The organism is Nocardioides sp. CF8, assembly GCF_000389985.1.
GTDB classification, from domain to species: domain Bacteria; phylum Actinomycetota; class Actinomycetes; order Propionibacteriales; family Nocardioidaceae; genus Nocardioides; species Nocardioides allogilvus.
Window position 1 is genome coordinate 2231247 of sequence record NZ_CM001852.1, and the last position, 57671, is coordinate 2288917.

49 protein-coding genes (1 of these 49 only partly in view) are annotated in these 57671 nt (G+C 68.8%); 12 read left to right on the top strand and 37 right to left on the bottom strand.

Features of this window, described 5'->3' with window-relative positions:
• The 12 genes from metK to carA all read right to left on the bottom strand — a co-directional run.
• A partial coding sequence (metK, locus tag CF8_RS23130; RefSeq protein ID WP_036490762.1) for a methionine adenosyltransferase occupies positions 1 to 784 on the bottom strand: 784 nt, incomplete at its 3' end.
• A 115-nt stretch (positions 785 to 899) separates the two neighbouring features.
• On the bottom strand, positions 900 to 2144 hold the full coding sequence (gene coaBC, locus CF8_RS10925) for a bifunctional phosphopantothenoylcysteine decarboxylase/phosphopantothenate--cysteine ligase CoaBC (protein WP_036492879.1): 1245 nt from the start codon (positions 2142 to 2144) through the stop codon (positions 900 to 902).
• 27 nt (positions 2145 to 2171) lie between these two features.
• Complete coding sequence (rpoZ, locus tag CF8_RS10930; protein WP_010833183.1) at positions 2172 to 2510, bottom strand: DNA-directed RNA polymerase subunit omega; 339 nt, start codon at positions 2508 to 2510, stop codon at positions 2172 to 2174.
• Positions 2511 to 2551: 41 nt separating this feature from the next.
• Entirely contained in the window at positions 2552 to 3154 is a 603-nt protein-coding gene (gene gmk / locus CF8_RS10935) for a guanylate kinase (RefSeq protein WP_010833184.1), read from the bottom strand.
• Positions 3151 to 3477, bottom strand: coding sequence for an integration host factor, actinobacterial type (gene mihF / locus CF8_RS22010; protein ID WP_036490764.1), 327 nt, complete (start codon positions 3475 to 3477; stop codon positions 3151 to 3153). The genes gmk and mihF overlap by 4 nt, the downstream gene beginning before the upstream one ends.
• Before the next feature lie 103 nt (positions 3478 to 3580).
• Entirely contained in the window at positions 3581 to 4015 is a 435-nt protein-coding gene (locus CF8_RS10945) for a hypothetical protein (protein ID WP_010833186.1), read from the bottom strand.
• Positions 4012 to 4836, bottom strand: coding sequence for an orotidine-5'-phosphate decarboxylase (gene pyrF, locus CF8_RS10950; RefSeq protein WP_010833187.1), 825 nt, complete (start codon positions 4834 to 4836; stop codon positions 4012 to 4014). The genes CF8_RS10945 and pyrF overlap by 4 nt, the downstream gene beginning before the upstream one ends.
• On the bottom strand, positions 4833 to 5654 hold the full coding sequence (locus tag CF8_RS10955) for a tRNA-dihydrouridine synthase (protein ID WP_084622851.1): 822 nt from the start codon (positions 5652 to 5654) through the stop codon (positions 4833 to 4835). Before CF8_RS10955 ends, pyrF begins: the two co-directional genes overlap by 4 nt.
• Positions 5651 to 6478 carry an iron-sulfur cluster-binding protein gene (locus CF8_RS10960; protein ID WP_036492885.1) on the bottom strand — a complete coding sequence of 276 codons (828 nt, stop codon included), beginning with the start codon at positions 6476 to 6478 and terminating at the stop codon, positions 5651 to 5653. The genes CF8_RS10955 and CF8_RS10960 overlap by 4 nt, the downstream gene beginning before the upstream one ends.
• Positions 6471 to 7490 carry a quinone-dependent dihydroorotate dehydrogenase gene (locus tag CF8_RS10965; RefSeq protein WP_036492888.1) on the bottom strand — a complete coding sequence of 340 codons (1020 nt, stop codon included), beginning with the start codon at positions 7488 to 7490 and terminating at the stop codon, positions 6471 to 6473. The genes CF8_RS10960 and CF8_RS10965 overlap by 8 nt, the downstream gene beginning before the upstream one ends.
• A gap of 8 nt (positions 7491 to 7498) precedes the next feature.
• Positions 7499 to 10795, bottom strand: a complete 3297-nt coding sequence (carB, locus tag CF8_RS10970; RefSeq protein WP_010833191.1) for a carbamoyl-phosphate synthase large subunit — start codon at positions 10793 to 10795, stop codon at positions 7499 to 7501.
• 1 nt (position 10796) lies between these two features.
• Complete coding sequence (carA, locus tag CF8_RS10975) at positions 10797 to 11924, bottom strand: glutamine-hydrolyzing carbamoyl-phosphate synthase small subunit (RefSeq protein WP_010833192.1); 1128 nt, start codon at positions 11922 to 11924, stop codon at positions 10797 to 10799.
• Positions 11925 to 12124: 200 nt separating this feature from the next.
• Here carA and CF8_RS10980 point away from each other — a divergent pair, with 200 nt between their 5' ends.
• Positions 12125 to 12760, top strand: a complete 636-nt coding sequence (locus CF8_RS10980) for a DUF3060 domain-containing protein (RefSeq protein ID WP_010833193.1) — start codon at positions 12125 to 12127, stop codon at positions 12758 to 12760.
• Positions 12761 to 12786: 26 nt separating this feature from the next.
• On the opposite strand, the gene CF8_RS10985 is transcribed toward CF8_RS10980, so the two are convergent.
• The 6 genes from CF8_RS10985 to CF8_RS11010 all read right to left on the bottom strand — a co-directional run bounded on the left by CF8_RS10985 (position 12787) and on the right by CF8_RS11010 (position 18816).
• The gene (locus CF8_RS10985) at positions 12787 to 13911 is read right to left on the bottom strand and encodes a DNA glycosylase AlkZ-like family protein (RefSeq protein ID WP_010833194.1); all 1125 of its coding nucleotides are present in this window, start codon (positions 13909 to 13911) and stop codon (positions 12787 to 12789) included.
• Between the two features lie 31 nt (positions 13912 to 13942).
• A complete protein-coding gene (locus CF8_RS10990; protein ID WP_010833195.1) occupies positions 13943 to 14575 on the bottom strand; it encodes a pyridoxamine 5'-phosphate oxidase family protein in 633 nt (210 codons plus the stop codon).
• Positions 14576 to 14623: 48 nt separating this feature from the next.
• Complete coding sequence (locus tag CF8_RS10995; RefSeq protein WP_010833196.1) at positions 14624 to 15889, bottom strand: dihydroorotase; 1266 nt, start codon at positions 15887 to 15889, stop codon at positions 14624 to 14626.
• Positions 15889 to 16815, bottom strand: coding sequence for an aspartate carbamoyltransferase catalytic subunit (locus CF8_RS11000; protein ID WP_010833197.1), 927 nt, complete (start codon positions 16813 to 16815; stop codon positions 15889 to 15891). Before CF8_RS11000 ends, CF8_RS10995 begins: the two co-directional genes overlap by 1 nt.
• The gene (gene pyrR, locus CF8_RS11005) at positions 16812 to 17354 is read right to left on the bottom strand and encodes a bifunctional pyr operon transcriptional regulator/uracil phosphoribosyltransferase PyrR (RefSeq protein ID WP_010833198.1); all 543 of its coding nucleotides are present in this window, start codon (positions 17352 to 17354) and stop codon (positions 16812 to 16814) included. Before pyrR ends, CF8_RS11000 begins: the two co-directional genes overlap by 4 nt.
• 181 nt (positions 17355 to 17535) lie before the next feature.
• Positions 17536 to 18816, bottom strand: a complete 1281-nt coding sequence (locus CF8_RS11010) for an acetyl-CoA C-acetyltransferase (RefSeq protein WP_010833199.1) — start codon at positions 18814 to 18816, stop codon at positions 17536 to 17538.
• A gap of 216 nt (positions 18817 to 19032) precedes the next feature.
• Between CF8_RS11010 and CF8_RS11015 the strand changes: the two genes are divergently transcribed.
• Positions 19033 to 20367, top strand: a complete 1335-nt coding sequence (locus CF8_RS11015) for a 3-oxoacyl-ACP reductase (protein ID WP_010833200.1) — start codon at positions 19033 to 19035, stop codon at positions 20365 to 20367.
• Positions 20367 to 21245 (top strand): MaoC family dehydratase, encoded by an 879-nt coding sequence (locus CF8_RS11020; RefSeq protein ID WP_010833201.1) that lies wholly within the window; start codon positions 20367 to 20369, stop codon positions 21243 to 21245. Before CF8_RS11015 ends, CF8_RS11020 begins: the two co-directional genes overlap by 1 nt.
• Before the next feature lie 21 nt (positions 21246 to 21266).
• Here the strand turns inward: CF8_RS11020 and CF8_RS20930 are convergent, their stop codons facing one another.
• The 3 genes from CF8_RS20930 to CF8_RS11035 form a co-directional block, all read right to left on the bottom strand.
• Positions 21267 to 22490, bottom strand: coding sequence for a peptidoglycan DD-metalloendopeptidase family protein (locus CF8_RS20930; protein WP_010833202.1), 1224 nt, complete (start codon positions 22488 to 22490; stop codon positions 21267 to 21269).
• A 160-nt stretch (positions 22491 to 22650) separates the two neighbouring features.
• Entirely contained in the window at positions 22651 to 23523 is an 873-nt protein-coding gene (locus tag CF8_RS11030) for an acyl-CoA thioesterase (protein ID WP_010833203.1), read from the bottom strand.
• Positions 23523 to 24458 carry a PAC2 family protein gene (locus tag CF8_RS11035; RefSeq protein WP_010833204.1) on the bottom strand — a complete coding sequence of 312 codons (936 nt, stop codon included), beginning with the start codon at positions 24456 to 24458 and terminating at the stop codon, positions 23523 to 23525. The genes CF8_RS11030 and CF8_RS11035 overlap by 1 nt, the downstream gene beginning before the upstream one ends.
• 125 nt (positions 24459 to 24583) lie before the next feature.
• Here CF8_RS11035 and CF8_RS11040 point away from each other — a divergent pair, with 125 nt between their 5' ends.
• The 7 genes from CF8_RS11040 to CF8_RS11065 all read left to right on the top strand — a co-directional run bounded on the left by CF8_RS11040 (position 24584) and on the right by CF8_RS11065 (position 33359).
• A complete protein-coding gene (locus CF8_RS11040; RefSeq protein ID WP_036490767.1) occupies positions 24584 to 25795 on the top strand; it encodes a thiolase family protein in 1212 nt (403 codons plus the stop codon).
• On the top strand, positions 25792 to 27873 hold the full coding sequence (locus CF8_RS11045; RefSeq protein WP_010833206.1) for a 3-hydroxyacyl-CoA dehydrogenase NAD-binding domain-containing protein: 2082 nt from the start codon (positions 25792 to 25794) through the stop codon (positions 27871 to 27873). Before CF8_RS11040 ends, CF8_RS11045 begins: the two co-directional genes overlap by 4 nt.
• 174 nt (positions 27874 to 28047) lie before the next feature.
• On the top strand, positions 28048 to 29784 hold the full coding sequence (locus tag CF8_RS11050) for a PxKF domain-containing protein (RefSeq protein ID WP_010833207.1): 1737 nt from the start codon (positions 28048 to 28050) through the stop codon (positions 29782 to 29784).
• Positions 29785 to 29929: 145 nt separating this feature from the next.
• Positions 29930 to 31477: a sodium-dependent transporter gene (locus CF8_RS11055; protein WP_036490769.1), complete on the top strand. Its 1548-nt coding sequence runs from the start codon at positions 29930 to 29932 to the stop codon at positions 31475 to 31477.
• Positions 31477 to 31605 (top strand): methionine/alanine import family NSS transporter small subunit, encoded by a 129-nt coding sequence (locus CF8_RS21550; protein ID WP_084622852.1) that lies wholly within the window; start codon positions 31477 to 31479, stop codon positions 31603 to 31605. Before CF8_RS11055 ends, CF8_RS21550 begins: the two co-directional genes overlap by 1 nt.
• A gap of 96 nt (positions 31606 to 31701) precedes the next feature.
• Complete coding sequence (locus tag CF8_RS11060) at positions 31702 to 32247, top strand: SigE family RNA polymerase sigma factor (RefSeq protein ID WP_084623087.1); 546 nt, start codon at positions 31702 to 31704, stop codon at positions 32245 to 32247.
• On the top strand, positions 32244 to 33359 hold the full coding sequence (locus CF8_RS11065; protein WP_010833210.1) for a hypothetical protein: 1116 nt from the start codon (positions 32244 to 32246) through the stop codon (positions 33357 to 33359). The genes CF8_RS11060 and CF8_RS11065 overlap by 4 nt, the downstream gene beginning before the upstream one ends.
• Positions 33360 to 33376: 17 nt before the next feature.
• Here the strand turns inward: CF8_RS11065 and CF8_RS11070 are convergent, their stop codons facing one another.
• The 7 genes from CF8_RS11070 to CF8_RS11105 form a co-directional block, all read right to left on the bottom strand.
• Positions 33377 to 34648: a hypothetical protein gene (locus tag CF8_RS11070; RefSeq protein WP_010833211.1), complete on the bottom strand. Its 1272-nt coding sequence runs from the start codon at positions 34646 to 34648 to the stop codon at positions 33377 to 33379.
• Entirely contained in the window at positions 34629 to 36533 is a 1905-nt protein-coding gene (gene dxs / locus CF8_RS11075) for a 1-deoxy-D-xylulose-5-phosphate synthase (RefSeq protein WP_010833212.1), read from the bottom strand. The genes CF8_RS11070 and dxs overlap by 20 nt, the downstream gene beginning before the upstream one ends.
• Positions 36534 to 36548: 15 nt before the next feature.
• A complete protein-coding gene (locus CF8_RS11080; protein ID WP_010833213.1) occupies positions 36549 to 37463 on the bottom strand; it encodes an SMP-30/gluconolactonase/LRE family protein in 915 nt (304 codons plus the stop codon).
• Entirely contained in the window at positions 37460 to 38323 is an 864-nt protein-coding gene (locus CF8_RS23135; RefSeq protein ID WP_010833214.1) for an NUDIX domain-containing protein, read from the bottom strand. Before CF8_RS23135 ends, CF8_RS11080 begins: the two co-directional genes overlap by 4 nt.
• Before the next feature lie 22 nt (positions 38324 to 38345).
• Entirely contained in the window at positions 38346 to 38714 is a 369-nt protein-coding gene (locus CF8_RS11095; protein ID WP_036490771.1) for a hypothetical protein, read from the bottom strand.
• Between the two features lie 64 nt (positions 38715 to 38778).
• A complete protein-coding gene (locus tag CF8_RS11100; RefSeq protein ID WP_010833216.1) occupies positions 38779 to 39084 on the bottom strand; it encodes a thiamine-binding protein in 306 nt (101 codons plus the stop codon).
• 69 nt (positions 39085 to 39153) lie between these two features.
• On the bottom strand, positions 39154 to 39753 hold the full coding sequence (locus tag CF8_RS11105; protein WP_010833217.1) for a DUF3105 domain-containing protein: 600 nt from the start codon (positions 39751 to 39753) through the stop codon (positions 39154 to 39156).
• A 90-nt stretch (positions 39754 to 39843) separates the two neighbouring features.
• On the opposite strand from CF8_RS11105, the gene CF8_RS11110 reads away from it, so the two are divergent.
• Both CF8_RS11110 and CF8_RS11115 read left to right on the top strand, forming a co-directional pair.
• The gene (locus CF8_RS11110) at positions 39844 to 40080 is read left to right on the top strand and encodes a hypothetical protein (RefSeq protein ID WP_010833218.1); all 237 of its coding nucleotides are present in this window, start codon (positions 39844 to 39846) and stop codon (positions 40078 to 40080) included.
• Positions 40073 to 41116, top strand: a complete 1044-nt coding sequence (locus CF8_RS11115; RefSeq protein WP_010833219.1) for a hypothetical protein — start codon at positions 40073 to 40075, stop codon at positions 41114 to 41116. Before CF8_RS11110 ends, CF8_RS11115 begins: the two co-directional genes overlap by 8 nt.
• A gap of 78 nt (positions 41117 to 41194) precedes the next feature.
• On the opposite strand, the gene acnA is transcribed toward CF8_RS11115, so the two are convergent.
• The 9 genes from acnA to brxC form a co-directional block, all read right to left on the bottom strand.
• A complete protein-coding gene (gene acnA, locus CF8_RS11120; protein ID WP_036490773.1) occupies positions 41195 to 43864 on the bottom strand; it encodes an aconitate hydratase AcnA in 2670 nt (889 codons plus the stop codon).
• A 160-nt stretch (positions 43865 to 44024) separates the two neighbouring features.
• Complete coding sequence (locus tag CF8_RS11125; RefSeq protein WP_010833221.1) at positions 44025 to 44381, bottom strand: hypothetical protein; 357 nt, start codon at positions 44379 to 44381, stop codon at positions 44025 to 44027.
• A gap of 11 nt (positions 44382 to 44392) precedes the next feature.
• Positions 44393 to 45028, bottom strand: coding sequence for a helix-turn-helix domain-containing protein (locus tag CF8_RS11130; protein WP_010833222.1), 636 nt, complete (start codon positions 45026 to 45028; stop codon positions 44393 to 44395).
• Between the two features lie 739 nt (positions 45029 to 45767).
• A complete protein-coding gene (locus CF8_RS11135) occupies positions 45768 to 47837 on the bottom strand; it encodes an ATP-binding protein (RefSeq protein ID WP_010833223.1) in 2070 nt (689 codons plus the stop codon).
• Positions 47834 to 49231, bottom strand: coding sequence for an SIR2 family protein (locus tag CF8_RS11140; protein ID WP_010833224.1), 1398 nt, complete (start codon positions 49229 to 49231; stop codon positions 47834 to 47836). Before CF8_RS11140 ends, CF8_RS11135 begins: the two co-directional genes overlap by 4 nt.
• The gene (gene brxL / locus CF8_RS11145) at positions 49231 to 51372 is read right to left on the bottom strand and encodes a BREX system Lon protease-like protein BrxL (protein WP_036490776.1); all 2142 of its coding nucleotides are present in this window, start codon (positions 51370 to 51372) and stop codon (positions 49231 to 49233) included. Before brxL ends, CF8_RS11140 begins: the two co-directional genes overlap by 1 nt.
• A 12-nt stretch (positions 51373 to 51384) precedes the next feature.
• Positions 51385 to 53880 (bottom strand): BREX-1 system phosphatase PglZ type A, encoded by a 2496-nt coding sequence (gene pglZ / locus CF8_RS11150; protein ID WP_036490777.1) that lies wholly within the window; start codon positions 53878 to 53880, stop codon positions 51385 to 51387.
• Positions 53873 to 57391: a BREX-1 system adenine-specific DNA-methyltransferase PglX gene (pglX, locus tag CF8_RS11155; protein ID WP_010833227.1), complete on the bottom strand. Its 3519-nt coding sequence runs from the start codon at positions 57389 to 57391 to the stop codon at positions 53873 to 53875. The genes pglZ and pglX overlap by 8 nt, the downstream gene beginning before the upstream one ends.
• Positions 57391 to 57671, bottom strand: the end of a protein-coding gene (gene brxC, locus CF8_RS11160; protein WP_010833228.1) for a BREX system P-loop protein BrxC. 3202 nt of this gene lie beyond the right edge of the window; only the last 281 of its 3483 coding nucleotides appear in the window; its start codon lies beyond the right edge, outside the window; it ends in the stop codon at positions 57391 to 57393. Before brxC ends, pglX begins: the two co-directional genes overlap by 1 nt.

The following is a 57671-nucleotide window of genomic DNA, read 5'->3' on the forward strand; positions in this document are numbered from 1 at the left end:
TCTTGCGACCGGTCAGGCCGGCGTCACCCATCGGGCCACCGACGACGAACTTGCCGGTCGGGTTGACGAGCATGCGGTAGCCCTCGGAGGGGATGTCGAACGTCGCGAGCACGGGGTCGATCACGTGCTTCTTGATGTCGGCCTCGAGGGTGGCGTGCTCGACGTCCTCGGCGTGCTGGGTCGAGAGCACGACGGTGTCGATGCGGACGGGACGGTCGTCCTCGTCGTAGGCGATCGTCACCTGGGTCTTGCCGTCGGGACGGAGGTAGGCGAGCGTGCCGTTCTTGCGGACCTCGGTCAGCGTCTGGGCGAGGCGCTGGGCGATCATGATCGGCAGCGGCATCAGCTCGGGGGTGTCGTCGCAGGCGTAGCCGAACATCAGGCCCTGGTCGCCGGCACCGCGCTTGTCGAGGTCGTCCTCGGACGAGCCGACGCGCGCCTCGTGGCCCTGGTCGACGCCGGCGGCGATGTCGGCCGACTGGGCGCCGATGGCGACCTGGACGCCACAGGTGGTGCCGTCGAAGCCCTTGTCGGAGGAGTCGTAGCCGATCTCGAGGATCTTCTTGCGGACCAGGTCGGCGACCGGGGCGTAGGCGTTGGTGCGCACCTCGCCCGCCACGACGACGAGGCCGGTGGTCAGGAGGGTCTCGACCGCGACGCGCAGGTTTTCCTTGTCGGCGTCGTTCTCCATCAGGTAGTCCAGGACGGTGTCGCTGATCTGGTCAGCGATCTTGTCCGGGTGACCCTCGGTCACAGACTCCGAGGTGAAGAGGCGTCCAGCCACAGCGGTGCTCCTGTCAGGGTTATTCAGGGTTTCTCAAGGGTGCGGTGCGACCGACGCGGTTGGCGCGCAGGCATGGGTCCACGATAGCGATCGCCCACTATGCGGGACGGCCGTCTCAGGGGTCGAATCGACGCGCGACCTCGTCCCAGATGACCTGGGCGAGCGCACGCTTGGTGCCGTGGGGGACCTCGACGGTGCCGCCGTCGGCACCCAGGATGACGGCCTCGTTGTCCGGGCTGCCGAAGACCGCTCCCCCGCTGACGTCGTTGACCACGAGCAGGTCGCAGCCCTTGCGGGCCAGCTTGGCGCGGCCGAGCTCGAGCACCGTCCCGGTGGCGTCACCGGTCTCGGCGGCGAACCCGACGATCACCGAGCCCTCGCGGAGACGGTGCTGCGAGATCTCCTTGAGGATGTCGGGGTTCTGCTCGAGCTCGATCGTCGGCGAGGAACCATCCTCGGCCTTCTTGATCTTGTCCTCGCTGACCGACGTCGGCCGGAAGTCGGCCGGTGCCGCGGCCATCACGACCGCGTCCGCGGAGGAGGCTGCGGAGACGACGGCGTCGTGGAGCTGCGCGGTCGTCTCGACCGGCACGACCTTGACCCCGGCGGGGTCGGGCAGCGCGACGTTGGCCGCGACGAGGGTGACCTCGGCTCCCCGGGCGGCCGCGGCGCGGGCGAGGGCATAGCCCTGCAGGCCGGACGAGCGGTTGCCGAGGAAGCGCACCGGGTCGAGGTACTCGCGGGTGCCTCCGGCGCTCACGACGACGTGGCGACCGGCCAGGTCGGGCTCCACGACTCCGCGATCGAGCACGTCGAGGGCGATGTCGAAGATCTCGAGCGGGTCGGGCAGCCGGCCCTTGCCGGTGTCCTTGCCGGTGAGGCGGCCCTCGGCGGGCTCGATCACGATCGCACCGCGGGCGCGCAGCGTGGAGACGTTGGCCACCGTGGCGGGGTGCTCCCACATCTCGGTGTGCATCGCGGGCGCGAACACGAGCGGGCAGCGGGCGGTGAGCAGGGTGTTGGTGAGCAGGTCGTCGGCCAGGCCGTGCGCGGCCTTCGCCATCAGGTCTGCGGTTGCCGGCGCCACCACGACGAGGTCGGCGCCCTGGCCGATGTGGACGTGGGGCACGGCGTGGACGTCGGTCCAGACCTCGCTCGAGACGGGCTTGCCGGACAGCGCGGCCCAGGTCGGCGCGCCGACGAACTCCAGGGCGGCCGCCGTGGGCACCACGGTCACGTCGTGCCCGGACTCGGTGAAGCGGCGCAGCAGCTCGCAGGCCTTGTAGGCGGCGATGCCTCCGCTGACCCCGAGGACGACCCGAGCAGAACGAGCGCGAGGCCGCGCCCCCTCAGGGGACACGGCCTCGTCAGACTCAGTGGTCACACGTCACTCGGCAGCGTTGAACTGCGCCTGCGCCTCGGCGCGGGCAGCCGCAGCAGCGGCCTCCTCGGCGGCGAGCTCGGCGGGGTCGACGTCCTCGCAGGTGAGCAGGTCGTCGTTGATCTCGCGCAGCGCGATCGACAACGGCTTCTCCTGAACGTGGGTGTCCACGAGCGGGCCGACGTACTCGAGCAGGCCCTCGCCCAGCTGGGAGTAGTAGGCGTTGATCTGACGAGCACGCTTGGCGCTGTAGAGGACCAGCTTGTACTTGCTGTCGGTCTTGGTGAGCAGGTCGTCGATCGAGGGGTTGGTCACGCCCTCGGCGGCGATGTTGGGGGCTGACACAGCTAGAGCCTCACAGAGTCGAAGAGATGGTCGGTCGAGGCTCAAGAATGATCAGAGGACTGATCCGGAGCGTCGACCCTCATCAAGGCTACCAACTCCTCGGCAGCAGCGTGAACTTCGTGGTTCACCACGGTGACGTCGAACTCGCTCTCGGCGGCCAGCTCGACCCTCGCGGTCTCGAGGCGGCGCTCGCGCTCGGCCGCCGTCTCGGTGCCGCGGCCGACCAGTCGACGCTCGAGCTCCTCCCACGACGGGGGCGCCAGGAAGACGAACAGCGCCTCCGGCATCGTCGTGCGGACCTGACGGGCGCCCTGCAGGTCGATCTCCAGCATCGCGGGGTGACCGCTGGCGAGCGCGAGCTCGACCGGCCCCCGCGGCGTGCCGTAGCGGTGCATGCCGTGCACGACCGCCCACTCGAGCAGGTCACCGCGCTCGGCCATGGCGTCGAAGTCCTCGTCGGAGACGAACCAGTAGTGGACGCCGTTCTCCTCGCCCGGTCGCGGCGTGCGCGTGGTGGCGGAGACCGAGATCCAGACCTCGGGGTGGTGGCGGCGGACCTCCGCGGCCACGGTGCCCTTGCCGACGGCGGTCGGGCCGGCGAGCACGATCAGGCGCGAGGGCTGGGATGCGGGATGGGTGGTCAAGACGGCTCTTGCGGGCCGAACTCGCGCTCCAGCGCAGCGACCTGCTTGATGCCGAGGCCCCGGACCCGCCTGCTCTCGGCGATGCTGAGGCGCTCCATGACCTGCTTGGCGCGGACCTTGCCGAGGCCTGGCATCGACTGCAGCAGCTCGACGACACGCATCTTGCCGATGACCTCGTTCTCCCGGCCTTCACGCAGGACGTCGACGATCGACGCTCCGGAGTTCTTGAGGCGGTTCTTCACCTCGGCACGCTCCCGGCGAGAGGCCGCGGCCTTGTCGAGGGCGGCCTGGCGTTGCGCGGGCGTGAGTGGGGGCAAGGCCACGAATCGGTTCCTCTGTCGGGCGGGCTGGGCGTCGGCGTCAATCTAGTCAGAGTGCGACTCGGCAAGCAATCGGCCGCGGGTCCGTCTCACGGGCCCCGACGGGCTACTGGCTCAGCGGCGCCTTGCACACATCGAGGGCCTGCTGCTCGATTCCGGCCATCGCCGCGACCACCCGCTCGTCGCCCAGATCCCGCGCCGCGCCTTGGATTGCGGAGCGTTCCTCGGCCGGCAACGACTTCAGCGTGGTCTTCGGGTCGTACGTCGACGGGTCGACGCCGGCAGCGTCGAGAGCGGCCTCCAAGGCCTCGAGACGGCCGATCACCTGGCTCCATTCGTCGCGAAGATCACGTGGCGAGGCGTCGCGCAGGTCCCGATATGCGTCGAGGACCCCGAAGATCGCGCCGGGTTCGGTGCTGGCCGCGATGTCGCTGAGCTCGACCTGGTGCTCCTTGACGGTCTCGCAGTAGTCACTCGTGGCGTCGCCGCCGCAGCCGCTCAGCAGGGCAGCGGCCACGACCAGCGCGAGCGGGCTCCTCATGCGTCGCCCAGGGCCGCGACGGCGTCGTTGCCGCGCAGGGCGGCGTCGCGCAGGGCGGTCCGGTCGGGGCCGGCCGAGAGCACCTCGCGCGAGGAGCTCGGCAGCACGTTGCGGGCGTTGGCCCCGAAGATCCGCTGCAGGTCGGCGACGGTTCCGCCCTGGGCGCCGAAGCCGGGTGCGAGCACCGGGCCGTTGAAGTCGAGCCGCTCGTCGGTGCTGCCGATGGTGGCGCCGATGACGGCACCGAAGTCGCCCAGCGGCGTCGCGTCGGCGTTGAGGTGGGCCAGGTGGGCGAGCACCGTGCCGGCGACGGTGGCGTCCCCGCTGCGAGCATGCTGGACCTCCGGGCCCTCCTTGTTGGAGGTCAGGGCCAGCACGAAGACGCCGGCGTCGTGCCGGCGAGCGGTCTCGATCATCGGGTCGATCGAGCCGACGCCGAGGAAGGGGCTCGCGGTGATCGCGTCGCTGGCCAGTGGTGAGGCGGGGTCGAGGTAGGCGTCTGCGTAGGCCTGGCTGGTCGACCCGATGTCGCCGCGCTTGACGTCGAGCAGGACCAGCGCACCGGCGGCGCGGGACTCGGCGATCACGCGCTCCAGCACGGCGACCCCGCGCGAGCCGAACCGCTCGTAGAACGCGCTCTGCGGCTTCACGACGCTCACGTGCGGCGCCACCGCCTCGACCACGGTGAGGGCGAACCGCTCCAGGCCGGCGACGTCGTCGTCGAGGCCCCACTCGTGCAGCAGCGAGGAGTGGGGGTCGATGCCGACGCACAGCCTCCCGCGGGTGGTCATGGCGTGGTGCAGGCGGGCGCCGAACCTCATGGAGCGTCCTCTTCTCGGGTCAGGGCGGCGCGGACCCGCGCCACCGTTGTCGGATCATGCAACAGGGCGGTGCCGATCTGCACGGCACGCGCCCCGAGGTCGAGGAAGCGGCGGGCGTCGTCGACGCTGCTGATGCCGCCACCGCCGATCACCGCCACGTCGGGGAGCTCCGCCGTCACCGCGGCCACGCAGCGCAGCGCGATCGGGCCGATGGCGGGCCCGCTGAGTCCCCCCGGCCGCCCGTCGGGCATGGCCGCGGGCACCGCGTTGCCGATGACGACGGCGGTGGCACCGGCGTCGGTCACCCCACGGGCCCCCTCGACGATCCGCGACAGGTCCGGGCGCAGCTTGGCCAGCACCGGCAGGTCGCCCGGGAACTCCCGCCGGACGGCGGCCACGACGCTGGCTGCGTGGTAGGGCTCGCGCACGTCGAACAGGTCCTCGCCGACCTGGTCGGGGGCGCCGATGTTGATCTCGAGTCCCGCGACGCCGGGCGCGCGGCTGAGGCGACGAGCCAGGTCGGCGTACTCCCCCATCGACGAGCCCGCGATCGAGACGAAGACGCGCACGCCCGCACGCACCAGCCAGGGCAGCTCGGTGGCCAGGAAGTGCTCCAGCCCGGGGTTCTGCAGGCCGATCGCGTTGACGAGCCCGCTGGGCGTCTCGACGATGCGGGGCGACGGCCCGCCGGAACGGGGGTCGAGGGTGATCGAACGGGTCACGAGGTCGAGGCCGACGAGATCGGCGTAGGCGGCCAGCTCGCGACCGGTGCCTCCGCACCCGCTCGCGACCATCACGGGGCCGGGAAACGTGCTCATCCGAGTGCCTCCCAGTCGAGCCGGTCGCCGCGGAAGACGGGACCGTCGACGCAGCCGCGGACCATCCGGGACGCACCGTCCTCGGCGATCACGGGGACCGGGCAGCCCTGGCACAGTCCGGTGCCGCACGGCATCGGTGTCTCCAGTGCCACCTGGCTCCAGGCGCCGCGGGCCTCCGCCGCGCCCGCGACGGCACGCAGCACGTCCCGGGGCCCGACGGCATAGACGACGTCGGCGTCCGCGCGCTCGAGGATCTCCGCGATCTGGGAGGGTACGGCGCCGCGCACACCGACGGAGCCGTCGCCGGTGATCACGGTGACGGCCCGGGCCGAACGCCGCGCCTCCAGCGCCGAGAGGAGGTGGGCCTCGTCCGGCGCAGCGACGACGAGGTTGACCGCACAGCCACGCTCGCGCAGCCGCTCGGCCAGTGGGAACAGCGGAGCAGCGCCGTGGGCGACGCCGACCAGCACGCAGGCGACCGGCTCGCGCGGCAGGGCGAAGGGACGACCGAGCGGTCCGGTGATCGCGAGCCTGGCGCCCACCGGGCGGTCCGCCAGCCACGTCGTCCCGGGGCCGGTGGCGTCGACGACCACGTCGAGGGTCGGGCCGAACGCGCCGGACTCCTTGACGCGGTGGATCCACAGCGCCCGCCGGGCGAGGCGGCCCTCGCCGGCGTCCACGGCCACGAAGTTGCCGGCCCGGAACCGCTGCGGGATCCCGGGAGCCGTGATCGTGAGGTGCCGGTAGGCACCCGCCTTCTTCGTCGCCAGCACCTCGCCGGTGACGTGAAGGGGGCCCTGCCCGGGCCGGGGCGCCTCAGCCAAGGGCGCTCACGATGGTCCGCGGCCACCAGGGACCCTCGTAGATGAAGGCGGTGTAGCCCTGCAGCAGCGTGGCACCGGCCGCGAGTCGTTCCCGGGCGTCGTCGGGCGTGGTGATGCCACCGACGCCGATCAGGGTCAGGTCGTCGCCCACGCGCGCCCGCAGGGCGCGCATCACGTCGTTGGCGCGTGCGGTCAGCGGTCGGCCGGACAGCCCGCCGGCACCGATCGCGGCGACGGCGTCGGGGTCGCTCCTCAGCCCGTCGCGGCTGATCGTGGTGTTGGTGGCGATGACCCCGTCGAGCCCGAGGGCGACGGCGAGGTCGGCAACGGCGAGCACGTCGTCGTCACTGAGGTCGGGTGCGATCTTGACCAGCAGCGGCACCCGGTCGGCCGTGTGGCGATCGGCCTCCTCCCGCACCGCGATCAGCAGGGGCTCGAGCTTCTCCACGGCCTGCAGGTCGCGCAGTCCCGGGGTGTTGGGCGAGCTGACGTTGACGACGAGGTAGTCGGCGTGCGGCGCGAGCAGGCGGGTGCTCTTCTCGTAGTCGGCGACCGCGTCCTCCTCGGGCACGACCTTGGTCTTGCCGATGTTCACCCCGAGGACCGGACCGGGTCGCCGCCCGCGCGCCTCGAGGCGCGCGGCCACGACCTCGGCGCCGTCGTTGTTGAAGCCCATCCGGTTGATGACCGCACCGTCGGCGGGCAGCCGGAACAGCCGCTTGGGCGGGTTGCCGGACTGCGGCTCCCCCGTGACGGTGCCGATCTCGACGTGGCCGAAGCCGAGGCCGCCGAGCGCGTCGATGCCCACGGCGTTCTTGTCGAAGCCGGCGGCCAGCCCCAGCGGGTGGGCGAACTCAAGCCCCATCGCCGTGACCGGTCGGTTGCTGCGCTGCGGCAGCCGTGTCGTCACCGGCGCAGCCGCCCGGATCGCCGCGAACGCGGCGTGATGGGCGCGCTCCGGATCGGTCCGGGTCAGCACATGGTCGAACAGCAGTCGGTAGGGCCGGCCCATCAGCGCCGTCACGCCTCGATCTTTCCGGCCTTGTTCCAGTCCTGGAGGCTGCGTACGCCGATCTCGCCGGCCGCGAGCGCCTCGATGCCCTGCACCGCGGCGCCCAGGCCCTGGATCGTCGTGATGCACGGGATGTTGGCGCCCACCGCGGCCGTGCGGATCTCGTAGCCGTCGAGGCGGGCCGAGCCGCCGGTGGAGTAGGGCGTGTTGATGACGAGGTCGATGTCGCCGTCGCGGATCAGCTGGACGGTCGTCTTCTCCCCATGGGGGCCCTCGCCCTCGTGGTACTTGCGGACGGTGGTGACCTTGACGCCGTTGCGACGCAGCACCCCGGCGGTGCCGGCGGTGGCGAGGATCTCGAAGCCGCGCTCGGCCAGCACCTTGATCGGGAAGATCATGTTGCGCTTGTCGCGGTTGGCGACCGAGACGAAGACCCGGCCACTGGTGGGCAGCGAGCCGTAGGAGGCCGTCTGGGCCTTGGCGAAGGCGGTGCCGAAGTCGGCGTCGAAGCCCATCACCTCGCCGGTCGACTTCATCTCCGGGCCGAGCACGGTGTCGACGTTGCGGCCGTCGGGGGTCTTGAACCGGTTGAACGGCATCACGGCCTCCTTCACCGCGATCGGCGCACCTTCGGGGAGGTCGCCGCCGTCGCGCTCGGGCAGCAGGCCCACGGCGCGCAGGTCGGCGATCGACTCACCGAGCATCACCCGCGCCGCCGCCTTGGCCAGCGGGGTGCCGGTGGCCTTGGAGACGAACGGAACGGTCCGCGACGCCCGCGGGTTGGCCTCGAGGACGTAGAGCACGTCGGAGCCGAGCGCGAACTGGATGTTGAGCAGACCCCGGACCCCGACGCCCCGGGCGATCGCCTCGGTCGCCTGGCGGATCCGCTGGATCTCGGAGGAGCCCAAGGTGATCGGCGGCAGCGCGCACGACGAGTCGCCGGAGTGGATGCCGGCCTCCTCGATGTGCTCCATCACGCCGCCGAGGAAGAGCTCCTCGCCGTCGAAGATCGCGTCGACGTCGATCTCGATCGCGTCGTCGATGAACCGGTCGACGAGGACCGGCCGCTCGGGGCTGATCTCGGTGGCGCTGTCGATGTAGGAGCGCAGGCGGTCGTCGTCGTAGACGATCTCCATGCCGCGTCCACCCAGGACGTAGGATGGGCGGACCAGCACGGGGTAGCCGATGCTGTCGGTGATGCGCTTCGCGTCGGCGTACGACGTCGCCATGCCGTGCTTGGGGGCGGGCAGCCCGGCCTCGACGAGCACGCGGCCGAAGGCACCGCGCTCCTCCGCGAGGTCGATCGCCTCGGGCTGGGTGCCGACGATCTTGACGCCGGCGTCAGCCAGGCCCTGCGCCAGCCCCAGCGGGGTCTGGCCACCGAGCTGGCAGATGACGCCCGCGATCGGGCCGGCCTGCTGCTCGGCGTGGACGATCTCGAGCACGTCCTCCAGGGTGAGCGGCTCGAAGTAGAGCCGGTCGGAGGTGTCGTAGTCGGTCGAGACGGTCTCGGGGTTGCAGTTGACCATGATCGTCTCGTAGCCGGCCTCGCTCAGCGCCATGCTGGCGTGGACGCAGGAGTAGTCGAACTCGATCCCCTGGCCGATCCGGTTGGGCCCGCTGCCCAGGATGATGACGGCTTCCTTGCCCTCGGCCCGCGGCTGGACCTCGGTCTCCTCGTCGTAGGACGAGTAGTGGTAGGGCGTCTGCGCCGCGAACTCGGCGGCGCAGGTGTCGACCGTCTTGTAGACCGGGCGCAGGCCGAGCGCCTGGCGCACCCCGCGCACGACGTCCTCGCGCAGGCCGCGGATGGCCGCGATCTGCGCGTCGGAGAAGCCGTGGCGCTTGGCGGTGCGCAGCGTCTCGTGGTCGAGCTCGACGGCGGCCGCGAGGTCGTCGGCGACCTCCTTGATCAAGAACAGCTGGTCGACGAACCACGGGTCGATCTTGGTGGCCTCGAAGACCTCCTCGGCCGTGGCGCCGGCGCGGATGGAGTCCATCACGGTGCGCAGGCGTCCATCGGTCGGGATCTTGGACTTCTCCAGCAGCTCGGCCTTGTCGCCCACGGGCGAGGCGAAGTCGAAGATCGCGCCCTTGCTCTCGAGGGAGCGCAGCGCCTTCTGCAGCGACTCGGTGAAGTTGCGGCCGATGGCCATCGCCTCGCCGACGCTCTTCATGTGGGTGGTCAGGGTGGTGTCGGCGCCCACGAACTTCTCGAACGCGAAGCGCGGGACCTTGACCACGACGTAGTCGAGCGAGGGCTCGAAGGAGGCCGGGGTCTCCTGGGTGATGTCGTTGCGGATCTCGTCGAGGGTGTAGCCGATCGCGACCTTGGCCGCGATCTTGGCGATCGGGAAGCCGGTCGCCTTGGAGGCCAGCGCGCTCGAGCGGGAGACACGCGGGTTCATCTCGATGACGATCAGGCGACCGTCCTCGGGGTTCACGGCGTACTGGATGTTGCAGCCGCCGGTGTCGACGCCGACGCTGCGGATGATCCCGATGGCCATGTCGCGCATCGCCTGGTATTCGCGGTCGGTGAGCGTCATCGCCGGCGCGACCGTGATCGAGTCGCCGGTGTGCACGCCCATCGGGTCGAGGTTCTCGATCGAGCAGATGATCACCACGTTGTCCGCGGTGTCGCGCATGACCTCGAGCTCGTACTCCTTCCAGCCGATGATCGACTCCTCGAGGAGCACCTCGCTGGTCGGGGAGGCCGCGAGGCCGCCGCCACCGATGCGGCGCAGGTCCTCCTCGTTGTAGGCCATGCCGGAGCCGGTGCCGCCCATCGTGAAGGAGGGGCGCACCACCATCGGGTAGCCGAGCTCGTCGACAGCCGCGAGCAGGTCGTCCATCGAGTGGCAGACCACGCTGCGCGCGCTCTCGCCGCCGAGCTCGTCGACGATCTTCTTGAAGATCTCGCGGTTCTCCCCGCGGTCGATGGCCTCGATGCTGGCGCCGATCAGCTCGACGCCGTACTTCTCCAGGACGCCGGCCTTGTCGAGGTCGATCGCGCAGTTGAGCGCGGTCTGGCCGCCGAGGGTCGCCAGCAGCGCGTCGGGGCGCTCCTTGGCGATGACCTTCTCGACGTACTCCGCCGTGATCGGCTCGATGTAGGTCGCGTCCGCGAACTCGGGGTCGGTCATGATTGTGGCCGGGTTGGAGTTGACCAGGATGACCCGGATCCCCTCGGCCATCAGGACCCGGCACGCCTGGGTGCCGGAGTAGTCGAACTCGCAGGCCTGCCCGATGATGATCGGCCCGGAGCCGATGACCAGGACGGACTTGATGTCGTCGCGCTTCGGCATGTCAGGCCGTCCCTTCCATGAGGGTGATGAACCGGTCGAAGAGGTAGGCCGCATCGTGCGGGCCGGCTGCTGCCTCGGGGTGGTACTGCACCGAGAAGCTCTTCAGCTTCCCCTGCTCGTCGCGGAGCTCGAGTCCCTCGACCACGTCGTCGTTGAGGCAGACGTGGCTCACGGTCGCTTCGCCGTACGGCGTCGTCGTCGATCCCTCGAGGGGAGCGTCGACCGCGAAGCCGTGGTTGTGGGCGGTGACCTCGACCTTGCCGGTGGTGCGGTCCATGACGGGCTGGTTGATCCCGCGGTGGCCGTACTTGAGCTTGAAGGTGCCGAAGCCCAGCGCGCGGCCGAACAGCTGGTTGCCGAAGCAGATGCCGAAGTAGGGGACGTCGCGCTCGAGGGCGGACTTGAGCAGCTCGACCTGACCGGTCGTGGCCGCCGGGTCGCCGGGACCGTTGGAGAAGAAGAGCCCGTCGGGGCTGACGGCGAGGACGTCCTCGATCGTGGAGGTCGCGGGCAGCACGTGCACCTCGATGCCGCGCTCGGCCATCATCCGCGGGGTGTTGGCCTTGATGCCCAGGTCGACCGCGGCGACGGTGAAGCGCTTCTCACCGACCGCGGGCACGACGTAGGCCTCCTTCGTCGACACCGCCTCGCTGAGGTTGGCGCCCGCCATCTCGCCGGACTCGAGCACGCGCGCCAGCAGCTTGCGGGCGTCGGTCTCGGTGCTGGAGATGCCGACGCGCATGGCGCCGCGCTCACGCAGGTGACGAGTCAGCGCGCGGGTGTCGACGTCGCAGATGCCGACCACACCCTGCTCACGCAGGTCGTCGTCCAGGGTGCGCTGCGAGCGCCAGTTGGACGGCACGCGGGCGGGATCGCGGACGACGTAGCCGGCGACCCAGATCTTGTGGGACTCCGGGTCTTCGTCGTTCATCCCGGTGTTGCCGACATGCGGGGCCGTCATCACGACGACCTGCCGGTGGTAGCTGGGATCGGTGAGGGTCTCCTGGTAGCCGGTCATGCCGGTGGAGAAGACTGCTTCGCCGAAGGTCTCCCCCTCGGCGCCAAAGGCATATCCGGTGAAAGACCGACCGTCCTCGAGGACGAGCAGTGCGGGCGCGCGAGAAGGCAACGCCGTACCTCCTTCTCCGCCTCACAGGACGGATCGTTAAAGGATGTTCGAGCGATGCCGACCCTATCAGCGTGGTGGGAGACTGCACGCCAGCACGAGTGTGTCCGAGACCACGTCGACAGGAAGCGGGGAACGGCCCGAGAAGGGTGCAGGGTGGTGGGATACCGGCAGTACGTCGGTGCCACCTGACGGAGGTCCTCATGCCCCGCACTCTCGCTCGCATCGCGGCTGCCCTTGTCGCGCCCGCCGCCCTCCTGCTCGCTCCGGTGTCGGCCGACGCAGCCCTCCCGACTCGCGTCAGCTGCATCAGCGACGAGGTCGTGCTGACCGCGGACAACACGCACTACGAGCTCATCGGCGCCTGCGGCATCGTCTTCGTCGAGGCCGACAACGCGACGGTGACCATGTCGACCGCGACTCGCCTCGTCGTCAGCGGCGAGAACACGACGGTCACTGCCAAGACGCAGATCCTGGTCGAGATCACCGGGAGCAGCAGCGCCGTGGCGATGACGTCCGCGAAGGCACTGTCCATGACCGGCACCGGATCCTCGGCCGCCGTCACGGGGCTCGTCGAGGGCGTCACCGCTCGGGCCGACGGCACGTCCCTGACCGCAGACCGCACTCACGTCCTCGTCGTCGCCGGCACCGACAATGTCGTGGACGTGCGCCGCGGCTTCCGGACCCGCGTCATCGGCGACGAGAACGCGGTGACCCACCGCCGGCTCGACCGGCTGCGGGTCCGTGGTGACGCCAACACGGTCACCGTGGCCGCTGGGCGCACCGCCACCAAGGTCGTCGGCGCCCACAACCACGTCAGCGTGCAGAAGCGTCGCTGACGGACTCCAGCCGCAGTCGGCGCGAGTCAGGTCCGCCGTGGAGGCACATCTTTTTCGGTCCGGACCAGCTCGAGATTGAGCCAGGTCGCCAGCGCAGTGAGCTCGTCGCGGACGCCCTCGGTCCGCTCCGCCGAGAACGGCTCGTCCTCATGGACGGCGTTGACCACGAACACTCCGCCCTGGCGGTCGGCCGTCGCGTCGACCTTCCCGACGAGGCGGTCGCCGTCGAGGATCGGCAGGGTCCAGTAGCCCCAGCGGCGCTTGGCCTTGGGCTTGTACATCTCGAGCTGGTAGTCGAACTCGAAGATCTCCGCCATCCGCTTGCGGTCGAAGATCAGCCGGTCGAGGGGCGAGAGCAGTGCGACGCGCGGCACCAGCTCGACGTCGAGGTAGGTCGGGTCCACGCGCCACGCCCCGCGCACGCCCTCGATCACCGCTGGCTCCCCCACCTCGCCGACGTCGTTCGGCTCGTTCGGTGCCACCGCGGCCCTGCCCCGTGCGATGCCGAGTGAGCGCAGCCGCCGGCGGGCCCGGATCTCCATCGCCTCCGCGAGGGGCACGACCGGCTCGTCCGGATAGACCCGCTCGGCCAGGTCCCACAGCTTGTCGCGACCGTCGTGGCCGACCGGGGCGATCTCGCCGCGCTCCACCATCCGGTCCAGGAGCATCCGCACGTTGCGGTCGTTGTTCCAGCCGCTCGACTCCCACGGCACGAGCGTGGTGTCCGGGAACGACTTCGCGGTGAGCGGTCCCTCGTCCTCGAGCTTGTCGAGGATGTCGCGGCGGGTGTCGTCGTTGGCCTCGACCCAGTCGCGTACGTCGACCTGCCACTCCTTCAGGTCCCCCTGCCCGGGCCAGGCGGCCATCTCGGCGCGGTAGAGCCTCAGGTCGGAGGCCGGGCGGAGCATGGAGTGCAGCTCGATCAGCGAGCCGTCGGCGACGGCCTCGTCGACGTCGTGCGGCCGGCTTCGCTGACCGAGCCGCGTCCAGGTGACGACCTGCGCGCTGGGCGCGACCGCCGCCGTCGGCTCCGCCTGCAGCAGCGTCAGGTGGGCGACCATGTCGTCGAAGTCGGTCGGTCTCTCCCCCGACAGCAGCTGGGCCACGACCGAGATGCGCCGTGCGTCGGCCCGGGTGAGGTGGTGGGTCATGCGACGAAGATGCAGAAACGCGGGACCGCCATCAGTAGAGGCCCTTCGCGTAGTTCTCCGGCCGGTAGTAGTCGTCGAGCTCAGCGAGCGTCTTGTCGGGCTGCGGCTCGAGCTCCTGGGCGATGACAGCCCGCCGCGGCACGAGCGCCTCGGGGGCCCAGGTCTCCGGGTCCCAGAGCTGGGAGCGCAGGAACGCCTTGCCGCAGTGGAAGAAGATCGTCTCGATCTCGACGACGAGGGCCAGGATCGGGCGGCGTGCGCGCACCGCGAGCTCGTCGAAGAACGGGGCGTCGGTGACCAGCCGGGCCCGGCCGTTGATGCGCAGGGTGTCGGCGCGTCCGGGGATCACGAAGTTGAGCCCGACGTAGGGGTTGACGATGACGTTGCGGTAGCCGTCCACCCGCCTGTTGCCGGGCCGCTCGGCCAGCGCGATGGTCTGCTCGTCGAGGACGTGCACGAGCTGGCCCGCGGGGTCGCCCTTCGGGCTGGCGTCGCAGCGGCCCTCCGCGTCCGCGGTGGCGAGCATGCAGAACGGTGACGCCGCCAGCCAGGCACGATCGATCTCGGTGAGCGCGCTGCGCTCCTTGCCGGCGGCCCGCTCCCCCGGTGTGCCCACCACGGCTTCCAGCTCCGCGACGGTCGTGATCTCGGCCCACTCGGTCATGAGGTCACGCTAGACCCGCCGGGCCGGAACGGGCAGAGGGCATCGGTCTCAGGGCAGGAGGCCGTCGCGCACGGTGAACCGCCCGCCGTACACCGTGTGCACCACTCGGGAGGTCAGCGACCGGCCGTGCCAGGGGTTGTTGCGCGACAGCGACACCGAGTCGGCCCGGTCGACGACCACCGAGGCAGCCGGGTCGACGAGCACGAGGTGCGCCGGCGTGCCGACGTCCAGCGAGCCGTGGTCCGACAGACCGGCGATGCGCGCGGGGTTGGTCGACATCACCCTGGCGACGTCCGCCCAGGCCAGGTCGGGCAGCGCCGTGCGGACGACGGCGAGGGCCGTCTCCAGGCCGAGCATCCCGAAGGCCGCGTCGACGAACGCGTGCTCCTTGTCGTGGCGGGCGTGCGGGGCGTGGTCGGTCGCGACGGCGTCGATCGTGCCGTCGGCGAGCGCGACCCGGAGGGCCTCGACGTCCTCGGCCGGGCGCAGCGGCGGGTTGACCTTGTAGGTCGGGTCGTAGCCCTCGAGGAGATCGGTGGTGAGGATCAGGTGGTGCGGGGTGACCTCGGCGGTCACGTCGATGCCCTGGGCCTTCGCCCAGCGCAGCACCTCGACCGAGCCGGCCGTCGACACGTGCGCGACGTGCACGCGCGAACCCGTGTGCCGGGCCAGCATCACGTCGCGGGCGACGATGACCTCCTCGGCGATGCCCGGCCAGCCGGGCAGGCCGAGCCGTCCGGAGATCTCGCCCTCGTGGCAGCACGCGGCCGGTCCGGCCAGCGTCGGGTCCTGGGCGTGCTGGGAGACGACGCCGCCGAATGCCTTGACGTATTCCAGCGCCCGGCGCATCACCCGCGCGTCGTGCACGCACTTGCCGTCGTCGGAGAAGACCCGCACCCGCGCCCGCGAGCGCGCCATCAGCCCGAGCTCGGCGAGCTCCTCGCCAGCCAGGCCCTTGGTGACGGCACCGACGGGTTGTACGTCGACCAGGCCGGCCTCGCGACCGAGGTCGAACACCCGCAGGGCCGCCTCGGCAGTGTCGGTCACCGGTGACGTGTTGGCCATGGCCAGCACCGCGGTGAAGCCACCCATCGCCGCGGCCCGCGACCCGGTGAGGATCGTCTCGGCGTCCTCCCGGCCCGGCTCGCGCAGGTGGGTGTGCAGGTCGACCAGCCCCGGCAGGGCGACGAGACCTGACGCGTCGACCGTCTCGGCACCCGTGGGCGCCTCGGCGACGAAGCGACCCGCGTCGTCGACGTACAGATCCTGGGTCTTCTCGCCCAGCACCGATGCGCCGGTGATGATCAGGGCCATCAGGACTCCTCTCCAGCAAGCAGGTGGTAGAGCACGGCCATCCGCACCGCGAGGCCGCTCGAGACCTGCTCGAGCACGGCCGACTGGGCGGCGTCGGCGGCGTCGGCGGCGATCTCGAGGCCGCGGTTCATCGGGCCGGGGTGGCAGATCGGGGCATCGGGCTTGAGCAGCCGGAGGCGGTCGCGGGTGAGGCCGTAGCCGACGGTGTACTCCCGCGCGGACGGGAAGTAGCCGCCCGACATCCGCTCCTTCTGGACGCGCAGCATCATCACCGCGTCGGCGTCGGGCAGCACGTCGTCGATGTCGTAGGACGTCGCGAAGCCGGCCTCCTTGGACCACGGGCCGATGCCGCTCGGCATCAGCGTGGGCGGGGCCACGACGGTGACGTGGGCGCCCAGCTTGGTCAGGCACAAGACGTTGGAGCGGAACACCCGGCTGTGGGTGAGGTCGCCGATGATCGCGACGTGCTTGCCCTCGAGCGTGCCGAGGCGCCGCTGCAGGGTGTAGGCGTCAAGCAGTGCCTGGGTCGGGTGCTCGTGCATGCCGTCGCCGGCGTTGATGACGACGGCGTCGACCCACTCCGAGACCTGCTGGGCCGCTCCGGAGGCGGGGTGGCGGATCACGAGGCCGTCGACGCCCATCGCGCAGACGGTGAGCACGGTGTCGCGCAGCGACTCGCCCTTGGAGGCGGACGACCCCTTGGCGGAGATGTTGATGACGTCGGCCGAGAGCCACTTGCCGGCGATCTCGAACGACGAGCGGGTGCGCGTCGAGTCCTCGAAGAACATGTTGATGACCGTGCGACCGCGCAGCGCCGGGAGCTTCTTGACCTCGCGCTTCTGCACGTCGTGCATGTCGGCGGCGGTCTCGAAGATCTCCTGGATCTGGGCCGGGGAGACGTCGTTGATCGAGAGCAGGTGCTTCACGAGATGGTCACCTCGTCGAGCTCGTCGGACTCGGACAGCCGGACGCTCACGCGCTCGGAGCGGGCACTGGGCAGGTTCTTGCCGACGTGGTCGGCGCGGATCGGCAGCTCGCGGTGGCCGCGGTCCACGAGCACCGCGAGGCGTACGGCGCTGGGTCGGCCCAGGTCGGCCAGCGCGTCGAGCGCGGCGCGGATCGTGCGACCGGAGAACAGCACGTCGTCGACCAGCACGACGACCTTGTCGTCGATGCCGCCGGCCGGGAGCACGGTCTTGTGGGCCCGGCGGGTGGGCTGCTTGCGCAGGTCGTCGCGATACATCGTGACGTCGAGCTCGCCGACGGCGACCGCGGCACCCTCGACGGACTGGATGCGATCGGCGATCCGGTGGGCGAGCGGGACGCCGCGGGTGTGCAGGCCGAGGAGGACGAGGTCGTCGGCGCCCTTGTTGCGCTCGAGGATCTCGTGGGCGATGCGGGTGAGCGCCCGGGCGATGTCACCGGGGTCGAGCACGATGCGAGGGTCGGGCAGGTGGGTCACCATGGCCGTTGACCTCCTTCTCCGCCTCACGGGACGGCTCATTAAAGGATGTCGATCGCGCCGACCCTATCAACGGCTGGACCTCGTGGGCGAGTCGGAACGTTCTGGGGTGTTGCAACACACGAGAACGTTCGGTTCCCCCGCAGATGCGGGGGAACCGAACGTTCCAGAGGTTTTCCGGCCGTCAGCGCTCGAGGATCGCGACGACGCCCTGGCCGCCGGCGGCGCAGATCGAGATCAGGGCGCGGCCCTTGCCCTTCTGGTCCAGCAGCTTGGCGGCGACGGGGACGATGCGCCCACCGGTCGCGGCGAACGGGTGGGCCGCGGCGAGCGAGGAGCCGTTGACGTTGAGCTTGGTGCGGTCGATCTCACCCAGCGGGGCGTCGAGGCCGAGGCGCTCCTTGCAGAACACCGGGTCGGCCCAGGCCTTGAGGGTCGAGAGCACGACCGAGGCGAAAGCCTCGTGGATCTCGTAGTAGTCGAAGTCCTGGAGCGTCAGGCCCTCGCGCTGCAGCATCTCCGCCACCGCGTAGGCCGGCGCCATCAGCAGGCCCTCGTTGCCGGTGACGTAGTCGACGGCGGCGTACTGGTAGGCCGAGACGTAGGCCAGCACGGGCAGGCCGCGCTCCTTGGCCCACTCCTCCGAGGCGAGCAGCACCGTGGAGGCGCCATCGCTCAGCGGGGTGGAGTTGCCGGCGGTCATGGTGGCCGCCTCGCCCTTGCCGAAGACCGGCTTGAGCTTGGCGAGCTTTTCGACGGTGGAGTCGGGACGCATGTTGGCGTCGCGCTCGACACCGCGGAACGGCGTCACGAGGTCGTCGTGGAAGCCCTCGTCCCACGACCGGCCGAGGTTCTGGTGGGAGGCGGCCGCGAGCTCGTCCTGCGCCTCGCGGGTGATGCCCCACTCGAGGGTGGTGAGGGCCTGGTGCTCGCCCATCGACAGGCCGGTGCGAGGCTCGTTGTTGCTGGGCGGGAGGACGCCGATGTCGCCGGGACGCACCGAGGACAGGACCTTGAGCTTGCCCTTGGTGTCCTTCTGCTGGTTGACCTTGATCAGCTTCTTGCGCAGCCGCTCGCTGATGGCGATCGGGGCGTCCGAGGTGGTGTCGGAACCGCCGGCGATGCCGACCTCGATCTGGCCGAGGGCGATCAGGTTGGCGATGTGGGTGACGGCGGCGAGGCCGGTGCCACAGGCGATCTGCATGTCGATGGCCGGGGTCAGCGGGCTGAGCTTGGAGCCCAGGACGACCTCGCGGGTCAGGTTGAAGTCGCGGCTGTGCTTGATCACCGCACCCGCGGCCACCATGCCGAGCTGCTCGCCCTGCAGCCCGAAGCGCTCGACCAGGCCGTCGAGGGCGGCGGTCAGCATCTCCTGGTTGGAGGCGTCGCCGTAGACGGTGTTGGACCGGGCGAACGGGATCCGGTTGCCGCCGATGATGGCGACGCGGCGGGTCTTGGCCTGCATGTGTGCTCCTGTGTGTGAAGACCGGTGCGGGAGGTGAGAAATCGCTGCTGCGCGGCAGATGGTGCCAGTGCGCGCTCCTATCCTTGCTCGTAACACCCCTGCAGGGAATGCAATGAGCGCCACATCACGAAATGTGGACACCGAGTTACACCAATTGTTACAACTTCTCTGCACCCCGTCTCTTCGTCACTTGACTCCCCGGAGGATCAGTACCCCATGAGCGACCGTTACCAGGGCTTCGTCTCCTCTCCCATCGGCAAGCTGCTGGTGAAGAACCTCGGCCTCCCGAGCCCCACGCGCCTCGAGCGGTACGCCGCTGGCGAGCCGCTCGTCCAGGGCACCGTCGTCCTCGGTGGCGCCGGCCGGCTGAGCGCCCAGCTGCCCACCCTGCTCGACGGGCTCGGCATCGCGTCGACCTCGACCACGGCGGAGGGCGAGACCTACAAGGGGCTCGTCTTCGACGCCACCGGCATCACCGACGCCGCGGGCCTGATCGCCCTCCAGGAGTTCTTCACCCCGCTGCTGCGTCGCCTCGACACGTGCCCGCGGGTCGTCGTCCTCGGCACCACGCCGGAGTCGGTCAAGGGCTCCGAGCGGGTCGCCCAGCGCGCCCTCGAGGGCTTCACCCGCTCGCTGGGCAAGGAGCTGGGCAAGGGCGGCACCGTCCAGCTCGTCTACGTCACCGAGGGTGCGGACGACGCCGTCGCCTCGACGCTCGGCTTCTTCCTCTCCCCCAAGTCGGCCTACGTCTCCGGCCAGGTCGTGCGCATCGGCGCCCACCAGGAGAAGAAGGCCGAGCCGGTCGCCGACTGGACCCGCCCGCTCGAGGGCAAGATCGCCCTCGTGACCGGCGCGAGCCGCGGCATCGGCGAGCAGATCGCCCGGGTGCTGCACCGCGACGGTGCGAAGGTCGTCGGCGTCGACGTACCCCAGGCCGCCAGCGAGCTGCAGGCGCTGATGCGCGAGCTCGACGGTGACTTCCTCACCCTCGACATCACCGCCAAGGACGCGCCGCAGCGCATCGCGCACCACCTCTCGACCGAGCACGGCGGCGTCGACATCGTCGTGCACAACGCCGGCATCACCCGCGACAAGAAGCTCGCCAACATGGCCGAGGACCGCTGGTCCAGCGTCATCGGCGTCAACCTCACCGCGCCGGAGAAGATCACCCGCGTCCTGCTGGACGAGAAGGTCGTCAACGACAACGGCCGCATCATCGGTGTCGCCTCGATCGCCGGCATCGCCGGCAACGTCGGCCAGACCAACTACGCCGCGTCCAAGGCCGGTGTCATCGGCTTCGTCGACTCGCTCGCCGACGACCTCGGCCGTGGCATCACGATCAACGCCGTGGCGCCGGGCTTCATCATCACCGCCATGACCGCGGCAGTGCCGTTCGCGACGCGCGAGGTCGGTCAGCGCCTCAACGCGCTCAGCCAGGGCGGCCTGCCGGTCGACGTGGCCGAGGCCATCGCGTGGTTCGCCTCCCCCGGCTCGACGGCCGTCAACGGCAACGTCGTGCGCGTCTGCGGCCAGATGATGCTGGGCGCCTGATGGAGACCAAGCACCTCTCCGGCCAGCCCGGCGGGCTCAGCACCCTGCTGCGGGCAGCCCTGCCTGTCGTGCCGGGCGTCAACCAGCTGCCCGGGGTCAAGAAGGCGTCCGCCCAGGGCTTCGCCGGCCTGTCCTACGACCGCACGGGCGTCGTGGCCAGCCGGTCGGACGTCGATGCGTACGCCGCCGTGTGCGGCTTCCCGCGCAAGGACACCGTCCCCCTCCCATACCCGCACATGCTGGCCTTCCCGCTGCACATGGCGATCATGAGCGACCCGGCGTTCCCCTACCCCGCGATCGGGATGGTGCACCTGGAGAACTCCATCACCGCCCGGCGGGCGATCGCGGTCGGTGAGGTCCTCGACCTGACCACGAGCGTGGCGGCGCCGCGGGCGCACGCCAAGGGTGCGCTGCTCGACTTCGTGACCACCGTGACCAGCGGCGGCGAGGTCGTGTGGGAGTCCACCTCGACCTACCTCCGCCGCGGCGGCAAGCCCGAGGGCGAGCCCGACGCCGGTCTGGTGATCGCCGACGCGCCCACCGGCGGGCTGCAGTGGCGGCTGCCGGCCGACCTGGGCCGGTCCTACGCGAGCGTGTCGGGTGACCACAACCCGATCCACCTCTACCCGCTGACCGCCAAGGCGCTGGGCTTCCCGCGCCAGATCGCCCACGGCATGTGGACCAAGGCCCGCAGCATCGCCGCGATCGAGAACCGGTTGCCGGACGCCGTGACCGTCGAGGTGGCGTTCAAGAAGCCGGTGTTCCTGCCGGGCACGGTGGCGTTCGCCGAGCGCTCGCACGACGGGGAACACACCTTCGCGCTGACCAACCCGAAGGACGGCTCGCCGCACCTCGTCGGGCGCGCCACTCCCGCCTGAGACCGGCGGCCTGCCCCGGGGTCAGCCCCGGGGCAGGCCGAAGCGGACCGTGGTCACCTGCGACCTCGAGGCGACGGGAGCGGCTGAGAAGTCCACGCGCGCCTGGGTGAAGGTCGCGGTGGCGGGCGTCCACACGCCGATGTCGGTGACCCCGTCGCCGTCCCAGTCCCCCGCCACCGGCAGGTCCCCGGGCGCGCCGAGCGGCAGCTGGCTGATGAGCACCTGCCCGCCCGCGTCCACGCGCCGCAGCGTGAACGTGGCGCTCGTCTTGTCGAAGACACCGAGGTCCGTCACTCCGTCGCCGTCCCAGTCGCCGGTGACCGGCAGGTCGTCGGCGTCGCCGAGGAGCACCGTGGCCGTCGTGCCGTCGTCGAGGCGCTGGTGGAACGCGCCGGCGGACGCACGGTGGACGCCGACCTGGTCGGTGCCGTTGCCGTCCCAGTCGCCGGCGATCGCGCGGTCGGTGGCGACGCCGTACTTCACCTTCGTGACCCCGGCCGGCGTCTGGAGCAGGAACTTCCTCCGCTTCTGGCGCCACAGGCCCAGGTTGACGGCGCCGTCGCCGTCCCAGTCGCCGACGACAGGCTCGTCGGTGGCCTTGCCGAACAACAGCACCCGGGCGCCGGCCGGGTCGTTGACCACGAACGACGACCGCTTGCCGCGGCGGAAGACCGCGACCTCGGCGATCGCGTCACCCGTGAAGTCGGCCGCGATCGGCACATCTACGCAGTTGTAGGACGTGAGGTCGCCGTAGACGTAGGGCACGCCGGCGAACGATGCCGCGATCACGGACTTCGCGGACCGCTCCTCGAAGTGCAGGTGGGCGCCGCGCGAGTTGCCGGTGTTGCCGACGGTGCCGATGACGGCCCCCTGGTCGACGTACTGCCCCAGCGCGACCGTCACTGCCTGCAGGTGGCCGTAGACGGAGCTCTCGCCGTTCTGGTGGTCGATGACGACGTGGTGGCCGTAGCCCCGGGTGCCCGTCGCGTCTGCCTTCGTGACGATGCCGGCCGCCGAGGCGACGACGGTGTCGCCCTCGTCCGCCGACCGGTTCCAGTCGATCGAGCGCACGGACGGCGAGTGGCTGCTGCGCGTGGAGCCGGTCCAGGTCTCGCCGCACGGGAACGGCATCTGGTGTGGCGTGAGTGGTACGGCGTGGGCGACCGAGCTCGTGAACAGGGTGAGCGTCAGGCCGGCCAGGGCGGCGGCGGACACGCCGGGCAGGCGTCGAGCAAGGGTCTTCACGGCGCGGTCGGGTCTCTCTGCTCATCGCGGACAGGGATGTGGGACCGCACCGGGGAAGGAGTCACAGACGCCACACAAGTGCTCACACGTAACCACGCCGAGGGCGTGTCTGTCTGCGAAATGCCGCGATTTCCCGGCAGGTACTGCTACAAGTCCGCGACTATCCGCGCTCGGCCGGGTCGACGACCCGGATCAGCCCCTCCTGGGCCACCGTGGCCACGAGCGTGCCGTCCTGGGTGAACACCCGGGCCGTGGCCAGCCCACGCCCGCCGCGTGCCATCGGCGAGACCTGGTCGTAGAGCCACCACTCGTCGGCGCGGAAGGGCTGGTGGAACCAGATGGCGTGGTCCAGCGATGCCGCCTGCATGCGCGAGGAGTTGATGTGGATGCCGTGGGGGGTGAGGGCGGCGCCCAGCAGCGTCAGGTCGGTGGCATAGGTGAAGGCGCCCAGGTGCAGCACCGGGTCGTCGTCGAGCCGGCCGGCCGTGCGCAGCCACAGCTGGGCCCGCGCCGGGTGGTCGGGGTCGTGCGGCAGGCCCATCGCGCTGGTGCCGACGTAGCGGACGTCGAGCGCAGCCCACTCGCGCTCCCACTCCTCGACCGACTCGGGGCTGTGCTTCCGCGCGATGTCGGTCATCGAGACGCCCATCTCGGGCGGGGGCACGTCAGGCATCCGGTCCTGGTGCTCGAGCCCGTCCTCGGGGACCTGGAAGTTGGCGGTCATGAAGTAGATCGGCCGCCCGTGCTGGCGCGCCATCACCCGCCGGGTCACGAAGGAGCGACCGTCGCGGATGCGCTCCACGTCGTAGATGATCGGGACGGCCGTGTCGCCCGGCCGCAGGAAGTAGGAGTGCATGGAGTGCATGACCATGCGGTCCTCGACCGAGCGGGTCGCGGCAGCGACGGCCTGGGCCGCCACCTGGCCACCGAAGACGCGCTGTCGCGACGTATCCGCCTGACGCCCGCGGAAGAGGTCGACGTCGAGGTCCTCGAGCTGGAGCAGGTCGACGAGCTCGGTCACCGAGCCCGGCATCAGCTCTCCTGCCCGTCGTCGTCGCGCTTGTCAAGGCCCGCGAGGAACTGCTCGAACTGCCGGCCGAGGTCCTCGCCGGTCGGCATCGGCTCGTCGGCGGCCAGCAGCGACGACCCGGCTGCCTCGGCGTCGCGGAACGCGTCGTACTGCTGCTCGAGGCCGTGCACGACGTTGCCCACCTCGTCGTGGCTCTCGAGGTAGTTCGCGATCTCGGCCTCGGTGGTCTCGGCGGCGGCACGCACCTCCGTGAGGTCGATGGTGAGCCGCCCGCCGATCTCGAGGTGCTCCAGGAGCACGACGGCGGCCTGCGGGTATTCCATCTGCGCGAGGTAGTGGGGAATGTGGGCGACGTAGCCCATCGCGGCGTGCCCCCACTCGCCGAGCCGGATCTCCAGCAGCGCCTGGGCGCTCGCCGGCACCCGCAGCTCGCCGCTCCACGGGCTCGGCCCGGTGACGAGCTCCGGCTGGTTGGCGTGCGGCGTGATCGCGATCGGGCGCGTGTGGGGCACGGCCATCGGGACGGCGCCGAGGCTCACCACGCGGCGTACGTCGAAGCGCTCGACGACCTCCCGCACCGCCCGCGCGAAGGCCTCCCACCTGATGTCCGGCTCGGGGCCTCGCAGCAGCAGGAAGGGGGTGCCACCGGTGTCGCGCAGCGCCCGGACGACCAGCCGGGGCGCCTCGTAGTCGGCGTAGTGGTCGCGCACGAAGGACACGGGCGGACGCCGGGCGCGGTAGTCGTGCAGGGAGTCGACGTCGAAGGTGGCGACGACGCGTCCCTCCCCCAGCGCCTCGAGGTGCTGGGCCGCCAGCTCGGCGGACTTGCCGGCGTCGAGGAAGCCGGACAGCACGACCACGAGGGTGAGCTCGGAGGCGTCATCGAGGACATGACCGGAGTCGTCGACGATGTGCACCAGGCGCGTGGGTTCTGACATGGGCCCAGCCTAGTGAGGGGCCCCGCGTGACCGGTCACACAGGCGGTGGGCTGACGAACGTTGTTACTCAAGGGTAACCTTCCTGCGTCCCCTCGTCCTCCCCGTCGTTCCACTCAGGAGATCACGTGTCCCGTCAGTTGCGAGAGGTCGTCTTCGTAGACGGCGTGCGCACCCCATTCGGCAAGGCCAAGGGCCAGTACGCCGAGACCCGCGCCGACGACCTCGTCATCAAGTGCATCAGCGAGCTCATCCGCCGCAACCCGTCGCTCCCGCCCGAGCGGATCGACGAGGTCGCCATCGCCGCCACCACGCAGATCGGCGACCAGGGCCTGACCATCGGCCGCACGGCGGGCATGCTCGCCGGCCTGCCGATCAGCGTCCCCGGCTTCGCCATCGACCGCATGTGCGCCGGCGCGCTCACGGCCGTGACGACCACCGCCGGCGGCATCGCCTTCGGTTCCTACGACGTCGTCATCGCCGGCGGTGTCGAGCACATGGGCCGTCACCCGATGGGTGAGGGCGTCGACCCCAACCCGCGCATCATCTCCGAGAAGATCGTGGACCCCGAGGCGCTCGCCATGGGCAACACCGCGGAGAACCTCCACGACCGCTACCCGGCGATCACCAAGGAGCGCGCTGACGCCTACGCCGTCGCCTCGCAGGCCAAGGCCGCCGCGGCGTACGCCGCCGGGCTGATCCAGCCGGACCTCGTCCCCGTCGCCACCCGTTCCGCCGACGAGGGCTGGGGCCTCGCCACCACCGACGAGCCGATGCGCCCGCAGACGACCATGGAGTCGCTGGCGACCCTGAAGACCCCGTTCCGCTCGCACGGTCGCGTGACCGCGGGCAACGCGGCCGGCATCAACGACGGCGCCACCGCCTGCATCCTGGCAGCGGAGGACGTCGCCACCGAGCTCGGACTCGAGCCCAAGATGCGACTGGTCTCCTACTCCTTCGTCGGAGTCGAGGCCGAGTTCATGGGTGCCGGCCCGATCCCGGCGACCGAGAAGGCGCTGCGCCTGGCCGGTCTGGGCATCGACGACATCGACGGCTTCGAGATCAACGAGGCCTTCGCGGTCCAGGTGCTCTCCCTCCTCGATCACTACGGCATCGCCGACGACGACGCGCGCGTCAACCCGTTCGGCGGCGCCATCGCCTTCGGCCACCCGCTGGCCTCGTCCGGCGTGCGACTGATGCTGCAGCTGTCTCGCCAGTTCGAGCAGGACCCGAGCAAGCGCTACGGCATCACGACCATGTGCGTCGGGCTCGGCATGGGCGGCACCATCGTCTGGGAGAACCCGAACTGGAACGGCAACACCGAAGGGAAGACCAAGTGAGCGACGTCATCACGCGCGCCGAGGCGCTCGTCACCGAGGCCGAGGTCATCACCCAGGCCAAGCTCCGCAAGGTCACCCTGCCGGGTGCCGCGGGGGTCATGGGCCTGATCACGCTCGACAACGGCCACGACCACACGAAGCCGAACACGTTCGGCCCGGGATCCCTGGTCGAGCTCGACAAGGCGATCGACGCGGCCCTCGCCGACGACGAGATCACGTCGCTGGGCGTCACCGGCAAGCCGTTCATCCTCGCCGCCGGCGCCGACCTGACCGCGCTGCGCTCGGCCGGTTCGCCGGACGCGATCCGCACGATCGCCGAGCTCGGGCACTTCGTCTTCGGCAAGCTCGCGGACGGCGGCAAGCCGTCGTTCGGCTTCATCAACGGGCTCGCCCTCGGCGGTGGCTTCGAGGTCGCCCTCAACTGCACCTACCGCACGGTGCTCGAGTCCATCCCGGCCGCCGGGCTCCCCGAGGTCATGCTCGGGCTGGTCCCCGGCTGGGGCGGCGCCTGGCTCGTCCCCAACCTCGTCGGAGCCGGCACGGCCGTCAAGGTCGCCCTGGAGAACCCGCTCAACCAGGGCAAGGTGCTCAAGGGCCAGGAGGTCTTCGACCTCGGCCTCGCCGACGCGATCTTCGGTGGCGCCGACTACCTCGAGCAGTCGCTGCTCTGGGCGTCGCGCGTGCTCACCGGTGACGTCACGGTCGAGCGCACCGAGGTCGACCGCGGCCAGGCCTGGGACGACGCCGTCGCCTGGGGTCGTGCCGTCGCCGAGGGCAAGACCGGTGGCAAGTCCGTCGCCGCGACCCGCCTGCTCGACCTGATCGCTGCCGCGAAGACCAACACCAAGGCCGAGGGCTTCGCGCTCGAGGACCAGGCGCTGGTCGACCTGGCCGCGTCGCCGGAGCTCGACGCGAGCCTGTACTCGTTCGACCTGACCCAGAAGCGCGCCAAGCGTCCGGCCGGTGCACCCGACCGCAGCCTGGCCCGCAAGGTCACCAAGGTCGGCATCATCGGCGCCGGTCTGATGGCCTCGCAGTTCGCACTGCTCTTCGTCCGTCGCCTCAAGGTGCCCGTGGTCCTCACCGACCTCGACCAGGAGCGTGCGGACAAGGGCGTCGCCTACGTCCACGGCGAGATCGACAAGCTCGTCGCCAAGGGCCGCCTGACCACGGATGGCGCCAACCGCCTCAAGGCGCTCGTCACCGCCGAGGTCGACTACGCCCAGGCCTTCTCGGACGCCGACTTCATCATCGAGGCCGTGTTCGAGGAGATGGGCGTCAAGAAGACCGTCTTCGCCAACGCGGAGAAGGTCGCCCCCGAGCACGCTGTCTTCGCGACCAACACCTCCTCGCTCTCCATCACCGAGATGGCCTCCGACCTGGAGCACCCGGAGCGAGTGGTGGGCTTCCACTTCTTCAACCCGGTCGCGATCATGCCCCTGGTCGAGATCGTCAAGGGCGAGACCACCTCCGACGAGGCGCTCGCGACCGCGTTCGCCACGTCCAAGGGCCTGGGCAAGACCTCGATCCTCGTGAAGGACTCGCCGTCCTTCATCGTGAACCGCCTGCTGGGCCGCTTCATGGGCGAGGTCGCCAGGATCGCCGACGAGGGCACCCCGGTGCCCGAGGTCGACAAGGCCTTCGCCGGTCTGTCGCCGATGCCGCCGTTCGTGCTGCTCGGCCTGGTCGGTCCGGCCATCGCGCTGCACAACAACGAGACGCTCAACCGGGCGTTCCCCGACCGCATGTACGTCTCGGAGAACCTGCAGAAGGTCGTCGAGGCCAAGATCGGTTCGTGGTACGCCGCCGACGGGACCGTGGCCCCGGAGGTCGAGGCGCTCGTCGTCCCGGCCGCCAACCCGGTGGTCAGGTCCGTCGACGAGATCCGCACCGCGGTCCTCGAGGCACTGGCCGACGAGATCCGCCGGATGCTCGACGAGGGCGTCGCGCTGGCGCCCGAGGACATCGACCTCGCGATGATCATGGGCGCGGGGTTCCAGTTCTGGAACGGTGGCATCACCAAGCTGCTCGACCGCGAGGGAGTCTCGGAGAAGGTCAACGGCAAGCGCTTCCACTGATCGCTGACCCGCCAGTCCCCGGTCCAGACCGCTTCCAGCGGCGGGCCGGGGACTGGCCATTTCTGACCATGCCCGGCTGACCGCTCGGGGGTGCCGCGCGGACGCGACTTCTCCTAGCCTCGAAGAGGTCGAGGCCACCGTGGTCCCTCTCGGACGACTCCCCGGGAGAAGATCATGGCCCTATCGCTCCACAGCCGACTGCTCATCACCGCCGCCCTCGTCACTGTCGCGGCCACGTCCGGCGGGGCGGCCTACGCCGACCAGGTCGCCAACAACCTCGACGGCTCGGTGGACGCCGCCGCCGAGGTGATGCCGCTCAACGTCGGCGCCGACGGCAGCACCGTGCTGCGGGTCCTGACCGCCAACGGGGACGGCAAGAACGGGTGCAACCTCACCGGGGCGACGATCGCCACGTTCAGCGTGCAGTCCTCCGCGACCGACGTGGCGACGGTGACGCCCGGCACGGTGACGTTCGACTCCTGCGAGCGGACAGTGGTGCTCACCGTCACCGCGCACAGCGTCGGCTCGAGCGCCATCACGCTCACCCAGACGGCCAACACCACGAGCGGCAGCTTCGAGGTGGACCCCGCCTCCTTCACCGTCAACGTCGCCCCGCCGGCCAACACCGCGCCGGGCGTCGAGGTCACCGGCATCGACCGGTCGTCCTACGAGCTGGGCCTCGACACGCTGCCGACGCCCGGTTGCGCGGCCACCGACGCGGAGGACGGTCCCAGCTCCCCCGAGCCGACGGTCCTGGACACCCGTGACGCGCTCGGCCTCGGCACGGTCAGCGTGAGCTGCGCCTACACCGACGAGGGAGGGCTCTCCGCCGTCTCCTCACAGTCGTACACCGTTGTCGACACCATCGCGCCGGTGATCGAGCTCGTCTCCGTCACCCCGGCGGCCGGTGCCCATGGCTGGCACGGCTCCCCCGTCACCGCGACCTGGAGCTGCTCCGACGCCGGCTCCGGCGTCGAGGCGGCCGAGGTCTCGGCCACGACCGTGGGCGAGGGCGGCGACCTGGAGCTCACCGACACCTGCACCGACCGCGCGGGACACTCCACCAGCGACACCGTCGAGGACCTCCGTGTCGACCTGACCGATCCGGTCATCACGATCGGGCGCAGTCCCGCTGCCAACGCCGCCGGTTGGAACAACGTCGACGTCACCGTCGCCTGGGCCTGCGCCGACACGCTCTCGGGAACCACCGACCCGGGAGGCTCCGCCGTCCTCGGTGAGGGTGCCGATCAGTCCGTCACCGCCACTTGCACCGACCTGGCCGGCAACAGCGCCACCGACGAGGTCACCGACGTCGACGTCGACCAGACCGCGCCCGAGGTCTCGTGGACCAGCCCGATCGCGGACGGTTCGTCGTACTACTTCGGCAGCGTCCCGGACTCACCGACCTGCTCGGCCACCGACCTCCTGTCGGGCCTCGACGGAGCCTGCGCCGTCGGTGGCCACGCCACCACGGTGGGGACCCACACGGTGACGGCCCGCGCCAGCGACGTCGCCGGCAACACGTCGCAACTGTCGAGCAGCTACACGGTCATGGCGTGGACGCTGAACGGCTACGACAAGCCGGTCGACGGGGTCGGTGTCTGGAACACCGTGAAGAACGGTTCCACCGTGCCGCTCAAGTTCGAGGCCCTCATGGGCAGCGCCGAGATCACCGACGTGACCACGCTCGGTGCGCAGTTCACGGTCAAGGGGGTCGCGTGCCCGGGCGCCGGAGCAGTGACCGAGGACGTGGAGCTGACGACCACCGGCGGCACGACCTTCCGCTACGACTGGTCGGGTGGGCAGTTCGTCCAGAACTGGCAGACCCCGAAGAAGGCCGGGGCCTGCTACCAGGTGATCACCACGACCGCCGACGGCTCCAGCCTCTCGGCCCTGTTCAAGCTGAAGTAGGGCTCGCATCCGTGGGGGCAGCGGGGGTGCAGGGGCGTGCGGCCGAAGGGTCGGACGCCCCTGTCGCACATCGCCTGCCTCTCCGGGTCGGCTGCCCGCGCCCGTCTCTGGCATGCTGAATGCCCCGTCGTCGGCAGGAGGCACCATGAGCGCAACCATCGAACACTCCGAGGAGCACCGGGGGGCGTTCAGCTCCCGCAAGGTGTTCATCCTCGCCGCGATCGGCTCAGCCGTCGGGCTCGGCAACATCTGGCGCTTTCCCTACGTCGCCTACGAGAACGGTGGCGGGGCGTTCATCATCCCCTACCTCGTCGCCCTGCTCACTGCAGGTCTGCCGTTCCTGCTGCTCGACTACGGCCTCGGTCATCGCTACCGCGGCTCCGCACCCCTCGCCTTCCGCCGAGCCCATCGCTCGGCCGAGGGCCTCGGCTGGTGGCAGGTCGCGATCTGCTTCGTCATCGCCGTCTACTACGCCGCCGTCATCGCCTGGGCCGCTCGCTACGCATTCTTCTCGATCGACAAGGCCTGGGGCGACGACCCGGAGGGGTTCCTCTTCGGCTCCTACCTCCAGGCGGGCGACCCCGGGATCGGGTTCGACTTCGTCAGCGGAGTGACAGTGCCGCTGGTGCTCGTCTGGGTGGCGGTCCTCGCCATCATGGCGCTCGGAGTGCAGAAGGGCATCGGCGCCACCTCGGTGGTGTTCATCCCGGTGCTATTCATCGCCTTCATCGCCCTCGTGGTGGTGGCCCTGACGCTCGAAGGTGCCTCGACCGGCCTCGACGCGCTGTTCACGCCCGACTGGGGAGCCCTGGGTGAGACGAGCGTGTGGATCGCGGCCTTCGGCCAGATCTTCTTCTCGCTCTCCGTCGGTTTCGGCATCATGATCACCTACGCGTCCTACGTCGGACGTCGCAGCGACATGACCGGGTCCGGTCTGGTGGTGGGCTTCGCCAACTCGGGCTTCGAGCTGCTCGCCGGCATCGGCGTCTTCGCTGCGCTCGGCTTCATGGCCACCGCGGCCGGCACCACCGTCGACCAGGTGGCGACCGACGGCCTCGGACTCGCCTTCATCGCGTTCCCGGCGATCATCAACGAGGCGCCCGCAGGAGCGCTGATCGGCGTCCTGTTCTTCGGGTCCCTGGTCGTGGCCGGGGTGACCTCGCTGGTGAGCGTGATCGAGGTCGTGATCTCCGCGGTGCGTGACAAGTTCGAGATGTCGCGGGTCGGCGCCTCCATGGCCGTCGGCATTCCGGCGGCGCTGATCAGCATCACGCTGCTGGGCACCACCACCGGCGTCTACGTCCTCGACATCGTCGACCACTTCATCAACCGCTTCGGCATCCTGGTGGTCGCGGTGGCGAGCATGATCGCGCTGTCGTGGGTGTTCAAGAAGACCGGCCTCCTGCGCGAGCACCTCAACCGCGACGGATCGGTGCGGGTCGGCACGTGGTGGCAGTGGCTGATCGGGCTCATCGCTCCGGCCGCGCTGACCTTCATCCTGGTGAACGAGTTCATCAACAACCTCCAGAAGCCCTATGGGGACTACCCGACCTGGATGCTCAACACACTCGGATGGGGGCTGGCTGTCGCGGTGGTGATCTTCGGCTTCCTGGCCGCACGCATGCCGTGGCGCGACACCACCTTCCTCGGTGATCCCGAGATCCAGGCACGAGAAGACGAGAGGAGCTCCTGATGTCCGCTTCCGCCATCATCATGATGCTGGTCGCGATGACCATCCTGTGGGGAGGTCTCGCTGTCGCGATCTGGAACATCAACCGCCACCCCGGCGAGGAACCCGAGGTCGTCCACCGCGACCTCTGAACCGGCCGGCTGCACGAGCGAACCTTTCGAGTGGCCGGGATCGTCATGTCGGGTGAGAGCAACACCCACACGTCACGACGAACCAGGAGCAGCACCATGGCACGACGCGATCCGGCGGACTTCGCCGAGTTCGTCGCTGCGCGGTCGTCGGCCCTGCACCGCGCGGCATACCTCATGGTGGGCGAGCGACAGCTCGCCCAGGACCTCCTCCAGGAGGCCCTGACCAAGACGTATGTCGCGTGGCCGCGGCTGCGCGATCCCAGCAAGGCCGAGGCCTACACCCGCAGGGTCATCACCACGACCGCCATCACGTGGTACAGGCGCAAGTCCTGGCAGGGCGAGCGCCCGGCCGAGACGCTGCCGGACACGGTCTCGGCGGGCCATGACGACGTCGTCACCCAGCGGGAGTGGCTCTGGGCAGCCCTCCAGGAGCTGCCTCCCCGCCAGCGCGCAGCGATCGTGCTGCGCTTCTACGAAGACCTCACCGAGGCCCAGACCGCCGCTGCGATGGACTGCGCCGTCGGCACCGTGAAGAGCCAGGTGTCCGCTGGCCTCACCAAGCTGCGCGCCCAGCTCGGCGACCGGTTCGGCGAGCACGCCACGGACCTCCTCCCCGCCAACCTGATGACGGTGACCCCATGACAGAGCTGCTGAAGGACATGATGAACGAGCGTGCCGACGCCCTCGGCGCCCCGGACCTCGACGTGCTGGGCATGGTGCGCGAGGGCAACCGGCGCGTGGCGCGCCGGCGCACCGCGGTGCTCGGTGCCGGTGCAGCTGCGGCCGTCGTCGCGGCGATCGCCGTACCCACCCTGCTGCCGGAGGCCGAACAGCGCGCGCAGGAGCCGTCCTTCGCGTCCGTCTTCACCGCCGGCGAGCCGTCCTACGCCGTCGGCTCGCAGGTGTACGTCGACGGCCGCACCTTCGACGTCGGCCGCCCGGTGCATGCCTACGTGCAGACCACGGTCGGGGTCGTCTTCAGCGACCGGTCCGGCACCGTGTGGGCCAGCGACGGCACCGAGACCGTCGAGATCGGCACGACCGACGCGAAGCGCGCACACCTCGAGGCCGACGACTCACGCGCCGCGTGGACCGAGTACGTCGACGGCACCGCGCCGCAGTACACCGTCTACGACCAGGCGAGCGGCGAGGTCGAGCGCAGCGTGTTCCAGACCGGCAACGACGGTCCCACGGAGTACGACGACGCCCTGCTCGCCGTCGACGGCGACGACGTCTACGTCCGCGACAGCCGCGGCATCGTCCGCTGGAACGTCGAGACCGGCGACCAGACGTCGCTCGGTCGGCCCCTCGGAGCGGAGGTCGAGGACGTGAAGTCGGGCGTGATCGCCTATGCGATCCCGAACACCGACGACGCGGTCGGCGGCACGGTCATCCACTTCGGTCGGGACTTCGACACGGCCGTCGCGAGCGGGCTGCGCGACACCGAGGTGCTCGCGCTCTCCCCTGACGGCACCACCGCGGTCGGCGAGCCCACGCCCGACACGCCGGCGCTGGCCGACACGGCCACCGGCGAGGTGACGGCGATCGAGAACCCCGGCTACGAGTACTTCACCGGCTTCGGCTGGGTCGACGACGACACCTATGTCGGGATCGGGCTCGGCAACCCGTGGGTGAGCACCCCGGCCGACCTGCTCGAGTGCGAGGTCGGTGGCGCGTGCAGTGTCACCGGCTCGGCGATCGGGACGCTCGACGCCGGCCTGGTCGTCCCCCTCGGCGTGCCGATGGAGGACTGAGCCGCACCAGCCAGGCGTCAGCCGTAGGTCGCCAGGATCCGTTTGGCCGCCTCGCGGGCCAGCTGCCCCGACCCCATCTGCAACGTCTGCTGCAGCTCGTCGGCCTGGTCGGTGGGGCTGGCCACGGCGAGCTCGTCGAGCAGGCGCCACAGCATCGCCTCGCCGTACATCTCGACGATCGCCTCGCACGCCCACCAGGAGAGGCCGTAGTGGGCGGCCTGGTCCTCGTCGTTGTAGTCGAGGTCGGCGGGCAGGTCCTCGACCCCGGCCGCGGCCGCGTCGATGGCGGCCTGGCTGATCAGGCGCTGGTCCTCGGGCAGGGGCTGGACCGACACCCACTCGGCGATGCCTTCGCCCAGCCAAGTCGGGACGTCGTCGTCGAGGCTGCCGAGCGCGACGTGGGTGAGCTCGTGGCGGATCAGCCGCGCGAGCTGCTGGGCGTTGCTGTCGAGCATCCGCGGATGCAGCAGGAAGCGGGTGCCCGCCAGGGGGTCGCCGTCCTCCCCGTCGAGCCGGACCGGCACCGGGAACGAGACGGCGTCGAGCGCGTCCGGGTCCTGCGCCGGGAGGTTGTCGAGGCCGGCCAGCAGGTCGGTGTCGGACAGGGCGTAGACCACGACGTGGCCGTCCCAGTCGTAGGGCACGACCTGGGACACCTGCCCGATCCCCACCTCGACGGCGTTGATGACGTCGCGGGCCCGGACGACGCTCCGGGCATCGAAGATCCCCAGCACCCCGCCGCCGGAGACGACCGAGATGGCGCGGCTGTCCCAGGGCTGGACGTCGACGCCGTTGCGCTGCTCCCAGGAGCGGTCGCGGTCGCTGGCGATGCGCAGCCCGTCGTCCTCGGGGTCGAGGGTGAAGTGGAACCGTGCGGGACGCACGACCGGCAGCGCGTCATAGCCCTCGAGCTGGAGCTCCATCTCGACCACGGCGTCGAAGCCACCGGCCGTGCGCACCATCGAACTCTCGTCGACGCTGTAGGTCAGCTGGGCGATGGGAAGCTGGGCGAGGTTGTCGAAGTAGACCCGCTCCCGGTCGACGAACTTCACCTGGGAGCGGTCGATGGTCGCCAGGAAGGTCCGCAGGTTTCGCTTCTTCAGGGCCCGGGCGCGCTGCCGCAGGACCTGCTCCATGAGGGGCACGACGTCGGCGGTGGTCTGCCCCTCGGCCGATGACTCCGGTGACAGGTCCTCGGTGCAGCCGCTCAACGCAGGAGCGAGCAGCAGCACCAGCGCGACCAGCGCGGCTGCGCGCCGGACCCACGCGTCAGGCCGGGTGGTCGACATCGTGCAGGGCCCGACCGTCGGCGACGGCTGTGACGTCCTCGACGATCTCGCGCGCGATGGTCTGCGCGTCGAGGCCGACGCGGCTCAAGATGACGTCGCGCTTGGCGTGGTCGAGGAACTCCTGGGGAATCCCGTGCAGGCGGAACGGCGTGGTGACCCGGGCATCGTTGAGGGTCTGCAGCAGCACAGCTCCGCAGCCGCCGACCCGGCCGTTGTCCTCGATGCTCACGACGAGGGCGTGCTGGCGGGCCAGGTCGACGATCGCGGGGTCGACCGGCTTGACCCAGCGCGGGTCGAGCACCGTCACGCCGATGCCCTGGGCAGTGAGTCGCTCCGCCACGTCGAGCGCGACGGTGCACATCGAGCCCACCGCGACGATCAGCACGTCCTGCTCGCCGCTGCGCACCAGCACGTCGGCCGCGCCCGCCTTGGCGATGGCCGGGATGTCGGCCGGCGGCGGGCCCTTGGGGAAGCGCACCACGGTCGGGGCATCGTCGACCTCGACCGCCTCGTCGAGGAGCTCGCCGAGGCGGGTCACGTCGCGGGGAGCGGCCAGCCGCAGGCTCGGCACGACCTGCAGGATCGACATGTCCCACATGCCGTTGTGGCTGGCTCCGTCGTCGCCGGTCACGCCGGAGCGGTCGAGGACGAAGGTGACGCCGCACTTGTGCAGTGCGACGTCCATCAGCACCTGGTCGAAGGCGCGGTTGAGGAAGGTCGCATAGACGGCGAAGACCGGGTGCAGCCCGCCCATCGCAAGCCCGGCGGCCGACGTGGTGGCGTGCTGCTCGGCGATCCCGACGTCGAAGGTGCGCTCGGGGAACTTCACCGCGAAGGTGTCGAGGCCGACCGGGTGCATCATCGCGGCGGTGATCGCCACGACGTCCTCACGTCGCTCGCCGATCTCGACGATCTTGTCTGAGAAGTGGTCGGTCCAGATTCGGCCCTTCGGCTTCTCCGCGCCCGTCTGGACGTCGAAGGGACCGGGCCCGTGGAACTGGTCGGCCTCGTGCCGCTCGGCCGGGTCGTAGCCGTAGCCCTTGCGGGTGATCGCGTGCACGATGACCGGTCCGCCGAAGCGCTTGGCGTGCGTGAGCGCCTGCTCCATCGCGTCCCGGTCGTGCCCGTCGACGGGCCCGACGTACTTCAGCCCGAGGTCCTCGAAGAGACCCTGCGGGGCGAGCGCGTCCTTCATGCCCTTCTTGACCGCGTGCAGGGCGTCGTACGCCGCGTGGCCGACGCCCGGAACGGCGTTGAGGCGCTTCTTCACGAGGTCGAGGACCTGCTCGTAGCGAGGGTTGGTGCGCAGCGTGGTGAGCGCAGTCGCGAGGCCCCCGATGGTCGGGGTGTAGGAGCGCTCGTTGTCGTTGACGACGATGACGAGCTTCGAGTCGCGGGCGATCGCGATGTTGTTCAGGGCCTCCCAGGCCATGCCGCCGGTCAGCGCGCCGTCGCCGATCACGGCCACGACGTGCCTGTTCTCGCCCCTGACGCGGTAGGCCTTCGCCAGCCCGTCGGCGTACGACAGAGAGGTCGAGGCGTGGGAGTTCTCCACGATGTCGTGCTCGGACTCGGCCTGGCACGGGTAGCCGCTGACGCCGCCCTCCTGGCGGAGCTTCTCGAAGCCGGCCTTGCGGCCGGTGAGCAGCTTGTGGACATAGGCCTGGTGACCGGTGTCGAACACGACGCGGTCACGTGGGGAGTCGAAGACCCGGTGGATGGCCATCGTCAGCTCGACGACGCCGAGGTTGGGCCCTAGGTGGCCGCCGGTGCGCGCAACGGTCGAGATGAGGAAGTCGCGGATCTCACCGGCCAGCGCGTCCAGCTCGGCGGCCGAGAGGGAGCGCAGGTCCTGCGGCGACGTGATCGACTCGAGATGACCCATGTCGCGGAGTCTATTTCATGGCAGGTCGAGGACCGCCACCGCAGGCTCGTGCAGGCTGCCCATCCAGACGCGCCCGGCGTGCTCGCGCACCCCGGTGACCATGTGGAAGCCCTGGTCCGACAGGTCGATGTCGTGGACGAGGGTCCCGGCGTCGTCGAACGCCTGCACCCGGATCGTGCGCTTCGGCTTGGGCTGGAGCTTCTCGGGGATCCGGGTAACGAGCTTGCGCAGCGCCATCGGCGCCGTCTGCAGCCGCTCGACCAGCGGGTCCTTCGGCGAGGCGATGGTGACCCAGATCAGGCCGTCGCTCCCCCGCGCGATGTTGTCGGGGTAGCCGGGCAGGTCGCGCACCAGGAAGTCGCGCTCGCCGGCGCGCGGACCGGCGATCCACCAGCGGACGACGGTGCGCGCGCCTGTCTCGGCGACGGCGACGAACTGCTCGTCGCGGCTCAGCGCAACCCCGTTGGCGAACGCGAGGTCGTCGATCAGCACGGTGACCGTGCCGTCGAGGTCGCGCCGGCACAGTCGGCCGGTGCGGGTGTGCTGGACGAAGTCGTCCTTCCACTCGTGGATGCCGTAGTGCAGGGACGAGTCGCTGAACCAGATGGTGCCGTCGGCGGCGATCGCTGCGTTGTTGCAGAAGCGCATCCGCTTGCCGTCGATGTCGCTCAGCAGCGTCTCGATCGAGCCGTCGGCGACGTGCACGACGAGCAGCCCGGCGTCGGCGTCGCAGACGAGCAGGTCGCCGTCGGCGAAGAGCTCGAGCCCGAGGGGGCGACCGCCGGTGTGGGCGACCTTGTCGATGCGGCGGCCGTCCGCGCTGAGGCGCCAGATCAGGCCGTCCTCCGTGCCGGTGTAGACGCTGCCCTCGGGGGCGACGACCACGTCCTCCGCGCCGTGTCCCGGAACCTGGTGGACGGTGAAGGTCATGGGTGCGCTCCTACGAGTCGGCGGTAGTGGTCGGAATCCAGGAAGGCCGGGACGATGACAGCGGCCGCGGAGCTCAGGTCGAGGCCCCGGGCCCGGGTGGGTTCGACGAAGACGATCTGGCGTCCTTCGTTGCACTCGATGCCGGCGTCGGTGAGGTCGGTGGCCGCGACGAAGACCTGCATCCGGTCCCACGTGCCGTAGGCGTCGCGGTGGTCGACCATGAACTCGCCGAAGACCTCGAGCTCCCCCGGCGCCAACCGCACGCCGGTCTCCTCCGCGAGCTCGCGGTGTGCACCGGTCTCGAAGCCCTCGCCCGGGTCGAGGTGGCCGCCGGCGAGTCCCCACTTCTCCGGGTCGATGCGTGGGTGCTCGTCGCGCTCCTGCAACAGGATCCAGCCGCGGGCGTCCACCAGGATCACGCCGGCGAAGCAGCGCAGCGGCTCGGTGTCCGCGCCCCGCCAGGCATCCACCTGCCGCAGCTGCATGCGAGCAGCCGGGATGAGGTCGAGGTCGCCGAACGTCGCCGGATCGACGAAGACCATCTGCCGCCCCTCACCACACACGACGTCGGCGTCGGTCACGTCGAGCGCCACGGCGAAGAGCTCGAAATCGTCCTCAGCCCCACACGAGTTGCTGAAGAAGCGGGTGACGCCCAGGCTGGTGAGCTCGTCCGGCCCGACCTCCAGGCCCGTCTCCTCGGCGAGCTCGCGCACCGCGGCCGTGAGGTGGTCCTCGCCGGCCTCGAGCCCTCCGCCCGGCAGGCACCAGAGGTCGGGATCGACCGGCGCGTGCTCGTCGCGCTCCTGGAGGAGGATCCAGCCGCGGGCATCGACGACGGCGACGGACGCGAAGGTGTGCACCCGCTGGACACTAGCGACCCGCTCACAGCCGCGCGGTGTAGCGCCGCCCGCGCAGCGCGTCCTCGACCAGCCCGACCGCACGCCGGGTCGCGAGCAGCCGCGCCTCGTCGAGCTGGAAGGTGATGACGGCAGCCTCCACCACCTCGAGCGTGGCGAAGTCCTTGAGGTCGGACCGGATCTGGCTCAGCCCGCGACGACACGCGGCCTGCTGCGCCTCGACGTGGAGTACGGCGAAGCGCGCGAGCACCACGACATGGCGCCGCAGCCCGGCGTAGCGGCGGTACTCGGCCGGGCACAGGTCGAGCAACCAGCTGGCGGCCGTGGCCTCCCAGTCGGGCGCGTCCGGCGGCCGGACCTCGCGAGGCCATCCGGGTGGTGCGACAGGCCTCATCCGCCCAGTGTGCGTCGAACACATGTTCGAGTCAATTGGCCGATCAGTCAGCCCGTCGCGGACCTCACTGCCCGTCGGCCAGCGCCTGCTCGATCCGCTCGACCTTCGCGGTCAGCTGGTCGGCGTACCCCGGCCGGATGTCGGCCTTGAGCACGAGTCCGACGCGTGGCGACACCTCGGCGACGACGTCGACGGCACGCTTGACGACGGCCATCACCTCGTCCCACTCCCCCTCGATCGTGGTGAACATCGAGGTGGTCTCGTGGGGCAGGCCCGACTCGCGCACGACCCGGACGGCGGCCGCGACGGCCTCCGTGACCGAGCCGGTCGGGTCGCTGGTGGTCGGGGAGATCGAGAAGGCGGCAAGCATGCAGCCACGGTAGCGACCTCGACTTCCTGCAGCGCTGACGCGCCCGAGCCTGCGGCGTACGGCGCCGGGTCAGACGCCGACGCCGGGCGCGGGCGCTGCCCCGGTCGGGTCGGGCGTGCCCCCGTGGCACGTGACCCCGGTCTCCGGCGCGGTGTGCCCGTCGCCGTACTCCGTCAAGAAGAGCTCGAGCCGCTCGTCGTGGGCACCGTCGAGGGCAAGCTGCGCACCCCACACCGTGAGCACCACCGGCGACGCCAGGTCCGCACGCGGCGACATGATCGCGTTGTCGGGCAGGGCTGCGGCCAGCCGTTCGAGGTCGCGCGCGGGCAGCGACGGGTCGTGGGTGAGCCAGACCGTGCCGTGCTCGAGGTCGTGCACGGCGTTCTCCTCGCGCACGGGCACCTCGTAGACCCCGCACTCGAGCCAGACCGGCGCGTGGTCGCCACCCACGGGCGGGTTCTGCGGGTAGGTCAGGTCCGCGTCGCTGTGGGCGCGAGCGGTGATGTCGTAGGTCGCGACCTCCGACAGGTCGGCCGGGGCACGCTCGTAGCCCGCCAGGCGGGCGATGAGCGGCGCGCCGAGGGCGCCGCCGAGCACGACCACCGACACCGCCGATGACAAGACCAGGGTCAACCGGGACGGCCGCGCCGCCTCTTCCGTGTCGCTCACCGCGTCAGGTTACGGGTCCGTGGGACACCCGCCACGGGCGCCTCTCGATCGCTACGCTCTCGCCACCGACCACCAAGGAGATCAGCGAGCATGAACACCGAGCTCTCACGGCTTGCGGAGCGGCTGGGGGTCACCACAGGCCGTCTGCAGCCCCTTCAGGCCCTCGCCAAGCGCGACGTCCAGCAACTCGACGACCTCGTGTCCTCGACGATGACCAGCGGCGCGGAGGCCTTCGACAAGGGCATCGAGGAGGCGTTGCGCTTCGTGCCTCGCCCCCTGCGCGGTACGGCGCGCTCCCTGCTGTTCCCCGGAGGCGACCGTGGCTGACCTGCAGACGGCCGTCGAGCTGACCAAGCTGGCGCGCGAGCTGGACGTGCCCGACTCCGAGCTGGCGTTCCTGGCCCCCATCGGCGCCGACGCGCTCCGGGACCTGCGAGCCGACATCTCCGAGGCGATCTTCGCCGCCCACGCGCCCCAGCTGCACCGGATCGCCGCCCTCACCACGTTGCTGCCGATCACGCTGACCACCAAGATCGCCGAGCTGGCGATGGGACCGGTGCTCTGCGCCAAGATCGCGGCGGTCCTCGAGCCGGCGAACGCGGTCAAGCTGGCCAAGCAGTTCAAGCCCGCCTTCCTCACCGAGGTCAGCCTCAACCTCGAGCCCTCGCGCGCGGCGGCGATCATCTCGGAGCTTCCCGACGCCCTCGTGATCGACGTCGGCACGCGGCTGCTCACGATGGGCGAGCTGATCACGCTCGGCCGCTTCGTGTCCTTCGTCGACGTCGACGTCGCCCTCGGCGTGGTCGAGTCCGCGAGCCCGGCCGACCTCCTCCGGGTCGCGGTGTTCACCGAGGACAAGTCGGCCCTCGAGGCGATCGTCAGCGCGCTGCCGGACGAGACGCTCGCGGAGGTGGTGCGGGTCGCCGGCGAGACGGGTCAGTACGACGACGCGGTGACCCTGCTCGAGGCGCTCTCCGCCGAGAGCACCGCACGGCTGCTGGGCCTGGTCGCCGGCATCAGCACCGACCTGATCTCCGGCTTCGTCAGCGCCGTCGACGGCCACGACGCCTGGCCGGCCGTCATCGCCGGGATCGGCGGCCTGGACTCCGAGCAGCTGGCCATGCTGGCCAACCTGCCGGAGATCGCGGATCCCGCGCTCATCGACCGCGTCGTCCGGCACGCCCACCGTGCGGATGCCGCGCCCTCGTTGGTCAAGGCCGTCCTCGTCCTCGACGAGCAGCACCTCGAGGTCGTGTCACAGGCCCCTGCGCTCGCGGAGCCGAAGATCAAGAAGTGGCTGATCGCCACCACCGGGGTGTCCCCCCGACTGGTGAAGGCGGTGCTGAGCGAGCTCGGCGTCTGACCCGGACACCCACCAAGCACGTCGACCCGGCACGAAAGTGCCGGGTCGACGTGTTTCTCAGCCTGTGTCAGGCCTGGGTCAGGCCTTGAGCAGGTTGCGCAGGACGTACTGCATGATCCCGCCGTTGCGGTAGTAGTTGGCCTCGCCCGGGGTGTCGATGCGGACGACCGCGTCGAACGTGACGTCGCCCGCGGTGACCTTGACGGTCTTCGGGGTGGCGCCGTCGTTGAGGGCGGTGATCCCGGAGAACGAGAACTCCTCCTCACCGGTGAGACCCAGCGACTCGGCCGTCTGGCCCTGCGGGAACTGCAGCGGGATGACGCCCATGCCGATCAGGTTGGAGCGGTGGATGCGCTCGTAGGACTCCGCGATGACGGCCTTGACGCCGAGCAGCGAGGTGCCCTTGGCCGCCCAGTCGCGCGACGAGCCGGAGCCGTACTCCTTGCCCGCGAGCACGACCAGCGGGATGCCCGCGGCGATGTAGTGCTCCGAGGCCTCGAACACGCTGGTGACCTCGCCACCGGCGGTGAAGTCACGGGTGACGCCGCCCTCGGTGCCGGGCGCCAGCTGGTTGCGCAGGCGGATGTTGGCGAACGTGCCCCGGATCATGACCTCGTGGTTGCCGCGGCGCGAGCCGTAGGAGTTGAAGTCACGCTGCTCGACACCGTGCTCGGCGAGGTAGCGACCGGCCGGGCTGTCCTTCTTGATCGCACCAGCAGGGCTGATGTGGTCGGTGGTGACCGAGTCGCCGAGCTTGAGCAGCACGCGAGCACCCGCGATGTCCTCGACCGGGGTCGGCTCGTCGGGCATGCCGTCGAAGTACGGCGCCCGGCGGACGTAGGTGGAGTTCTCGTCCCACTCGAAGGTGTTGCCCTCGGGCGTGGGCAGCGACTGCCAGCGCTCGTCACCGGCGAAGACGTCCTTGTAGGAGTCGCCGAACATCTCGGAGTTGATCGCCATCGCGATCGTCTCCTCGATCTCGGTCGGCGTCGGCCAGATGTCCTTGAGGAAGACGTCGTTGCCGTCCTGGTCCTGGCCGAGCGGGTCGCCGAACAGGTCGAGGTCCATCGAACCGGCCAGCGCGTAGGCCACCACGAGCGGCGGCGACGCGAGGTAGTTCATCTTGATGTCGGGGTTGATCCGACCCTCGAAGTTGCGGTTGCCAGACAGCACGCTGGTCACGGCCAGGTCTGCCTCGTTGACCGCGGCCGACACCTCGGGGATGAGCGGGCCCGAGTTGCCGATGCAGGTCGTGCAGCCGTAGCCGACCAGGTTGAAGCCCAGCTTGTCGAGGTAGGGCGTGAGGCCCGACTTCTCGTAGTAGTCGCTGACGACCTTGGAGCCGGGGGCGAGCGTGGTCTTGACCCACGGCTTGCGCTGCAGGCCCTTCTCGACCGCCTTCTTGGCCAGCAGCGCCGCACCGATCATCACGCTCGGGTTGGAGGTGTTGGTGCAGCTGGTGATCGCGGCGATCGTGACCGCGCCGTGCCCGATCTCGTAGTCCTGTCCGTCGAGGGTGACGGTGGCCTTCGCGTCGGGGTTCTCGGTGTAGTCGGCGAGGGCGGTGCGGAAGCTCTCCTGCGCCTTCGTGACCTCGACCCGGTCCTGCGGACGCTTGGGTCCGGCGAGGCTCGGGACGACGGTGGAGACGTCGAGCTCGAGTTTCTCGCTGTAGCGCGGCTCGGCGCTCGGGTCGTGCCAGAGACCCTGCTCCTTGGCGTAGGTCTCGACCAGCGCGAGCTGCTCCTCGGACCGGCCGGTCAGGCGGAGGTAGTCGACGGTCTGCTGGTCGATCGGGAAGACCGCGATCGTGGAGCCGAACTCGGGGCTCATGTTGCCGATCGTGGCGCGGTTGGCCAGCGGCAGTGCGGAGACGCCGGGGCCGTAGAACTCGACGAACTTGCCGACGACGCCGTGCTTGCGCAGCATCTCGGTGATCGTGAGCACGAGGTCGGTGGCGGTCGCACCCTCGGGCAGGTCGCCGTTGAGCTTGAAGCCGACGACGCGCGGGATCAGCATGCTGACCGGCTGGCCGAGCATGGCGGCCTCGGCCTCGATGCCGCCGACGCCCCAGCCGACGACGCCGATGCCGTTGACCATGGTGGTGTGGGAGTCGGTGCCGACGCAGGTGTCGGGGTAGGCCTGGAGCTCACCGTCGATCTCACGCGTGAACACGGTGCGGGCGAGGTGCTCGATGTTGACCTGGTGCACGATGCCGGTGCCGGGCGGGACGACCTTGAAGTCGTCGAACGCACCCTGGCCCCAGCGCAGGAACTGGTAGCGCTCGCGGTTGCGCTCGTACTCGATCTCGACGTTGCGCTCGAAGGCCTCAGGCGTGCCGAAGACGTCGGCGATGACCGAGTGGTCGATGACCATCTCGGCGGGCGCGAGCGGGTTGATCTTGGTGGCGTCGCCGCCGAGCTCGGCCATGGCCTCACGCATCGTGGCGAGGTCGACGACACAGGGCACACCGGTGAAGTCCTGCATGATCACGCGCGCCGGCGTGAACTGGATCTCCTTGTCGGGCTCGGCCGACTCGTCCCACCCGGCGAGCGCCTTGATGTCGTCGGCGGTGATGTCCGCGCCGTCCTCCGTGCGGAGGAGGTTCTCGAGGAGCACCTTGAGGCTGAACGGCAGCGAGTCGACGTCGAGTCCGTCACCCTTCACCGCGTCCAGGCGGAAGATCTCGTAGGACTTGCCGTCCACGTCGAGGGTGCTCTTGGCACCGAAGCTGTCCTGACTGGCCATCCGCCACATCTCCTGAGTTGTCTTCGTGGATCACTGAGCCGTGTGCCGCCCATCTTGCCGCCGCACAGTGAAGGCGGGGAAGCAAGGCGACCCTAAGTTCGAGTCCGGGGCCTACGGCGTTTTTGTCTTGACATCAAGATACATGACGCCGAGAGAGGTGTCACGCGATGCCCGCCCGCGCGTCGAGCCGCTGGAGCAGGTCGTGGGCCGCCAGCTCGACCGCCTTGTGCCGCCACTCCGCCGCCCGGTAGACGCAGGCGATCAGTCCGCTGCGATGGACACGGCGCAGGTCGCCGTACACGAACGCGTAGCGCGCCTTGGTCTCGTCGTTCGCCCCCTCGGTCAGGCCCAGGTGCCAGGCGGCGTAGTCCTGCCACGGGTGGGAGTCCAGATAGGCGTTCTCAGCACCGGCGCCGGGCTGGATCTCGCCCCAGTCACTGTCGAGGGCGTACTGGCGAGCGGTGATGAGGGTGCGGGCGTGCTCGACCGCGTCAGGGTTGACGGTGTAGGTCGCCATGCACGTCGACGCTACTCACGTCTGGGCATTCGCACGAGGGCGAAGTCACCCGGCCTGCGGTTGCGGGACTTCTTCGTGTCCGCCAGCGCCCATGCGGGGATCCTCACCCGCGAGCGGCGAGACGGTCGCCAGCCCTCCCGCGCCTCGGCGACCAGCTCCCGCCACGTCGGGTGGTCGTCGCGATCGGCCAAGGAGGGCGGCCGGACGAACGGCCACCACCTGCTGTAGCGCACCCGCGGCAGCTCCAGCTCAGCCGATCGGCCGAGGATCTCGTTGTACCAAGGGGTCGTCTCCGACCCCTCCGGCGCCCACCAACCCTCCGCCCACACGAACGCGTGCGCCGGATAGCGCCGGTCGCCCGCGTCCCTCGCAGCGTCGCGGCGCATGGGCTTCACGCGCTCACCGTCGCCGTTCACCGCGGCCAGGCCCAGCTTCGCGAGCTCCAGGATGCGCACCAGCATCCGAGCCGTGGGTGAGGTCCGACCGGTCTCCCACTTGGCGACCGCCGACTGCGACACCCCCAGCTGGTGCGCCAGCTCTCGCTGCGACCACCTCGCCAAGCGGCGTACGCGTCGAATCAGCCCCGGGACGTCCTGGTCGTCCGCACCCGACTCGACGGACCGTGTCTCCTGCTCCTGGCTCTCCATCCATCTCCCCCGATGGTCGCTCGATCTGTCCTGGAGCCATGACAGCAGGAGCCACCGACACCGGCCCTACGACCTGAGTCCGGTGAAGACTCAGGTCAAAGGGCCGGGCAGGGAAGGCAGCGGCAGGGTGGCGGCCGGGCGGGCAGCCCCGACCGAACCCGGTGTTCAGCGCGTGAGCAGCGCGACGCACTCGACGTGGTGGGTCATCGGGAAGACGTACATGACGCTGAGCGTAAGTGTGATCCTTTGCGGGCGCCTGCGCCCAAGAGGCCGAACGAGCCCGTGACCTGCGGCGTTGCCGCTCTGGACGGGCGCGGGCGTCGGCGTCCCGTTGCGGGTGATTGCGACTGAAAGCGAGCCCAATCCGAGCCCTCCCGTCGACGGGCACCCACGGTCGCAAAGGGTCCGCAGCGAGCGCAGGAGACTGGCCACCTTGCCAGGAGCCAGGTCGAACTGACCTAAGACATCTGATTCCCGGGGCTTTCAGCCCTCCTCAGTAGGTGCTGAAAACGGCGGTTGACCTGGGGAAACGCCTTCGGCGTCTCCCAGCGTCAGCCGCCGTTGGCGTTGGTGTGCGGCCCCACGGCGGCTCCAGCCGAGTCCGCGCCCAACTTGGTGCTGGAGGCACGCCGGAAGGGGAATACGGCGTCAGATCTCCCCCGCGACGAGCTAGTCTCCGCTGTCGATCCTGACTAGCGTCGAACCGGTCCGGCGCTGTCTGCCGCCTGTCGGCGGTGGCCTACGGGAGCTCCCCTTGCCACTCGGCGACCACCCGGTCGATGTGATCGGGCAGGCCTGCCAGCTTGTCGGCATTGGCCCAAGTGCTGATGAAGCTGGGGTCGTCGCTCTTCGGCGGGTTCTCAACGTCGCGGACCCGAACAGCAACGGGGACACCAGTACTGACGCCTGTCACGAGCGCATGTTGCTGAGCGAGGCTCGGCAACTGGTCGAGCAGCGCACGGGAACTGAGTGCTGTCGCGTGCCGGAGGAGATTCTGGTCCGCCTCATGGGTGAGGCGGTGCGCGATGACGGTGCCGCATTGAGCCACCACGGTCTCGCTGAGTTCGCTCGGTCGCTGGCTCGCGAGAAGCAACGACAGCCCGAACTTGCGCCCCTCCTTGGCGATCCGCTCGAAGACCGACGCGGACCGTCCAGGACCGCCCCCAGGTTCTTGGCGCGCAGGAATGAACCTGTGTGCCTCTTCGAGCACCAAGAGAAGTGGATGCTCGGCGCGAGGCTGGCTCCGCACGGCGAAATCAAAGAGGATGCGGCCGAGCAGCGCCGTCACGTTCTCCAACACGTCGTTGGCAACGAGGCTGAGGTCGAAGATCGTCACGGACGGCCCGGAGCCGTGGGTCGCGCTTTGGGACTGAAGATGCGTGCCGGCCGGCCAATCCGACGACGCGGGGTCGCCTCCGGTCGGGTCCACTCCCATCAACGCCTTCAGGTACGCACCCAGCGGATCGTCGTGCTCCTCGATCCTCGTTATGAAGTCGTACCTGCCGTCAGCGAGCAGCCGGCTCAGGCGCATCTGAAGGGTAGCGACATAGCCGCCGATACGACTATCAACCGCCTGCTCCAGTTGGACCCGCGCCGGAAGGAAGATGTCGCACAAGGCCTGCAGGGAGTAGAAGACGGGCGCATCGAAGTCAGCGCTGGCGTTGCCGCTGCCAAGCCCAAGATCGTTGAGTGCCGCCGTGATCTCTTTGTTCAAGATGTTCGCCAACCTGGCCAGCAGGTCCCGATGCTCAGCGGTCAGCGTCTGATACTTGACGTTGTCCCGAAGAGCCAACTTGGTGATGGCCTTGGGCACGACGTCGGCCATACGCTGCCAGCGTGCTTGGATCGGGGAAGCTCGGGCGGCGTTCTTCGTCAAGACATCGGAAAGCGACTGGAGCTGGCGGAGAGCGGGAGCTTCGGCGTCCATCGTGTTCTTGCTGAGCGCGTCGAGAATGCCAAGGGTGGTTCGGACGTTGTCCAGCTGGTCTGCGTCCGCGCCCTTGCTTGTTCCCGCAAGCCGCGCATCTGCGATGGCGCGCTGGAGCACCGGGGCTTGGACACCTTCGCTGGCGCGCAACAGGGTGAGGTGCTCCTCGTTGTTCATGAACCAGTGCGGCAGGAACAGGCCAGTATCCGTCCCCGGCTTCGGACCGAGCACCAACGGACGCGTCTTCTTCCCACGTGGCGTAGAGGCTTCGAACGACTGGGCGTACTCGCCGTTGATGTCGAAGATGACGATGTGCCCGTTGGGGATGTCGTGATCCAGCAACCCGTCAATGACTGCCGTAACGGTGCACGACTTGCCCGAACCGGTGGAACCGACCACAGCACAGTGATGGCCAAGGAGCAGATTGGCGTCAAGGTGGACTGCCTGCTCTGTAGCGACCGCTGAGGTGCCGATACGAAGGGACGGGCCCCCCTTCGGGAGAAAGATGCTCTTCACCTCGCCGGGCGAAGCCGCCTGTACTGGTGCGTGGAGTGGCGGGTACCCGGTCAGACCGGACTTGAACTTGTCTCCCTCGAACCGCCCGACCACGGTGGCTTCGAGTTCATACGTCGCCGTGTCGTCCTGGCTGAGGAGGGGGCCTTGCCCCCTCTGGTCCTGCCGTCCGCTGATGTAGACGCCGCTGACGATGCCGACGACCCGATGTGCGCCTGCAGGCACCGTGATGTATGAGTTGACGACCCCGACAGTCTGGAGACCGTCAGGTCCTACCTTCGTGAACCCCTTTGACCCAACATCCAGGGCGACACGGATCGTCGTGCTCCGGACGTCGATCACCCGCCCGATGATCCCGGCTTCACTCATAGGAGTTCGATCCCCGGGACTTGCGGCGCGGCGCCACGCGCGGCCTGCTCAAGGGCCTCGATCAACGCTGCGACGGCAGTCGGGGTCTCACCCTGCGGGGACGAGCCCGGCATGAGGTTGGCCAGTTGGGAGAACTTGCCGTGCTCGCCAGTCAGTACGGCGATCCGCGAATCGCTTGCTGTGGCGAGGGCCGCGATTGCCGACTTCCTCGGTGTGACGTTGAGTTCGCTGAGCTGCTGTTGCCGGGCGTCTGAAGTCAGGGCCGCCATGTCTGCGTCTTCGAGCACCGCGAAGGGATCGGCCACGAGGACATTGAGTGCCGAGTTTGTAGCGAGGCTGCGGAGCAAGAGTCGGTTGATGTGAGGATCAGCGAATCCGTAGCCAGCGACGATCACCGCCGTGTCCTCCTGCTGGACCGCATCGCCGAGCAGCCTGAGGAGATCCGAGTACGGGTACGCGAGGGTGTCGCCTTCCTTCGCTGACGTCGGGTAGATCAGCACCAGTTCGTCGACTTCTGCTGGGGCATCGCTCTGCTTGACCTCCAGCGACTCAAGCCCTGTCAACCGATCGCGGTCGGTCGATGACCGCCAGTTGAGGCTGCCGTGGACCTTGTGTACGTAGAGCGCGCCCTCTGCGCGGGCGAGCACCGACTGCGTCGTGGTCTCGACCCGATGGAAGTCGAGCCCGTAGAACGCGAGGTTTAGGCGGCGGTCGACGGTTCCGCTGAAGCCGTCGATGTATGGGTAGCCCAGTTCGTCGAGAGCGCTCTCGATGACCAGGTCGTAGTTCGTGGTGAAGATACGTGGACGTGGCAGGTTGGCTCGACGGCTACGAACGATTCGTGACAGGAAGGTGCGATGCGCGAGAAGCGGGTCTGTGTCGAACGGCGGGTCGAGCGACATGCCTTCCCTCGGCAGGCGACACGCCTCGGCGAGCGCTCGGTTGATTCGCTGCCGGAGTCCGTCAACCTGGTCCTTCGCGTAGGACTTGGCGTCAGCACCCGACCCGAGCGTCACCGCAGCCTGCCCGGCCTGAGTCGCAAGCGCTGCAGCCAGCTGGAGTCCGTTCAGCAGCTTCTCGAGGTCGCCGTTGTCGGTGGGGTTGATCGTGGCGAGCAAAGCTGGATCATCCTCGGCCGGCTCGCAGCCAGCCTCCCTAATGAGTTCGAGAACCTGCGCATTGGTCAGATCTCGGGTCTTGGGAGACCCCAGGTGGAACGAAGCGCCAGAGCCAAGGAGCACGACGAGGTTCTTCACCTGCAACAGGGAGCTCAGGTACTCCCGAACTCCCTGCGATTCGGAGCTGGTGATGACCTCCTTCACCGTGCCACCCACGACCAGGAGGCCCTTCGGACCCACGTCCTCCAGTTCTGTCTCGGTACCGCCGGCAGTCATCAGGCGCCCTTGCCTTCGTTGATGTAGGTGACGCCGAAGGCGACGACCTGGCGGAACTCCTGTCGGCGGGCCCCCATGTCGAACTGACTCCCCGAGCCCTTCTGAAAAATGTCGAGGCCGCGTCCGAGGAGGATCTTCCAACCATTGTCGGTCGTGATTGAGCGGTCATGGATGGTCTCGTCCCACTCGACGTTGAACTTGATGCCGACCGAGGCTCCGCCGTCCTGGATGTCTTTGAGCATCAGGAGGTGCTGCTGCTGGAAGTCACCCTTGTCTTCCTTGGTCACGAGCTTGACGACGATCTCGTCGGCCGGGTCCTTGACCGAGGCGACCAGCGCGAGCAGGTCGACAAGGTTGCGCCCTTGGTGCGGGAGACGGATGTAGGGGTCGACGATCCTGATGTCTGTCGCTCCGCGCAAGTACGGCAGCAGCAGGCTCTCGTAGGAGACGCCCCGCTGGTTCTCCTGGAACTCGCGGTGCCCCTCGAACAGCGGCTCGGGCTTGGCCGCTACCTCGACCGCCGCAGCCGCTGCGGCGACGGCAGAGCCACCGTCGGTCGTCACCTCGCCACCGGTCTTGCCACCCCGCTGGTGGTAGTAAGCCGGGTACTCGTCCTCCTCAAGCGTCGTGACGGCACGCCATTCGCCGGCCTTGTCGGAGTATCCGAACTTGACCTCGGCCATCGTCGAGTCGATCCGCAGGATCTGGTCCTTGACGCGTTTGCGGCCCTCGACGGCGAAACGGAGGATCTCCTCGATCTGCTCCTTCGTGGCCTCGCCGTGCGGGTAGACGATCTTCATCAGACCCGAGAACGTCTTGTGGATACCGTCGCGGTCGCGGGTGGAGATGTCCGAGCCGAGCGTGAAGTGCTGCTGGTAGCGGTCGGAGTAGTCGGCGTCACGCATCGACTTCAGCACCTCAGCGATGTAGTCGACGACGAACCCATAGCCGTCGGAAAACATCTCGCTGCGGATCGTGTCGACCTCCCAGCCCGGAATGTAGCAGTGCAGGCGGTCGAGGTAGGCGGAGTCGTGGTAGCTCTCGGGCAGCTCGTCGAACAGGTCGGAGTGCTTGAGCATGTACGGCACGTTGTGCGACGTGTTGCCGACGAAGACCATCGACGCCTCGGCACCCAGAGTCTCGACACCGCGGGAGAACGACTTGTTCGCCATGTAGTTCTTCATGATGTCGACGAGCGCCTTGTCGGTGCGCTTCTTTTTGCCCGCGAACTCATCGAAGGCGACGACGTCCCAGTAGCCGACGAGGCCGAGGCGGCCATTGGAGTTGTTGACGAAGAGTTTGGGGACCGTGACCTCCCCGCCAGAGATCAACATGCCGTGGGGCGAGAACTCCGAGAAGATGTGCGACTTGCCGGTGCCCTTCGGGCCGAGCTCGACCAGGTTGTAGTTGCGCTCGACGAACGGAATCAGGCGTACCAGCTGGATGAGCTTGGCTCGGCGACCGAACAGCTCTGGGTTGAATCCAATCGACTGGATCAGGAGGTCGATCCACTCGTCGGTAGTGAACTCGCGACGCGAGGCGACGTAGCCGTCGAAGTCGAAGTTGGAAAGTTGGATCGGCTTGATGGAGCCAAGAATCCACGGGACGACGCGGGCGTTGTCGCTGTGCTGGTACTCGATGTCGCAGATGCACCACACCCCACCGACGAGGAGCTTCGGGTGGGTCTTGATGGTCGCCGGTGACACGAGAACCTGCTTGATGCCGAGGTTGGCGAACTCAGCCTCGTAGGTGTCGTCCTTCTCATTGAGCTGTACCTGCACCTTGTCGATGACTCGGTAGCGGCCCTTCTCGCGGATGTTCGACTTGATCAGCTCTGACTGGTTCCGGTGCACATAGTGGTCCGCGAGAATCTTGCGAACGCTCTCGATGCCGGACTGGATTGTCGCCTCGTCATCAGATGCGGCGTACTGGCCGAGGAGGTACTCCAGGACGAACGAGGGCACGATCGCGTTGCCCTTGACGGCCTTGACCAGGTCCTTGCGCACGACTGCACCGCCGAAGACGTCGTTGATCTTCTGGTCGAGGGCAGACTTCGCCGGGGTCCCTCCCGGAGCAGGAGCCTCGGCGCCACCCACTGAAAGGTCGTTGTCGATCGCCGCGAGGTCGGTCGGTTGGGTCATCGCAGTCACGTCCTAGAAGTCGAAGTCCGTCGTGAACGAACGCTTGATCGTGTAGGTGCCCTTCGAGAACGGCTTCCATTGAGTCGTGTTCGGAATGGGCTCTTCCAGCCGCAACTCAACCGGGATGTTGTTGAACCCATCGGCTTCCTGCGTGAGGTAGAGGATCGCCGACTGGTAGCGCTCACGCTGGTCATCGGACGCGCTGACGAAGGTCAGAACGGGCTGGTCGGAGATCAAGGTGTCGCCGACGTACAGGCCGAGGCGGACCTGGCGCGGCTGGATCTTGTCCGTCACCGCCTCTCGCTGGAGCAGCTTGACGGCGAGCTGACCGGTCGTGATCTTGTCGGTCTCCGGCATGAGGTCGACGTGAACCGGGCGGACGTCGCTCTTGCGCTTCTTGTTGACCGTGATCACCGGGACGACGATTTCCTGGAGCGACGCTCCACCGTGGACATAGCGTGTACCAGCCCCCGGCTGCGGGATGCGGTGGATCGACTTCGGAATCTGGATGTCGATGTCACCGACAAGGCCGGCCTGGGCCGAGGTGAACGTCATGAAGGACGGGGACGGCTTGAGTGCCCGGCCCAGCACATAGCGTCGGTTAGTCTTGGTGACCGCGTCGCCTTGGGGTGCCTCGGAGACGTAGTAGGACTGTTCCAGCGGGATGTCCTGGTAGAGGAAACCGTGGTCAGCGGTGAGCAGGATGTTCGTGGCGTTGGCGTTCGTCCACTTCTTCACGAGCAGCAGCAACTCGCGCAGGGTTTCCTCGGCGGCCTCGAAGACCGTTCGTTCCGTGGGCGCCTTGTCGCCGGCAGCGTCGATGCGGTCGTGGTAGACGTAGAAGATCTGATGCTGCTTGTAAAGCTCGCGCAGCTCGTCGCCTGGCATTGCCAACACACCGGCTGCTGAGATGGCGTGGCCCTTGACCCCTTGCAGGATCTTGTCGCGGTTCACGGTGCCGTTCGTCGGCTTCCCATCGGCCAGCACCGGCAACGCCTCTGGGTCCAGCTCCAGCGTCGCTTGAGGAAGCAACGAAGCCATGCCGAGTTGGGTATAGCTCGGGAGCACCCCCAGCACAGCCGAGAGCGACGCATCGAACCGGTCCTCGTTGCGGATCAGGGAAGCGAGCTCTTCCGCTACCTCGTAGCGCATTCCGTCCGAGATGATGACCACCGCTTTGGTGCGGCCGTCCTTGACCACGGGAGCGACGTGGTTGTCGAAGAACCTCGCTTGAGGTGCCAGCACCGCCGACTTCCACTCGCCCGTCGGCTCCATCGCCTGCTGCCAAAGCCCGCCGAAGTCATAGAGGAACTTGTTGGCGTACTGCTTGTCCACCTCGGTCTTTAGAGCCGCCAGTGGGTTCTGGAAGTCAGCGGTCTGGTAGGCGTATGTGAACCGGCGGTACTGCTGGTCGAGGCGGAACCAGTCGGACTGGTACTTCTGAAGCCCAAGGTCAAGCGAGCCAATCGTTCTCGGCAGGACTGCGATCGCAGCCAGGAGTTCCGAGGCGCTCTGGATCGCCTCGTACAACTTGGCGTACTTGTTCTTCCAGAGGCTCTCCTGGCGCTGGCGCACCACATCGGCGACATCACGGGGCGTCACCGACTGACCCGCCACAGCGGCGGCGAGGTCGACGATGACCTTGCGGTCGACCTCTTCGAAGATCGTGACCGGGACCAACTCACGGTAGTCGCGGTGCTCGATCTTGGACTTGATGTCGAGGGCATCGGCTGCGCGGGAGGCCAGTTTCGCCATCATGTCTTGGCCGCGTACGTCGTAGCGCAGGCTGTTGAAGTCGATCCGGATGTTGCGGTACTTGCCCGGAGTGTCGGAGGCGAAGTCCTCGACAGCCCGGCTGAACGCCCAGAGGATGAAGTCCTCGATCGTCGGGGTCGTGCTGGGGTACCTATAGATGCTGGCGAGCCCGTCCCAGAGGAACTGGTCGAGTCCGAAGGTGACGAGGTCATCGAGTTTCGTTTTCTTGCTTGCAGCGTTCTCGGCCAGCAACTCGCGGGTGATGTCGGTAAGCGTGTGGCCCGACGCCTTGACCAGCACCTGGCACATCTTGGCTCGGAGCCTTGTCGGGTCATCACCGGCCACAAGCAACTTCTCGAGTGCTTGCTTGCGGGCGTTGGCGGCGAAGAACTTCTGGTGCTGCTCGATGACCGGAGCGAACGCCGCATCGTTGAGACCGAGTTCCTGCTGGAGTATGGACGTCTTGTCCGCCGTGAACACCCCTCCATATGCGAGCTCCAGGTCGAGAAGCCAGTTCGCGGTGCCGCGCGGCAAGTCGCCGGCGAGGTACACCAGGTGCTTCGTGACATGGTCCTTGAGGAGGGTGTTCTTGACTCCGAACTCGTCTTCCTGCACACGGATGACGTTCACGCCCCCGAGGTCGAGCGAGTCGAGCTCGGCGTCGTACTCACCGGCCGGGTCATGCCAGAACACGACTCGCTTGGAGGCGAGTCGGCTCTGGAGGGCGTCCTTAACGGAAGTCAGGTCACTCACCCGAAGCCTCCAGGCCCGCGATCTTCCTCAGGGCAGGTCCGAACTTTGGGTAGTTCGTCTTGACCCCGTCGTCGAGGTCGATGGCGACGTTCTGGGATGCCTTCGGGTACAGAGTGTCGTGCTCGTACTCGTTAAGCTCGACGAGGATCTTGCGAAGCCGGTCCGCCTCCTTCGCGTTCCCTGCGCGCTCGGCCTGCTGGAGGCTGGACTCGAGCTTGGTCACGTACTCACGCAGGTAAGTCAGCACGGTCGAGACACTGGACGGCGTAAGGCGGTGCATGTACACGAGCGCGTTGAAGGATCCCTTGGGGCTGGAGAAAAGCCAGTAGATCGGCCGCTTCTTGTATCGCTGAACGTGGTCGTCGTAGAACTTGGACTTCCCGGCCCGGGTGATGAAGTAGTCCCGCAGGTTCTTCACGCCGAGCGACTCCGTGACGAACTTGAGGTTCTCCTCGAAGTGCTGGTCACCGAAGGCGACCCAAAGGAACTGCCTAAAGAGTCCGACGACGTCGTCTTCGAACCAGTCACCGTCCACGACAGGGATGACGTTGTCCGAGTCAGGCGTGAACGTCGACGTTGGAACCTTCGAGAGGAAGTCCTGCAACGTCGCACCCTGGTCGGCAAGGATCAGACCCGACTCGCCCAGGCTGAAGCGTCCGAGCATGCAACCCACAGCGTACGAGATGAGTTCACGCATCAGCTCGGCGAGTTCGAGCGCGGCGTACGCCTCGGGCGTCTTGCCGGGGCCGTGATTGAACTCAACGTTCCGCGTCAGCGAGACACGATGCAGAGGAACCTCGATGGAAACCTCGTCCTGCAAGCCATACGCCTCGGCAACGATGCGGTTGTTCTCCACCTCCCGCGCCTGCTGCTCGCGGGCAGTCTCGGCCTGGCGCATCGACCATTCCGCAAGCCGCTCACGCAGCGCACAACTCGCCGCCCCCCGAAGCCACGACGGCGCTGCGAAGGCCCACGAAGTCTCGAAGTCGTCCCAATCCGCACGCGCGACCTCTACGGCCTGACGGGCGAACTGCGGGTCAATACTCACCCATTGCCTCGGGATCGGCAGATTGCCGACAGGAGTAAGCCTGAAGTGGAGCGTTGGACTTAGGGCGGCAAGCAGCGCCCCAACCGACGAACTATTCATCCAAGCCAGCTCACGGTCTCCCGCGGCGCTGTTCACGAAGAGGCAGGGGGACGCGGAATCAAATAATTGTCCAGCAGGGTATTCTCGCAGTGAGAATTCGCCCGACGAGATAAGCCCCCATGACAGCGCTGGCTTGAAATACCATTCCTCGCTACGGATCGATTTTGTATAGGAACCACCATACTGTGCAACAACCGCGGCCTTTATCTCCGCACCATCATCTTCCCAGTTGATCACAAATTCTTGATTTCCGTACCAACGACGGAAAGGACCGCCCTTTCTATGGGGAAACCAACGCGCGTTCGAACCGGCTGCTGATTTTCTCCCACTGGCGGTCCACAATGCCCTGTCTGCCGACACCTCCCACCAGTAGCGAAGGTACCGATCATTCTTTCCGCTTGTTAGCCCCTCACGAATTTGATATTTCTCATTGAGTCGACCCGTCGTATCGAAGACTGAACGCATGGAGTCGGAGAGCCAGTAAGCGATGGGTGACCCAGGGACCTTCGCGAGGTCCTCGGAGCAAGCCGAGAACCGCCACTCACAGGCTGCATCACGTATCGCTTCGATCAACCGGAGACGCTTCTCCTCTTCGTTTAGCGTCGTGAGCCTGATGAATGGCGCATGGTGACCGGGAGTGTTCGCCATCGCAACGACGAAGGCAGCGTTCGCACCGAAGATGTCCGGGTGATTGGAGACATCGCGGAGGTGAACGAAGCTGTCGAAGGAGTGGCCAGAGAGGATCTCTTCTCGCAAGTCCTTGAAACTCACAATGGACATCCAGGTGTCGCCGACGACCTTGGCGACCAGTCCCTTACTGGCAGCGAGGTCCATCGCACGCAGAATGAAACAGCCATAGAGGTCTTGCTTGCCGTTCGCGTAATGCTCTTTCGCGAACGCGCTCAACTGCGCACCCATGTTGCCGCTGCCCATGTAGGGAGGATTGGCGACGACGACGGCATATCGGTTGGTCAGGTAGTCGGCCTGACTAATGACCAATCGGGCTTTACGGAGTGCTTCGTTGCCGATGATCTCGTCACTGTCCATGCCGTGGATAGCGTGGCGAAGCTCGGTCACAGCCTCCCGAGCAGGCTGGATAAGGGAGCCGTACACGTCGGCATGTTCGAAGGTGTTCCAAACCAGGTCAAAGTCATCTCTGTCCAGCCCCACCTTGGGCATGGTGGAGCAAAGGAAGTCGAGTTCTTGCTGGTCCAAACGGATAGGGTCGAGGACACAGATGTTGGGCTCAACACGGTCGCTGAAGAAAGTGCGTCGTCTGGCGCGGGCCTTCATCATCAGCGCAAACGCCGCGAGCGCTCCCGCACGGGGGTCGATCTCAGTGCCGTACAGGTTGTTCGCGAGGATCAACCTTGGGATCTCCGACGGCGCGTACCCCTCCTCCTCGTAGATCGCGTACAGAAGGTCAAAGGCGTAGCTGAGCATGTGCCCCGAGCCGCAAGCCGGGTCAATTACGGTAAGTTCTTCGGGCTTGTTGATCTTGAGGAAGTCGGACACCTCGTCGACTGGTTCGATGTAATAGGCCATCTGGCTGACCAGCCTCGACGCCGGCCGGTTGCGCATCCAGAGGCGCCCGAGCGAGTTCTCGACGAGGTACCGGACGATCCAATGCGGGGTGAAGAGCTGGGTGGCCGCGGGGATCTCATCGGCGCCGGCCTTCTTGTTCTTCTTGAACCCGGCGAAGACCTCGTCCTTCCGCTCCGAGATGTAGAACTGGTAGAGCCAGCCGATGACCTCGACGTCCTGGCATACATCTGCCGTCAGCACGTTCACGGCGCGATGGAGAACTGAGTCGTCGGCGAGGAGGTTGCCCGGGATGAGCAGCTCAGTGAAGTCGCCCGCGCGCTCGAACATGAACGGCATGGCCTTGTTCCAAAAGCGACAGTAGTCCGCGAGGAGGAGGGCGTATGCCTCCGCCTGGCCGTCGGCCCCGGGATGTGGTTGGCGGGTGCCGTTGAGCAGCCCGGCGATGGTCGCCGGGTTCGTCCCCTTGACCACTTCCTGGTCGACCTGCCCTCGCTTGGCCGCGGACAGCACTTCAGGCTGGCCGACCTGGTCGGCCGCCGGAGACACAACGCCAATCCCGGTGTAGCCGGTGGCGTCCATGAACCTCAGCGCGATGATGCGGTTGAACCAGGTGTAGGCGACCTTGTCAGCAACGTGCGCCTTCCCCCTGTCGCCGCCGCCACCGCCGGCAATGGCCCTCTCCAGGGCGGTCACAGCCTTCGGCTGTTCGACGCGCTCAGGCGAACCCTGGGCAAGCACAGCCGTGATACGCGCGCTGACCTCGCGGATAAGCTCGGTGCGCGCCGAGGTGGCGAACGACTTGAGCGGTGCGGTTTCCATCAGAGCGTGATTCGCTTTCCGTCGTTGAGCGTCTCGACGAGTGCGGTGCGCAGGGCGGCGAGGTAGCTGTCGACGTCGGCTTCGGATTCGAGGACTCCGGAGACGCCCGAGACCTGGATCGTCTTGACCGACACCATCTGCTTCGGCGGCGGCCCACCGTTGCCCCCACCCTGCTGGGACGCGACGAGATGACTGAGCAGCTCTGGGTAGTCGGCCTGCTCGAAGGTCGCGCCCACCTGGAGGATGAGCGCGACCTGAGTCTCGCCGACGAGCCGCGCGA

Bases quoted from the DNA above. Each gene is read 5' to 3' on its own strand.
- CF8_RS10945 (WP_010833186.1), bottom strand. From the start codon at position 4,015: ATGAGGAGCCCGCTCGCGCTGGTCGTGGCCGCTGCCCTGCTGAGCGGC.
- pyrF (WP_010833187.1), bottom strand. From the start codon at position 4,836: ATGAGGTTCGGCGCCCGCCTGCACCACGCCATGACCACCCGCGGGAGG.
- CF8_RS10955 (WP_084622851.1), bottom strand. From the start codon at position 5,654: ATGAGCACGTTTCCCGGCCCCGTGATGGTCGCGAGCGGGTGCGGAGGC.
- CF8_RS10965 (WP_036492888.1), bottom strand. From the start codon at position 7,490: ATGGGCCGGCCCTACCGACTGCTGTTCGACCATGTGCTGACCCGGACC.
- carB (WP_010833191.1), bottom strand. From the start codon at position 10,795: ATGCCGAAGCGCGACGACATCAAGTCCGTCCTGGTCATCGGCTCCGGG.
- CF8_RS10980 (WP_010833193.1), top strand. From the start codon at position 12,125: ATGCCCCGCACTCTCGCTCGCATCGCGGCTGCCCTTGTCGCGCCCGCC.
- CF8_RS10985 (WP_010833194.1), bottom strand. From the start codon at position 13,911: ATGACCCACCACCTCACCCGGGCCGACGCACGGCGCATCTCGGTCGTG.
- CF8_RS10990 (WP_010833195.1), bottom strand. From the start codon at position 14,575: ATGACCGAGTGGGCCGAGATCACGACCGTCGCGGAGCTGGAAGCCGTG.
- CF8_RS10995 (WP_010833196.1), bottom strand. From the start codon at position 15,889: ATGGCCCTGATCATCACCGGCGCATCGGTGCTGGGCGAGAAGACCCAG.
- pyrR (WP_010833198.1), bottom strand. From the start codon at position 17,354: ATGGTGACCCACCTGCCCGACCCTCGCATCGTGCTCGACCCCGGTGAC.
- CF8_RS11010 (WP_010833199.1), bottom strand. From the start codon at position 18,816: ATGCAGGCCAAGACCCGCCGCGTCGCCATCATCGGCGGCAACCGGATC.
- CF8_RS11015 (WP_010833200.1), top strand. From the start codon at position 19,033: ATGAGCGACCGTTACCAGGGCTTCGTCTCCTCTCCCATCGGCAAGCTG.
- CF8_RS11020 (WP_010833201.1), top strand. From the start codon at position 20,367: ATGGAGACCAAGCACCTCTCCGGCCAGCCCGGCGGGCTCAGCACCCTG.
- CF8_RS11030 (WP_010833203.1), bottom strand. From the start codon at position 23,523: ATGCCGGGCTCGGTGACCGAGCTCGTCGACCTGCTCCAGCTCGAGGAC.
- CF8_RS11035 (WP_010833204.1), bottom strand. From the start codon at position 24,458: ATGTCAGAACCCACGCGCCTGGTGCACATCGTCGACGACTCCGGTCAT.
- CF8_RS11050 (WP_010833207.1), top strand. From the start codon at position 28,048: ATGGCCCTATCGCTCCACAGCCGACTGCTCATCACCGCCGCCCTCGTC.
- CF8_RS11055 (WP_036490769.1), top strand. From the start codon at position 29,930: ATGAGCGCAACCATCGAACACTCCGAGGAGCACCGGGGGGCGTTCAGC.
- CF8_RS21550 (WP_084622852.1), top strand. From the start codon at position 31,477: ATGTCCGCTTCCGCCATCATCATGATGCTGGTCGCGATGACCATCCTG.
- CF8_RS11060 (WP_084623087.1), top strand. From the start codon at position 31,702: ATGGCACGACGCGATCCGGCGGACTTCGCCGAGTTCGTCGCTGCGCGG.
- CF8_RS11065 (WP_010833210.1), top strand. From the start codon at position 32,244: ATGACAGAGCTGCTGAAGGACATGATGAACGAGCGTGCCGACGCCCTC.
- CF8_RS11070 (WP_010833211.1), bottom strand. From the start codon at position 34,648: ATGTCGACCACCCGGCCTGACGCGTGGGTCCGGCGCGCAGCCGCGCTG.
- dxs (WP_010833212.1), bottom strand. From the start codon at position 36,533: ATGGGTCATCTCGAGTCGATCACGTCGCCGCAGGACCTGCGCTCCCTC.
- CF8_RS11080 (WP_010833213.1), bottom strand. From the start codon at position 37,463: ATGACCTTCACCGTCCACCAGGTTCCGGGACACGGCGCGGAGGACGTG.
- CF8_RS11095 (WP_036490771.1), bottom strand. From the start codon at position 38,714: ATGAGGCCTGTCGCACCACCCGGATGGCCTCGCGAGGTCCGGCCGCCG.
- CF8_RS11100 (WP_010833216.1), bottom strand. From the start codon at position 39,084: ATGCTTGCCGCCTTCTCGATCTCCCCGACCACCAGCGACCCGACCGGC.
- CF8_RS11110 (WP_010833218.1), top strand. From the start codon at position 39,844: ATGAACACCGAGCTCTCACGGCTTGCGGAGCGGCTGGGGGTCACCACA.
- acnA (WP_036490773.1), bottom strand. From the start codon at position 43,864: ATGGCCAGTCAGGACAGCTTCGGTGCCAAGAGCACCCTCGACGTGGAC.
- CF8_RS11125 (WP_010833221.1), bottom strand. From the start codon at position 44,381: ATGGCGACCTACACCGTCAACCCTGACGCGGTCGAGCACGCCCGCACC.
- CF8_RS11130 (WP_010833222.1), bottom strand. From the start codon at position 45,028: ATGGAGAGCCAGGAGCAGGAGACACGGTCCGTCGAGTCGGGTGCGGAC.
- CF8_RS11135 (WP_010833223.1), bottom strand. From the start codon at position 47,837: ATGAGTGAAGCCGGGATCATCGGGCGGGTGATCGACGTCCGGAGCACG.
- CF8_RS11140 (WP_010833224.1), bottom strand. From the start codon at position 49,231: ATGACTGCCGGCGGTACCGAGACAGAACTGGAGGACGTGGGTCCGAAG.
- brxL (WP_036490776.1), bottom strand. From the start codon at position 51,372: ATGACCCAACCGACCGACCTCGCGGCGATCGACAACGACCTTTCAGTG.
- pglX (WP_010833227.1), bottom strand. From the start codon at position 57,391: ATGGAAACCGCACCGCTCAAGTCGTTCGCCACCTCGGCGCGCACCGAG.